Consider the following 56183-nt stretch of genomic DNA (forward strand, 5'->3'; position numbering starts at 1 on the left):
GGTGTAGGTGACTGGTACTAATAGGCCGAGGACTTACCAACAAAGAAGCTACGCGTCCACTGTGCAGTATCTGAAACAACACACAGATCACTGAGCAGACAGATCCGGATCCCGTTCGCGGGTGGAGGGTTTGGCTCTCTGTGTGACAGTTTCATAGAGTTACGGCGGCTATAGCGGTGGGGAAACGCCCGGTCCCATTCCGAACCCGGAAGCTAAGGCCACCTGCGCCGATGGTACTGCACTCGACAGGGTGTGGGAGAGTAGGACACCGCCGGAACATCATTCGCGAAGGCCCCCAGCTTATTAGCTGGGGGCCTTTGGCGTTTTTTTGGGAAGATCCTTGGGTGAGTTGGGATCTTGAAGAGCTCGTAGTCAGCCGTACATTGCGACTGCCCGATATCGAGGGGCCTGGCGGGGACGGCGTGGTCGCCACGAGGCAATTCGATGCGATATTGATGTCCGTGGGGTTCAAGCTCTCCGGGGAGCTCGTCGCGAGACTGTCGGGATCGGCCGCGGGGGCGGTGATCGATCTGGCGGTGCGGGTGTTGCCGATCGTGCGCCGGATGGCCGGCGCCCATGTCGAGCACAATGTGTATTTCAAGGACTTTCCGGCGAATGTGCCTGACACCGTGGAGTTCTGGACCGACCGCCTGCTGGCCGCGCTCGGCGATGAGTCGGCGGCTGCGGCGGTGTCCGAGGGTCTGGCGCAGGGGGTGTCGAACCTGCTCGCTCTTCCCGAATACGGGAGGTATCAGCACGGCTATGCCGACATGGTCGCGGCTCATGATGAGTTGATCGAGTCCGTGCGGGATCGGGTGACTGTCCTGCACCTTGGGGGGTCGCTCGAGGACGAGGTGTCCGCGCTCTACCTGTCCTTGGCCGGACGGGCTACGCCGCTCGGTGAGGAAGATCTGCCGATTCTTCGGGAGTTGGCGCTCCGCTGTGCGTCCGGCCCGCAACCGGAGTCGATTCCGGTGCGTGAGCACCGGGCGATCATCAACGAGGTTCGGCTCGCGGCGGGCGAGAAGCTGTTGGCCGACACCGTCACCGATGTGCTGCGCTTGGCGTGCCTGCTGTCGGACGGCGATGTGTCGCTGTCGACTCCCACGCGGTTCCGTTCGCTATCGCGGCGTTCGCGCCGTGGTCTGCTGGCGGCATTGGATGCGGTGATCGCGGATCAGCCGGCCAAACTGGGCGATGTGGTCGCGCGGCGGGAGGCGTGGAAGCGCCTGGGCGAGCGCCTGCATCCGCACGAGTTCCCGCAGTGGGAGCATGCCGCAACGGTTTTCGAGGTCGCGCGGGGTGAGCGGCGCGCCCGGTCGTTCGGGTCGCGGTTCGAGGCGTTGTTGGCGGTCGATGATGTTGTGGGTGCCGCACGGCTGTTGCGGGCGGCGCCCGGGTTGTTGTTCCGCTGTCTCGATCGCCTGTTGCGCATGGCCACAACGGATGCCGAGCGGGAAGCGGTGCTGGCCGCGGTCGAATCGACGATCGGTCTGGTGTCGGCCCGCGTGATCCTTTCCGTCCGTGAGCATGTGGACAACCGCGACGGTGTCGCGCAGCGGGTGTTCACGAACCGTCTGGGCCGCGGCCGGGTACAGCCGGATGGCCGGGCACCGATCGACGCGAATATCCTCGATCGCTTGCGCGTACTGCTGGACGTAGAACTGAAGCGCCGCCTGCCCGCCCCAGCCCGGCTGGTGATCGATCCGGACGCCGTCGATATCGCGCTCCCTCTGGGCGGCAAGGCGATCAGCGGTGGCCTGGGTGTGCTGCCGCGCGGTTCGGTGTCGCCGGTGTACGGCGAGCGACTCCGATTCTTCGTCTACTGGCGAGAACGGAACGCGGGCACCGATTTCGACCTTTCCGCGCTACTGCTCGATGAGGATTACGAGCTGGATGGCCGGCTGTCCTACACCAATCTGACCGACGTGGGTGGCGTGCACTCCGGCGACATCACCTCGGCCCCCGAGGGCGCGTCGGAGTTCATCGAGCTGGATCTGGACAAGGTGGTCGCGCACGCGATCGTGCCGCAGGTGAATGTCTACTCCGGGGAGGGCTTCGACGAGGTAGCCGAGTCGTTCTTCGGCTTCATGCTCCGGGATGGTGACCAGCGGGGCCTGCCCTACGAGCCGCGCACCGTGCGCATGAAGTCGGATCTGCGCGGTGCGGGGCGCGTCGCGTTGCCGCTGGTCTTCTTCCGGGCGCCGTCCGGGGAGTGGCGGGTGAAGTGGCTGCACCTGAATCTACGAGGTGCGCCGGCGTTCAATGCCGTGGAGAACAACCAGGTTTCGGCGTCGGCGCTCGCGCGCGCTGTGATCGATCGCAGATACCTGACCCTCGCGTACCTCGCGCGACTCATGGCCGAGGAGGTAACCCTGTGGGACGGGCGGTCTTTCGACGAGCCGGTCATGTTCATCGGCCTGACGCGCCCGGAGGGCTTGCCGGAGGGGTCGCGGGTGTTCACGCCGGAGAATCTGAGCGACCTGATCCCGGCTTGACTGCTACCGTGATGTCCGGCGAGGCCATGGGGGAGCTTCCTTCTAATCGAATTCAGCTCTTCCGCTTTCCTTGCCGCCCGAGGCCCCCGGCTGATCGCCGGGGGCCTCGGCATTTCGCCACCCGGACACCGACGAGAGCAGTGCTCTTGACTTGGATCGCACGATAGATGATCATTGTTCAAAATAGAGAGCACTGATCTCGGAGTAGCTATGATCGCCACCGTCTGGTCCATCCTCAACTTCACCCTCGCCTTCGTCTTCGAGCTGGTTGCCGTTGGTGCACTGGCCTATTGGGGTGTGCGGACCGGCCGCAGCCGTGTCGCGAAGATCCTGCGGGGGGCCGGCATGGCTGTCGCGGCCATGGTGCTGTGGGGGTTGTTCGCGGCTCCGGAGGCGAGCTTCTCGATTCCGATGGCCGCGGTGGCCACCAAGGTTCTGGTCTTCGGTAGTGCGGCTGCCGCGCTCTGGCAGCTGGGGTATCGGAGGCTCGCGGTCGCCTTCCCGCTGCTCGTGGTCGCGAACCTGGCGGCGATCCACCTCGGGCATCTGTCGATGTGAAATTCACGCGACACCGCGGGTATCGCCCGGATACGGTCACACCATGATTTCTTTGCCGGCTCGGTGCCGGCTGCGCGGCCGTATCGAGTAGCCCGGGAGTGTCGTCTCCGTCCGGGGGAATCGCGCTGTTCTGTTCCTGATCAGCACGAAGGACGGATGACCGTGCGTACCAATGTTTCTCGGCAAGATCTGGCTGTCGTTCGCAATCTGGGGATTCTCGCGCATGTGGATGCGGGGAAGACCACGGTGACCGAGCGGATGCTCTTCCTCACCGGTATCACCCACAAGCGCGGCGAGGTGCACGACGGCACCACCGTGACCGATTTCGATCCGCAGGAACGGGATCGGGGCATCACGATCTTCGCGGCCGCCGTGAGTTGCGAGTGGGCCGGGCACCGGTTCACCGTCATCGATACCCCCGGGCACGTCGACTTCTCCGATGAGGTCGAGCGCTCGCTGCGGGTATTGGATGGCGCCGTAGCGGTTTTCGACGCCGTCGCGGGGGTGGAGCCGCAAAGCGAGTCGGTGTGGCGGCGGGCGGATCGCTACGGGGTGCCGCGGATCGCGTTCGTCAACAAGATGGATCGCGCCGGGGCGGACCTGGCGGCCGCGGTGGCCTCGATTCGCGCACGGCTGCATCCGGTTCCGCTGCTCGTTCAGCTGCCGGTGTTCGCCGGTGCGGATTTCGCCGGTGTGGTGGATCTTGTTCGCCTGCGTGAACTCAGGTGGGAGAACGGGTTCGCGGAGGGGCCGATCCCGGCTGATCTGGCGGACCCGGTGGCCCAGGCCCGCCGGGAGCTGGAAGAGGCGGTGGCGGAGCGGAGTACGGCGGCGCTCGAGGAGTTCGTCGAGCACTCCGCGCTGTCCGCGGACACCCTGACCGCCGCGCTGCGGGAGCTCACGCTCTTCGGTGAGGTGGTGCCGGTGCTGTGCGGCGCGGCCTATCGCGATATCGGTATCGAGCCCCTGCTCGACGCCGTGGCCGCGTACCTGCCGTCGCCACTGGACCGGCCCGCGGTCGGGAGTGGCGACGGCGCCCGCGCGGCGGATCCGGCGGAACCGTTGGCGGCCCTGGCGTTCAAGGTGCATGCCACGCCGACGGGTCGGCTCACGTTCGTCCGCGTGTACTCCGGTGTGCTCCGCAAGGGTGACGTCGTGCTGGACGCGGGCGCGGGTCGTCGCGAGCGGATCGCCCGCATTCTGCGGGTGCAGGCGGACCGGCACGCGGAGGTGGAGGTCGCGCAGGCCGGCGACATCGTCGCGCTGGTCGGCCCGAAGGCCATGCGGGTCGGTGCGACCCTGTGCGCGCCCGAGGCCCCCGTGCTGCTGGAACCCCCGGCTCCGACCGAGCCGGTGGTGTCGGTGGCGGTGGAGGTGAAGTCCGGTGCGGACCTCGAGAAGCTGGCGGTGGCGCTGGCCCGGCTCGCCGAGGAGGACCCGTCGCTCACGGTGCGGACCGATCCGGAGACCGGGCAGACGCTGCTGGCCGGACTGGGCGAGCTGCATCTGGAGGTCGCGGTGGAGAAGCTGCGCCGGGACCGCGGGCTGGCGGTGACGGTCGGGCGGCCGCAGGTGGCGTACCGGGAGACCGTGGTGCGCGGCGTGCGGGGCTTCACCTACCGGCACGCCAAGCAGGACGGCGGTTCCGGACAGTGGGCGCACATCGTGTTCGATGTGCGGCCGCTCAACGAATCCGAGCCCGGGGCCACGGGATTCGAGTTCGAGTCCACGGTGGTGGGCGGCCGGGTGCCGGCCGAGTTCGTGCGCGCGGTCGAGGCCGGGTGCCGGGACGCGCTGGCCGAGGGCCCGCTGGCCGGTCATCCGGTCACCGGTGTCCGGGTCACGCTGACCGACGGTGCGACGCACTCGAAGGATTCGTCGGAGCTGGCCTTCCGGACCGCAGGCCGCCTGGGGCTGCGGGAAGCCTTGCGCGCCAGTGTGATGGCCGTGCTGGAGCCGCTGGCGGAGCTGACCGTCACCGTGCCGGAGGACGGTGTCGGCGGGGTGCTCGGTGACCTGGCGGCCCGGCGTGGCCGGGTCACGGGTTCGGTTGCGCGGACCGGCACGGTGGTCGTGACGGCCACGGTCCCGCTGGCCGAGTTGTTCGGCTACGCAACGCGTTTGCGTAGTCGCACGCAGGGCCGGGGCACGTTCACGACGCGCCCGCTGGGCTACGCCCTCGCGCCGTAGCGGCGGGTGACCGGGGCTCGGTGACGGCGGCATTTCGATGCCGTTCGTCGCCGGGCCCCGTGTCATGGGTGGCAGTCGGTCACGCCCGAGGGGTTGATTGTTGTCGCGACTACAGTTACTGTTGTCGCAACAACAGAGTTTCCCGACAGGAGACGACGATGATGTACTCGTTCACCGAAGAGGCCGTGATCACCGGCGATCTGGACCGCATCTGGGCGGTCGCCACCGATGTCGACCGCTGGTCGGAATGGGACCCGCACGAGGAGAAGTCCCGCATCGACGGCGAGTTCGCGGCCGGCACCACGGGGTGGGTGAAGCCGAAGGGAGCCCCGGCCGGGCCGTTCACTATCGTGGCCGTGGAGCCGCGACAGTCGTGGACCAGTGAGGCGGGCATCCCTTTCGGGAAGCTGCGCGGTCACCGCACCTACGAGCCGCTCGGCGACGGCACGGTTCGGGTGGCCGAGCACGTCGAGGTGCACGGGCCGATGGGCCCGCTGTTCAAGCTGATCTGGGAGAAGGGCATGCGCGCGGACATGCCGCTGACCTTCGCCGCATTGGAACAGGAGGCACGACGGCGTGGCTGAACCACGGGGACCGCTGATGAGTCCGGGCTTCTGGCTGCACCACGCCGCCCTGGAGTGGCGGGCGACGCTGGAACGCAATCTGCGCGCGCTCGGGCTCACCCCCACCCAGTTCAACCTGCTGGCCTCGGCCGGCTGGCTGGGCCGGGCGAGGGAGCTGCCGACGCAGCAGCAGGTGGCCGACATGTCGGGCGCGGATCGGATGATGGCGTCCAAGGTGATTCGCGGCCTCGAGGAGCGCGGCCTGCTGGCGCGGCGCGCCGACCCGGCCGACGCTCGGGTGCTGCGCATCGAACTCACCACCGAGGGCCGGGAATTGGCGAGCCGGGGCGTGCGGATCGCCGTCGACACCGACGAGCAGCTCTTCGGCGCGGACGGTGACCTGCTGCGCGAGCACCTGAAACCGATTGCCGCGCACCGGCTGCCGAACTGACGCCGCCGCTCTTGGCTGGCGCCCACCAGGGCAGATCACGGGAGCGCGGCATCGAACCGCAGAGTGCTGCCGCGGCGCTGGCGGACCTCGAGCACGAGTTCGGCGATCCTTCTCCGCGCGCCGAAGCCATCCGTGCGGGCCGTCTATATGGCTGCCCTCGGGCGGTCAGCCCTTGACCAGGATGGCCCGGGTGTAGAGCAGCGCGAAGCCTTGGCGCTGGACGTTCTGCTGGGATTTGGAACCGGGCTGGGTGGTGACCACCGCGATGTCGCAGCCGGCCGTGGCCGCCTCGGCGAGGCGAGCCGACAGCAGCGACGATTGCACGCCGTGCCGCCGATGCGCGGGATGGGTTGCCGCGCCGGTGAGTTGGGCGACGCCGCCGGACATGCGCAGGCTCGCGCCGCCCGCCACGTCGCCGTCGCGCCGGGCGAGATACCGATGGACGCCCGCCGCGCAGGTCAGGTCGCGCATGGCGCGGGCGATGATGTCGGCCGGGAATTCCTCATGGGAGGCGACGCCCTGGGTGTCGGGGTGGGCGAAGCCGTCCGCGACCACGGTGAGCCAGATGTCGAATTCGTCTTCGCCGCTGGGCGTCACCTCGACACCCGGCGCGACGTCCGCCGTGCGGGGCGCGCCCAGTTCGCGGCCGAGCACGTTCTCGAACGACACCAGCCGGTACCCGCGGCCGGTGAGCAGTTCCCCGATGCCGGGATCGCCGAGCTGGGAGACCTCGGCCTGCACGGGCGTCTTGCGAGCCGCGAACAGCCGCTCGATCTCGTCGAGTTCGGCCTCGTCGGGAATCCCCGCGAAGCCGAGTCCGGCGATCTTGTTCAGCGGTGACCCGTCCTCGGCGAAGGACGCGACCCCGCCCGCGAGGGGGATCACGAAGCCGGTGTCCGGTTCGAGCCGGGCCGCGGCGGCCGCGCTGCCCTTGGCCATCAGCTCGGTTTCCACCCGCTCGACGCGGGCGGCCAGCTCGCTCCCGCAGAACAGCGTTCCCTCATCGCTCGGCATGGGTCGAGCCTAGGTCGCGAATCGGTGGCCGCGCCTCTGATTTTCGCTGTGCCGCCCGCCGCGGTGGGCGGTTGCCGGGGTCACATCGTGGCGGTCGAGGCGGGGGGCGGGGACGGGCGGGCCGTAGGGTCGGGGCGTGGCTGTTGATGATTCGAGCGGTTCCGCCGGTGGTCTGGTGGTCGGGTTCGACCTGGATATGACGCTGATCGATTCGCGGCCTGGAATCGCCGCGGTGTGGGACGCGGTGGCCACCAGGACCGGGGTGGCGATCGATTCGGAGCTGGTGGTGTCGCGGCTGGGTCCGCCGCTGGCGCACGAGGCGGCGCAGTGGTTCCCGGAGCACGAGGTGCCGGGCGTGGTGGCCATGTACCGGGAGATGTATCCGGAGCTGGCGGTGCACGCGTCGGACCATCTGCCCGGTGTGGTGGACGCGCTGGCGGCGGTGCACGAGGCCGGGGGCCGGGTGCTCGTGATCACCGCGAAGAACGGGCCGCACGCGCAATTGCATCTGGACCATCTGGGGCTGGCGGTCGACGAACTGGTCGGTGGCGCCTGGGCGGAGGAGAAGGGGGAGGTGCTGCTCCAGCGCGGCGCCTCGATCTATGTGGGTGACCATCTCGGTGACGTGCGCGCGGCCAAGGTGGCGGACGCGACCTCGGTGGCGGTGACCACCGGACCGTATGCGGCCGAGGAGTTGTCGGCGGCCGGCGCGGATGTGGTGCTGCGCGACTTGACCGAGTTCCCGGCCTGGCTGACCGCGCATCTGGCGTAGGCGCTAGCGGCGGCCTCGGCGGGGGCCGATGCGGCCGCAGGGCGATTCGCGGGGGTGACAGGGGATTTCCCGGCGGGGGCGACGCTCCTGCGGGGGCAATTCGCGGGGGTGACAGGGGATTTCCCGGCGGTGGGGCCGGGTGGCTTTTGGCATCAGGGTGATTCGAACGGTGTCGGCCGCCGGTTGTCACGGCTACCTTTCTGGACACGGTCACGAGTATCAGCGTTTTTCGAGCCCCGGCTCGCTGATCGGCAACCCTCGCGTGGGCGGTGGGGTGCCCCGGGTGACGACCAGGCGATGTCCGCCCGGGCATCGCAAGCGCCAGACCGCGCCCTTCGCGTCGCGGTCGTGTCCCCATGCCCGGCCGCGTGCCGGTGCGCGAATGTAGAGGTAGCAATGAGCAGGATCTGGTCCCGGTCGCGTGTTCTCCGGGTCGCGGTGGGTGTCGGTGCGGCGGCTCTGGTCGTGGGATCGGCGACGGCCTGCGGCGGCCGCGACTCGTCCGGAAGTGGTTCGGACACGGTGTATTTCGGAGTGTCCGGTCCGAAGACGGGCGGCTCGGCCGAGTACGGCCGGCTCTGGCAGCAGGGGTTCGACCTGGCGCTGGACGAGATCAACGCCGCAGGCGGGATCGACGGCAAGAAGGTCGCGCTGAAGTGGGAGGATTCGCAGTCGGATCCGAAACAGACGGTGCCGATCGCCACCAAGTTCGTCGGCGACCAGTCGATCATCGCCGAGCTGGGCGACTTCTCCTCGCCCGCCTCCATCGCCGCCTCGCCGGTGTACAACCGCGGCAAGCTGGTGCAGTACGGATTCACCAACTCCTCGGTGGATTTCACCAAGGGCGGCGACTATTCGTGGAGCCCGTCGATCACCTTGGACGTGTTCCAGGAGCGCAATGCCGAATGGGTGAAGTCCAAGGCCAAGAAGGTTTCGGTGGTGTATCTCGAAACCGACTGGGGTAAGCAGGCTTTCAAGTTCTTCGAGCAGTTCGCCAAGGAGAAGGGCATCGAGATCGCCTACGCCTCGCCGATTCTGCCGGACTCGCAGGACTTCCGGCCGGTGCTGATCAAGGGCCGCGACGCCAACCCGGACGCCTTCGTGCACCTGGGTTACGGGCCGGACGGCGCGCTGGTGGTCAAGCAGCTGCGTGACGTCGGGTTCACCGGGCAGTTCTTCGGTGGCCAGAACACCCCGCAGTTCATCGATCTGGCGGGCACCGCGGCCGAGGGCGACATCGTGAACGGCGTGTTCACCCCGTCGGATCCGAGCCCGAAGATCCAGAGCTTCGTCACCAAGTTCAAGGCCAAGTTCAACACCGACCCGGGCGACTTCAATGTCTACGCCTACGACGCCCTCAACGTGCTGGTGAAGGCCGCCAAGGAAGGCGGGGCGACCCGCGAGGGCGTGCTGAAGGGCCTGCGCGAGGTCAAGGACTTCGATGGAATCGGTCTGGGTACCTTCGCCTTCGATCAGCAGACCCGCCGCCCGAGCGGTGTGAAGCCGATCGAACTGGTGCTGCAGAACGGCAAATTCGTGCCGGTCGGAAGCAAGAAGTAGATGTTCGACACGCTCATCGCGGGTCTGGTCCACGGCAATGCGTACGCGCTGATCGCCGTGGGCATCACCCTGATCTTCGGGGTCAGCAATGTCATCAACTTCGCGCACGGTGCGATCTTCGCGTTCGGTTCGGTGCTGGGCTGGTGGCTGATCGCCCAGCACGGGGTGCCGTGGTGGGCGGCGCTGATCGTGGTGGTGGCGGTGACGGCGCTGGTCGGCGTGGCCATCGATGTGCTGGCGGTGCGGCCGCTGCGCCGCGCCCCGGCCATCGCCGCGCTGCTGGCGACGGTGGCGGTGGGGCTGATCATCGAGAACGTGGTCGCCCTGGTGTTCGGTCCGGATACCCGGCCATTCCCACAGGTGCTGTCCACCAACAATTTTCAGGTGGGCGGGGTGCGGTTCGGCACTTCGGACGTGGTCATGTTCGCCATCACTCTCATCGTGATGGCGGGGCTGTGGGCGTTCCTGCGGTTCAGTCGCCACGGCCTGGCCATTCGCGCCACCGCGCAGGATCCGGACGCTGCCGCGCAGATGGGTATCGGGGTCGGCCGGGTGCAGTCGCTGGCCTTCGCCATCGCCTCCGGGCTGGGTGGCCTGGCGGGCATCTTCGTCGGCCTCTACAACTCGAACATCTCACCGACCAGCGGCGGCATCGTCGGCATGACGGGGTTCGTGGCGGCCACCATCGGCGGGCTGGGCTCGATTCCAGGCGCGGTCGTCGGCGGATTCGTGCTCGGCCTGGTGGAGGCGTTCGGCATCTATTGGTTCGGTGACGGCTATCGGGATCTGATCACCTTCGGCCTGCTGGTGATCTTCCTGGTGCTGCGGCCGGGCGGCCTGCTGGCCCGGCCGCCCGCCATCGAATCCGAGCCGATGACCGGCACCTTCCTCGGCTCCGGCCGGGAACTGCGGGTGCGCTGGTGGCATGCGCTGATCGCGTTCGCCATTGCGGGCGTGGCGATTCCGCTCGTCGCGGACGACTACGGCATCTCGGTGGGCACCCAGATCCTGGCCTACGCCATCATCGCGGTCTCGATGACGCTGGTGGCCGGGTCGGCCGGGCAGCTGGCCATCGGGCAGGCGGGGCCGATCGCCATCGGCGCGTACACCTCGGCGGTGCTGACGGTGTCGCACGGCTGGGCCTTCCTGCCGGCCATCGTGGCCGCGGGGATCGTCGCTGCGGTGGCATCCTCGGTGCTGGCCGCGCCGCTGTGGCGGCTGGGCGGTCACTATGTGGCCATCGCGACGCTGGGCATCGGCATCGTGACGGTGGCGATCATTCGCAACTGGGAGTCGGTGACCCGCGGCAGCTACGGCATCTTCGGGATCCCCGCGCCCAGCCTGTTCGGCTACGAATTCACCACGCACACCCAGGTTTTCCGGCTCGAGCTGGCAGTGCTGGCCGTCGTGGTGGCGGTCGTCGTCGGCGTGCAGCGGTCCCGCCTCGGCACCGCCATCCGGGCCATCGGGGCCGACGAGGTGGCGGCGCGCTCGGCGGGTGTGCCGGTGCGCGACTACAAGGCGCTGGCCTTCGCGGTGGCGGCGTTCTTCTCCGGCATCGGCGGTGCGCTGCTCGCGCACCAGTACTCCTACATCGATCCGACGGTGTTCAACCTGCCGATGTCGCTGCTGGTGGTGACCATCCTGGTGCTGGGCGGCACGGCGTCGCCGTACGGCGCGGTGCTGGGCGCGGCGGTGCTGATCGGGGTGCCGGAGGTGCTGCGGCTCGCGCCGTCGTGGCGAATCGTGTTGTACGGCTTGGTGTTGCTGCTGGTGGTGCGGTTCCGGCCGCAGGGAATTCTGGTGAGGAGGGATCGTGTCGTCGGAAAAGAACAGAGCTCTGGAAACAAGCCCAGCCCGGTCGGTGCCTGACTCCGCCGAGGCGGTGCTCACCGTCACCGGCCTACGGCGCGCCTTCGGTGGCGTGCAGGCCGTGGACGGGGTCGAATTCTCGATCGCGCCCGGCGAATTCGTCTCGATCATCGGGCCCAACGGGTCCGGCAAGTCGACGACGGTCAACCTGATCTCGGGCGTGCTGAGGCCGGACGCCGGGGAAGTTCTGGTGCGTGGCAGGCGGATTCGTCCGGGTCGCCCGGAGGCGGCAGCCGCGGCGGGCATCGCGCGCACCTTCCAGAACGGCCGGGTGTTCGGCAATATGACCGTCCGCGAGAATATCGACGTCGGTCTCCAGCCGACCTTGCACGCCACCCGCCCGCTGCGCGCCCTGGCCGGTATTCCGGTGCTCAAATGGATTTCGCTGCTGGCCGAGCTGGGGGTGGCCCTGGTGCCGACTCCGGCGGCGCGCGCCGAACGACGCGCGTCGGCGGCCCGCATCGACGCCCAGCTGGCACGTTTCGAGGAACGGTTGGTCCCGCGCGCCGACCACCCCACCTACACCCTGTCCTACGCCAATCGCCGCCGCACCGAGATCGCTCGGGCGCTCGCGTCCGCGCCCGATCTGCTGTTGCTGGATGAACCGGCCGCGGGCATGAACCAGACCGAGACCGCGGAAATCGGCAGGCAGCTGGCCGAATTGAAGGCGCAGGGCCAGACCGTGCTGCTGGTCGAACACAAGATGGACCTGGTCCACGACCTCTCCGACCGGGTGCTGGTGCTGGACGAGGGCCGGATCATCGCGTCGGGCACGCCCGACGAGGTGCTCTCCGATCCCCGCGTCATCGAGGCGTACCTGGGCCGCAGCCGGGCCGGGGGAAAGGTGGCCGTCGATGTCTGAGTTCGACGAGAACGCTACGCCGATCCTGGAATTCGATCGCGTGGTGGTGCATTACGGGGCGTCTCGGGCCCTCGACGAGGTGTCGCTGACGGTCCGCCCCGGTGAGATCGTGTCCCTGCTCGGCGGGAACGCCTCCGGCAAGTCGACCACCATGAAAACCGCTCTCGGACTGTTGCATCCGAGTTCCGGCGCGGTCCGGATCGACGGCGTCGACGTGAGCGGCACCTCCGCGGCCACCCGGATCCGGGCCGGGCTGGCCTCGGTGCCGGAGGCGCGGCGCGTGTTCCCGGCCATGACCGTCGAGGAGAACCTCTTCGTCGGCGGCTACATCCGCAAGGAGCGGCGCGCGGTGCTGGCCGCGCGGGCCGCCGAGCTGTTCGAGCATTTCCCGCGACTGGCCGAGCGCCGGCTGCAACGGGCAGGGACCCTGTCCGGCGGGGAGCAGCAGATGCTGGCCTTCGCCCGCGCGCTCATGAGCAAACCCCGGCTGATCTGCATGGACGAGCCGACAATGGGACTGTCGCCGTTGTTCGTGGATCGGGTGCTGTCGGAGATCGCCCGGCTCAATCGGGAACTGGGCCTGGCCATCCTGATCGTGGAACAGCAGGCGGAGCTGGCCCTGAGCATCGCGCACACCGCCAATGTGCTGCGCACGGGGCGGATCGTGCTGCACGGCCCGGCCGCGGACCTGGTCGGCGATCCGGCCGTCCGCGATGCCTACCTAGGAAAGGTGACGACATGACCGCGCGACGCCTGGGCTTCTTCACCCGCCTGGTCCGCACCGACCCGGCCGAGGCCGCGGCCGGCGTGTACCGGCAGGCCCTGGACCAGATCGAACTGGCCGAACGGCTCGGCTACGACACCGCCTGGGTGGCGCAGCACCACCTGGATCCGGCGGAGGGCGGGCTGCCGTCGCCGTTCGTGTTCCTGGCGCACGTGGCCGCCCGGTTCCCGCGGATCCGGGTCGGGACCGCCATCGTGACGCTGGCGCTGGAGGACCCGATCCGGGTCGCCGAGGACGCGGCGGTGCTGGACGAACTGTCCGGCGGGCGGCTGGAACTCGGCTTCGGCGCGGGCGGGTCCCGGCACGCCTTCGAACTGTTCGAGGCGGCCGATCTCGACCGGCAGCGGCTGTACGCGGACAAACTCGCCAAGGTCACCGCCGCGTTGGCGGGAACGCCGTTGATCGGGGATCGGGGGCTGAATCCGCCCGCGCCCGGACTGCGGGACCGGCTGTGGCAGGCCACCTTCTCGGCCGCAGGCGCGGCGCGCGCCGGCCGCGCGGGCGACGGACTGCTGCTGTCGAAGGCGCAGCCGCGGGATCCGGCCGCGCCCGCGGCCACTCTGTGGGAGATCCAGCAGCCACTGGTCGACGCCTATCTCGACGCGCTGCCGCCGGGCGTGGAACCGCGAATCGGCGCGTCCCGGGGCGTTTTCGTGGCCGACGACCACGCCGCGGCCCGGGCCCTGGCCGAGCGCGGCGCGGCCCGGTTCCTCGATCAGCTGGGTCGCAACGGCGGGCCGGAGGTGGCCGATTCGGTCGCCGAGGTGCTGCGCGACATCTACTTCGGCACGCCCGACGAGGTGGTGGAGCAGCTCGCCGCCGACGTGGCGCTGCGGCACGCCACCGATTTCATCGTGCAGGTCCACCCGGTCGACCCGGGCCACGCCGCCACCCTGCGCTCCATCGAACTCATCGCCACCAAGGTTGCCCCGCAACTGGGTTGGCGACCCGACGAAAGGACTTCCTCGTGACCGAAGCGACCGCCGCCGTCGAGGTGGCGCCACTCGCCCCGGCCGAACCCGAGGCGGACCGGTCCGCCGATGTCATCGATGCCGTACTCGGCCCACGCGCGGACGCGGTCCGGGCGCTGCGGGCGACACGCCCGGCGGTGATCGCGCATACGCAGGGGGTGTACGAGGCGTTGCTGAACGGTCCGGCGGCCGCGACCGTCGGGCGGGACCGGCTGATCGCGGCGGCGGTGGCGGTGGCGGAGCTGGCGGGCGCGCCCGAGCTGGCGGCGCATTACGCCGGACTGGGAACGGCTCCGGCCGAGGGGGATCCGGTGCTGGCCGCCATTCTCCGGCACGCCGCGCGGGTCACGACCGCGCCCGCCGCCATCACCCGCGCGGATATCGATGCCCTGGGCGCGGCCGGGCTGTCCGAGCGCGACATCGTCACGGTGGCGCAGCTCATCGGATTCGTGCACTTCCAGGTCCGGCTGCTGGCCGGCCTCACACTGATCGGAGCAGACCATGAGTGAGCGGGGCGTGAGCGAGGTGCGCAGCGTCGAAAACGGACGCCGCCCAACGGGATTCACCCAGGACCAGCTGGACTGGGTGCCGTGGGTGGAACCCATCCTGCTGGCCGATGCCGATGAGTTGCAGAAACCCCTGCTGGAGGGCGATCGCGGGATCGGGCCGTACTTCCGGCTACTCGCGCGCAACCCGGAGGTGCTGGCGCATCGCAGTGGCAACGACAAAGAGATCTTCTACGGTCGAGGTGGATTGACCCGCGCGGAGCGCGAACTCGCGGCGACCGTTACCTCCCGGCACAATGGGTGCGAGTACTGCGCCTCCGTTCATTCACGTTTCACATCTGCGTTGTCCAAGCGGCCCGGGGATGTTCAGCGGTTGCTGGACGAAGGCAACGAAGTGCGGATCGACGAAAGGTGGGACGCGGTCATCGATTTCGTGGACGCCCTCGCCGCGAACCCGCCCCGAGCCACCACCGGCCACCTGAACCGCTTGCGGCAGTTGGGTTTCGACGCCGCGGAGCTGCAGGATCTGGTGTTGTCGGCGGCTTCGTTCTCGTGGGCCAACCGCCTGATGCTCACCCTCGGGGAGCCTGAGGTGCCCGCGTAATCCATTGCTCTGTCGAGGTGGTTCCAGAAAGTTCATCCGCAATCTTCCCTCCTGGGGTATCGGCTCGGTATCGTCGCGAGGGCAAACAGTCAGTGACAACACTGGCAATCGTTCGGATCGGAGCACCACCATGGCGAACTTCCTTTCGGATGTTCTTTCTCAGACCCTGTTCAAGCTGCTGGCTACCGGTTCGGCGAGCCTTTCGGCCAAGTAGCCACGCGAGCGCCATCTTTCGGCAACTGAACGGGTGTCGGAGTGATGCGGAAGGGCCCTCCCGCGGTTTCGGGGATCGGGCCCTTTTTCGTGTCCGGATTATCCGGCTACGGCAGGGGGTACTCCGCCCCTGCGCCGGGCTCCGGTGCTGGTCCGGCGGCGCGTCGCGAGGGGCGCTCAAATAAAACCTAAAAAGTTCCTCGAAAAGTATTCCGTCCAGTTCGCCTGCTCTGTATCGTGATGAACGGCAAACGATCAGTGACTTTCGGGTCAATGCGACATCGGCCCGCGAGTCTCTCCCCCCGGACCCGCGTACCGAACTCGGGACGGTTCCCCTGCCTATACCCACCGTCCCGGGTGCGTCGCATGGCCCAACATTGCTGAGCCAACTTTCGGCTAACGCGCGGTAAGTCGAAGGTTCAAACGAAGGGCCCGATCCATGACGAGGGGATCGGGCCCTTCGGTATTGTCTGGCGCAATGTCACAGGAAACGAACGCGGGAAGAATGTACGCCGGGCAGCCCGTAGAAGACCGGCAGCGGCAGCGTCGTGCGCGTTTTCTGGAGTCCGGGCTCACGGTGTTCGCGCGCGATGGATACGCCAATAGTTCCGTCGGAGCCATCTGCAAGGACGCCGGACTCTCCTCCAGACAGTTCTACGAGGAGTTCACCGGTCGCGAATCGCTGTTGCTCGAGCTCTACGAGCATATCGATCGCGAGTCGCGGGAAGCCGTGGCGGCCACCATCGCCGAGCACTCCGACGCCAGCGCCATCGACATCATCGACGCGGCGGTCCGCGCCTACATCGAGTCCATCGGACGCGATCCGCGCAAGGCCAGGGTCGCCCTCGTCGAGGTCGTCGGCGCGGGCCCCAAGGTGGAGAAGTTCCGCTTGGAGCTGCGCCGCGCCTGGGGCGCACTGCTGGCCAGCGCCGCCGAGGACGCGGCCCTGCACGGCGAGATCCCGCCCGGCGACTACGAAATGCGCGTGCTCGCCATCATCGGCGCGGTGAACTACGTGGTCGACGCCTGGAGCGGCTCGGATCCGCGCCAGCCGCTCGACGACGTCATCCAGGTGCTGCGCCGCATCATCATGGGCGCGGTCAGCGCCTGACCCGAAAACCAACCTTCCGACGCTCTTTCGCGCCCGTCCGCCTCGCGGACGGGCGCGAACTTTACGGGTAGCGTGCCGATCATGGAGGCTGCGCCGAACACGGGGACCGGGCCGAACCGGGGGACCGGGCCGAACATGGAGACGGTGCCGATCCAGCTGCCCGACGGGACCACGATCCCGGTGCGGCTGATTCCGGCGAAGGGCTCGCACCGGCATCCGATCACCGCCGACACGCCGCGGCCGGTGGTGGTGATCGCCCCCGGCCTCGGCGTGCCGGGGGAGTACTACTCGCTGTTCGGAATGCCGTTGGCGGCCCGGGGTTTCGATGTGGCGCTGCTGGAGATCCGCGGCAACGGCGGCGGACCCGCGATCGGACCGTCCCGCTACGGCTATCAGGACCTGGTGGCGGTGGACTTCCCGGCCATGTTCGAGGCGGTGCGCCTGCGCTTCCCCGACAGCACCCCGTACCTGCTCGGCCACAGCATGGGCGGTCAGCTGGGCGCCATGTACGCGTCCCGGATCCGGGGGCGGCTGGGCGGGCTCATCCTCATCGCGTCCGGCACCCCGCATTTCCGCGGGTACTCCGGGCTGGCCGCGGTCGGCAGCGCGGCGCTGTCGCTGACCGCCAATCTGGCCGGGTTCTGGCCGGGCGACACGGTCACGGCGGGCGGCTTCGGGCGGCAGTCCAAGGCGCTCATCGCCGATTGGGCGCGACTGGCCCGCACCGGCAGGTTCGAACCCGCCGGAGCCGATATCGACTACGAGGAGCGGATCGGGCGGCTGAAACTGCCGGTCCTGTCGATCACCATGACCGGTGATGAGCTGACCCCGCGCGGAGCTGCCCGGCAACTGCTGGCGAAAATGCCGCAGGCCGACATCACCACCTGGCACAACCCGGCCCCGCTCGGGCACAACGGCTGGATCAGCGATCCCGATTCCACCATCGACTATGTCGAAAAATGGCTGCGGGACCGCTGATTCGTCAGCGGATCGGGGGCGCTCAGAGCCTTCGCGAGCGCGGCGCGGTCATCTTCTCGGGGCTGAGCAGGTCGTCGAGCTCGGCCTTGGTCATGGCTCCGCGCTCGAGCACCAGGTCGTAGACGCTGCCGCCGGACTCGAGCGCCTCCTTGGCGATGGCCGCCGACTGCTCGTAGCCCAGCGTCGGCACCAGCGCGGTCACCAGTCCGATGCTGTGCGCCACCAGATCCCGGCAGTGCTCCCGGTTGGCGGTGATGCCGGTGATGCAGCGGCTGGTCAGGGTGACCGCGGCATTGCGCAGCATCATGGTGCCCATCATGAGGTCGTGGGCCATGATCGGCTCGGCCATATTGAGTTCCAGCTGGCTGGCCTCGGCGGCCATGGTGACGGTCATGTCGTAGCCGATGAGCTGGAAACAGACCTGGCTGACCACCTCCGGGATGACCGGATTGACCTTGCCCGGCATGATCGACGAACCCGGTTGCATGGCGGGCAGATTGATCTCGCCCAGGCCCGCGCGCGGACCGCTGGACAGCAGCCGCAGGTCGTTGCAGATCTTGGACAGCTGCACCGCGGCCCGTTTGAGGGTGGCCGACACCGCCACGAAATCGCCGGAGTCCTGGGTGGCCTCGACCAGGTTCTCGGCCTGCACGATGGGCAATCCGGTTATTTCCGCGAGCTTGACGGTGACCAGGTCCGCGTAGCCGGGCGGGCTGGTGATGCCGGTGCCGATGGCGGTCGCGCCCATGTTCACCGCGAGCAGGTCCCCGCCGATGCGCTGCAGATGGTTGACGGCCTCGCCGATCATGACCGCGTACGCGCCGAATTCCTGTCCCAGGGTCATCGGGACCGCGTCCTGTAGCTGCGTGCGGCCCATCTTGATCACATCGGAGAATTCGACGGCCTTGGCGCGCAGCGCGTTCTGTAGTTCGCCCAGCGCCGCGGAGGCGTCCTGCAGGGACAGGTAGACGCCCAGTTTCACCGAGGTGGGGTAGACGTCATTGGTGGACTGCGAGCGGTTCACGTCGTCGTTGGGGTGCAGGTATCGGTATTCGCCCTTGCGGTGGCCCATGAGCTCCAGGCCGCGGTTGGCGATCACCTCGTTGGCGTTCATGTTGGTGGAGGTGCCCGCGCCGCCCTGCACCATGTCGACGATGAAGTTCTCGCGCAGATGGCCGGTGAGCAGTTCGTCGCAGGCCGCGACGATGGCGTCGGCCTTGGGCTGGGCGAGTGCGCCGAGTTCCGCGTTGGCCAGGGCCGCGGCCTTTTTCACGTGGGCCAGGGCATTGACCAGGTGCCCGAACTTGCGCAGCTTGATGCCGGAGATCTGGAAGTTCTCGACCGCGCGCAGGGTCTGCACCCCGTAGTACGCCTCGGCCGGCAGTTCCCGGGTGCCGAGCGAATCGTGTTCGGTGCGAATGCCGCCCAGCGGCTGCTGGGCCGCGATGGCGGCCGACAGCTGGGCGGAGACCGCGCGCATGCGGTGCGCGACCAGCTGGGCGACCCGGGAGACCATGCGGTAGTGGCGATCCGGGTGCAGGACGGCCAGTTCCCGCAGGGTCGCCCGGGGCACGGTGAGCACGACCGCGCCGGTGACGCTGCGCCCGGTGGCGGTATGGGGCGTGTCGTCGACCAGCGCGATCTCCGAGATCAGGCTGCCGGGGCCGAGCAGGGCGAGCTCGATCACGTGGCCGGTGAGGCCGGAGGTGATCCGGATCTCGCCCGCCACCACGATGCCCGCCCACTCGCGCGGCATGGATTCGTGGAACAGCACCGCCCCGGCCGGGTATTCGCGCCGCTCGGCGGTGGCGGCGAAGGCGCGGATGTCCTCCGGATCGAGTCCGGTGGCCGCGGCGGTGCTACTGATCAGCTCGTCCAGTTCGGCCACGTCGACTCCTCGCTCGGTGGGAAAACCCCACATCGGCAACCGAGTCCGATCTTTCCGAAACGGGCGGATCTTTCAAGCGCGACGCGGCCGTTCACCGTCCATCAGTTGCTGCAGGAAGAACTCGTAGACCAACGCGGCCTGGAACGCGGACTGCTTGTTGTCCGCGGCGCCGCCGTGACCGCCCTCGATGTTCTCGTAATACCAGACCTCGTGGCCCTCGGATGCCAAGCGCGCGGCCATCTTCCGGGCGTGGCCGGGGTGCACGCGATCATCGCGGGTGGAGGTGGCGAGCAGGATCGGCGGATAGGTCTGCTCGGCGCTGGTGTTCTGGTAGGGCGAGTACTCGGAGATGTACGCCCACTCCTCGGGCTTGTCCGGGTCGCCGTACTCGGCCATCCAGGACGCGCCCGCCAGCAGCAGGTGGTAGCGCTTCATGTCCAGCAGCGGCACCTGGCACACGATGGCCCCGAACAGCTCCGGGTAGCGGGTCAGCATGACGCCCATGAGCAGGCCGCCGTTGCTGCCGCCCACCGCGCCCAGCTGGTCGTGGGTGGTGATGCCGCGCGCCACCAGGTCGCGGGCGATGGCGGCGAAATCCTCGTAGGCCTTGTGCCGGTTGGCCTTCAGCACCGAGGTGTGCCATTCGGGGCCGTATTCGCCGCCGCCGCGGATATTGGTCATGACGTAAGTGCCGCCGCGTTCCAGCCAGCCCATGCCGACCGCGCCGCTGTAGGCCGGGCGGCGCGACACCTCGAAGCCGCCGTAGCCGGACATGACGGTCGGTCCGGGGGTGCCCCGCAGATCACGGTGGCGGATCACGAAATACGGGATCTCGGTGCCGTCGTCGGAACGCGCGAAGAACTGCTCGGTCTCCATGCCGTCGGCGTCGAAGAACGCGGGCTCCTGCTTCAGCACCTCCACCGAGCCGCCGACCGAACTCGACATGAGCGTGGCCGGGCTGGTGAAACTGCTGGTGGAGAGCATGAATTCGTCGCCGCCCTCGAGCCGGTCGAGGTTCATCACGCTGGTGGTGGACATGGCCGGGGCGTCGGCCAGCGGCGCGCGGGTCCAGCCGTCCGGACCGGGGGTGAGCACGTGCAGTTCGGTCTGCACGTCGTGCAGGGTGGCCAGTAGCAGGTGGTTCTCGGTCCAGCTGTAGCCGTGCAGGGCGGTGTGCGGGTCGGGGGTGAAGAGCACCTCGAAATCGCGTGCGCCGGAGAGGAATTCCTCGAAGTCGGCGGCCAGCAGCGCACCCGCCGGATAGGTCGAGCCGTTCACCTCCCACGGGGTCTTCGGCCGCACCAGCAGCCACTCCTTGTTCCAGGAGACGTCGGCGTCGGTGGGAGCCTCGATGAGCCGCAAGGTGTCATCGGATTCGAGCAGGTAGACCTCTTCGTTGAAGAAGTCGGTGGCGCGGCTCACGTAGTGCCGTTCGTAGCCGGGGGTGCGGTCGTAGCCCGCCGAGACGGCCACGTCGGTGGACAGGCCCTCGTACACGAATTCGGCCTCGGTCAAGGGGGTTCCGCGCCGCCAGCGCTTCACCACCCGGGGATAGCCGGAGTCGGTGAGGGAACCGGGGCCGAAGTCCGTGCCCACGTAGATGGTGTCGTGATCGATCCAGGCGTAGTCGGACTTGGCCTCGGGGAGGTGGTAGCCGCCGTCCGCCGGGTCGATGAAAGTCTTTGCCTCGATATCGAATTCGCGGATCACCTTGGCGTCCGCGCCGCCGCGCGACAGGCTGATCAGCGCACGCCGCTGCTCCGGGCGCTTCACCGCCGCGCCGCCCCATACCCAGTTCTCGCCCTCGGCCGCGGCCAGCGCGTCCAGGTCGATGAGGATCTCCCAGTCCGGCTCGGTCTTGGCGTATTCGGCGAAGGTGGTGCGCCGCCACAGGCCCTTGGGGTGCTCACGATCGCGCCAGTAGTTGTAGAGCCACGGGCCGCGCCGGCTCGGATAGGCGATGCGGGTGTCGGTATCGAGCATGGCGAGCACACGCGCCTCGAGTTCGCCGAAACGCTCGGTCGAGGCGAAACGCTCCTTCGACACCACGTTCCGTTCCTCGGCCCACGCCAATGCGCGGTCGCTCTCGACTTCTTCGAGCCACAGGTAGGGGTCCGTCACACCCTCTCCAACACCGGTCATGCCCTCATTGTTGCCCAGGGGCGCGTTCGCCGGTCGCGAACGTGTTGCCCAGCACGGTGGCAAGGTCGGCCGGGCGCGGGTGGCGCCGACCGCTCCGTCCGGTCAGTAGGATTGCCGGGTGTCGCATGAGCCCCGGCTGTGGGAACAGCACTGCTGCCTGCCATTACTGCCGACCGCTGACGTCACCGAGCTGATTCGGTACCCGCTGGGCTCGTATCTCTCGGTGAACATCGGGTATTCGCCGCAGACCACCCGCGACTCGCTGGAACTGGTCACCCAGCTGCGGCGGGATGCCTTGACCGACGGCCGTTTCCGGCTGGTGCACGACATCGAGGACGCCTGGCCGAGCACACCGACCGCGGAGACCGAGTCCACCATCGCGCTGGCCTTCGACCTCGAGGACGCCGGGCCGCTGGACGGCGACCTCGACAATGTCGAGCTGTTCCACGAACTGGGCCTGCGCTCGCTGCTGCCCACCTACAACCACGCCAATGCCGCCGGCTGCGGCTGCCTCGACACCGAGGACACCGGGCTCACCGCCTACGGACGCGACCTGATCCGCACCCTCAACGAGGTGGGCGTGTTCGCCGACGGGTCGCACTGCTCGCGCCGCACCGGCCTCGACATCGCGGAGGCCACCAGCGTCCCGATGATCTACAGCCACTCGAATTTCGCGGCGCTGTGGGAGCATCCCCGCAATATCGCCGACGAGCAGGCCAAGGCGTGCGCGGCCACCGGCGGGGTGATCGGTGTCAACGGGGTCGGCATCTTCCTGGGCCGCAACGAGCCCGCCGACCGGGCCGGGCGGGTGGAGGCCATGGCCGACCACATCGCCTACGGGGCGGAACTGGTCGGTATCGAGCACGTCGGGGTGGGCTCGGACTACTCCTTCGACGCCGACGATTTCAATCGGGAGCTGGCCGAGAATCCGGAGAGCTATTCCGAGGAGTACCTCCGCTACGGCCAATTGCAGTGGACGCCACCGGAAGATCTGCTCGGCACGTCGGGGGTGCGCGGCCTGGACGCGGCGCTCGCCGACCGCGGCTTCTCCGTGGCGGACCGGGCGGCCGTCTTCGGCGGCAACTTCGCGCGCGTCGCCCGGCAGGTGTGGCGCGGCTGATTCCGCCTGCATAGCGAACTGATCGGTCGTTTCCATAGTGTGGGAGTGACCGCTCTCACGTGGTCCCGGTCTCACCCGGGCGGGGGATGGCTGAGTGAGCACCCGGCAACAGGTCTAGTCTCGAAGCCGTGACTTCCCACTACGATGTCGTCGTTCTCGGCGCTGGTCCCGGCGGTTACGTCGCCGCGATTCGTGCCGCTCAACTCGGCCTGCGAACAGCGATCGTCGAGCAGAAATACTGGGGTGGCGTGTGCCTGAACGTGGGCTGCATTCCGTCCAAGGCGCTGCTGCGTAACGCGGAGCTGGCTCATATCTTCACCAAGGAAGCGAAGACCTTCGGTATCTCGGGTAACGCGACCTTCGACTTCGGCGCGGCGTTCGACCGCAGCCGCAAGGTCGCGGACGGCCGGGTCAAGGGCGTCCACTTCCTGATGAAGAAGAACAAGATCGACGAGTTCGACGGGACGGGCACGTTCACCGGTCCGAAGTCGCTCTCGGTCGCGCTGACCAAGGGCGGCACCGAGGAGATCACGTACGACAACGTGATCATCGCGACCGGTACCGAGACCAAGCTGCTGCCGGGCACCTCGCTGTCGGCCAACGTGGTCACCTACGAGGAGCAGATCCTCACCCGCGACCTGCCGGGCTCCATCCTCATCGTGGGTGCGGGCGCCATCGGCATGGAGTTCGGCTACGTCCTCAAGAACTATGGCGTGGACGTGCGCATCGTCGAGTTCCTGGACCGCGCCCTGCCGAACGAGGACGCCGACGTCTCCAAGGAGATCACCAAGGCGTACAAGAAGCTCGGCATCACCATCACCACCGGTGCGGCCGTGCAGTCCATGGAAGACGACGGCTCCAAGGTCACCGTCGCCATCAAGGACAACAAGACCGGCGCCATCGAGACCGTCACCGTCGACAAGGTGCTGCAGGCCGTCGGCTTCGCGCCGCGCGTGCAGGGCTACGGCCTGGAGAACACCGGCGTCGCGCTCACCGACCGCGGCGCCATCGCCATCGACGACTACATGCGCACCAACGTCCCCGGCATCTACGCCATCGGTGACGTCACCGCCAAGCTGCAGCTCGCGCACGTCGCCGAGGCGATGGGCGTGGTCGCGGCCGAGACCATCGCGGGCGCGGAGACCCAGGCGCTGGGCGACTACCGCATGATGCCGCGCGCCACCTTCTGCCAGCCGCAGGTCGCCTCCTTCGGCCTCACCGAGCAGCAGGCCAAGGACGAGGGCTACGACGTCAAGGTCGCCACCTTCCCGTTCACCGCGAACGGCAAGGCGCACGGCCTCGGCGACGCGCAGGGCTTCGTCAAGCTGATCTCCGACGCCAAGTACGGGGAACTGCTCGGCGGCCACCTGATCGGCCCGGACGTCTCCGAGCTGCTCCCCGAGCTGACCCTGGCCCAGAAGTGGGACCTCACGGTCAACGAGGTCGCCCGCAACGTCCACACCCACCCGACCCTGTCGGAAGCCATTCAGGAAGCGATCCACGGCCTCGCCGGCCACATGATCAACTTCTGACTCCGAAGGGTCTCAGGGGCTTCGCCCCCGAACCCCTGCGAGATTTCGGCCTGGTGTCAGCGTAAAGCGCTGGCACCAGGCCGTTTTCGTCGATGTGGTCAGTCCGCCAGGTGCAGGCGGCGGTGCAGGGCGTAGACGCGGTCGGTGAGTTCCGGGAAGGGGCCCGAGACCGGGATGGACGGGGCCACTTCCTGGATGGCGAGGGGACGGATCGGGCCCGCGGGGACGCCGAACTCGGTGAGCCACTCGGTGAGTTGGGCGGTGGAGGCGGCGTAGACGATCGGGCCCAGGCCGACCCAGGCGTGGGCGGCCGAGCACATGGCGCAGTGTTCGCCGGAGGTGTAGACGGTGGCGGTGGCGCGCTGCTCGGGGGTGAGGTGGTCGGCGGCCCAGCGGGCCAGTTCGAATTCGGGGTGGCGGGTGGCGTCGCCGCCGGAGACCCGGTTGCGGTCCTCGGCCAGGACCTGGCCGTCCGCGTCGACCAGCAGGGACCCGAACGGCTCGTCGCCCGCGTCGAGGGCCTCGGCGGCCAGTTCCACGCAGCGTTCCAGGTAGTGCAGATCGGTGTCGGCGGACATGCGGCTCCTTACGGGCGGTGGTAGGCGGACTGGGCCGCTTCGATGGTCGCGATATTGGACTCGAGGATGTCGATGAGGCCGACGAGCTGGTCGGCGACCCGCGCGCCGAGGTCGGTGAGGGTGTACTCGACCACCGGCGGGATGGACTGCTGGACTTCGCGATTGACCATGCCGTCGCGTTCCAGGGTCTGCAGGGTCTGGGAGAGCATGCGCTCGGAGATGCCGTCGACCCGGCGGCGCAGTGCCGAGAAGCGGTAGGGGCCCTCGCGCAGGGCGGCCAGGGCGAGCACGCCCCAGCGGCTGGCGACGTCCTGCAGGACCGGGCGGGAGGCGCAGTTGCGGGCGAAGACGTCGGCTTCCAGGGTCGGGTCGTCCGCGAAGGACTGGTCGGAAGGCCGGGCGTTCATGAGATTCAGGTTACCTGTCATTCGGGTAGCGGTTCAGGAATAGCATGTGCTTACTATTAGTTAGTACATGTCGAGCGTGCAGTTCATTCCATCCAACCTGGAGGTAGTCATGACCGTCGCAGTCACCGGAGCCAGTGGTCAGCTGGGTCGCCTGGTCGTCGAGGCGCTGCTGAAGGACGGGTCGCAGCCCGTCGTCGCCGTGGTCCGCGATCCCGCCAAGGTGGCCGACCTGGCCGAGCGCGGTGTCGAGGTGCGGGTCGCGAGCTTCGACGATCCGGCGGCGCTGGAACGCGCCTTCCGGGGCGTCGACCGCGTGCTGCTGGTCTCCGGCAACGAGTTCGGCAAGCGTGTCGCCCAGCACACCAATGTGGTGCGTGCCGCCGAGGCCGCGGGCGTGAAACTGCTGGCCTACACCAGCATTCCGCAGGCCGACCGCAATCCGCTGATCCTCGCCCAGGAGCACATCGGCACCGAGGCGGTGCTGGCCGGGGCGAGCATCCCGACCACCCTGCTGCGCAACGGCTGGTACTGGGAGAACTACGCCGGTGGTCTGGGCCACGCCGTCGCGAGCGGCGTGCTGCACGGCGCGGCCGGGGACGGCAAGGTATCCGGCGCGGCGCGGGCCGACTACGCCGAGGCGGCCGCCCGGGTGCTCACCACCGACGGGCACGAGGGCAAGGTCTACGAGCTCGGCGGCGACGAGACCCTCTCGTACGCCGAACTGGCGCAGGTGATCTCGGAGGTCTCCGGCAAGCCGGTCCGTTACGAGGATCTGCCGCGGCAGGATTACGCGGCCGCGCTGCAGGGCGCGGGCCTGGACGCCGGATACGCGGCGGTGCTGGCCGACGCCGACGCCGGGATCGCGGGCGGCATCCTGGCCGTCGACTCCGGCGACCTGCAGCGGCTGCTGGGCCGCCCGACCACCCCGGTGGCCGAGGTGTTCCGGGCGGCCCTGAACTGATCGAGGGATCGGGCTGAACCGATCGGGCGGACGGGCGGGCTCAGTACCAGTTGTGGGCCTGCCAGAACGCCCACGCGTTGTTCGGGCTGCCGTAGCGTTCGACCATGTAGCGATAGGCCCAGCGCAATTGGGTGAGCGGGTTGAACATCCAGTCCGGGCCCTCGCTGAACATCTTGTGCGCGGGGAGGGCCTGGGGCAGCCCGTACGCGCCCGAGGTCGGGTTGATCGCGAACACCTGCCAGTCGCTCTCGCGGGTGATGATGTGGTTGAACGAATCCCACTGGTCGAACGGGACCATGAAGCGGGACATGGTCTGCAGGGCGGGCTTCGAAAAACGCTGGGCCGAGCCGACCAGTTGCAGCAGCGAGGCCGGATCGATGGGAAGCGCGACCGGGACGCCGGTGGCGGAGACGGGGTTGGCGATCTCGGTGCGGGCGTCGGCGTGCGTGACGCCGACCGTCAAGGGCGCGATGGCCGCCGTCAGCAGTCCGAGTACCGCTACTCGGATCGGGCGCCGGCGGGCGGTGTTCTCGTGGGAAGCGGGCAACGCCTGGTCCTTCCGTGTCGTTCACGAAAAAACAGACCCCATGTGTCTTCCAATCAGAAACCGACCGTACGCCCTTGGACTTCGGTGACGGGGTGAGCGACACGCGGGGATCTGCCTGATCAGCGTTGATTCGCTGGTCAGCGCGCCCGCCCGCGAAGCAGTTCGCGCTCGCTGTCATTGGCGGTGAGTTCGGCCGCCCGCTCGAATGCCGCCCGCGCCTCGGCGGTCCGGCCCAGCCGCTCCAGGAGATCCCCGCGCACGGCGTGCAGCAGGTGATAGCCGTCCAGATCCGCTGCGACCGCGTCGATCAACTCCAGGCCCGCCGCGGGCCCGTGCACCATCGCCACCGCCACCGCGCGGTTCAACTCCACGACCGGTGACGGGAATCGTTGCGCGAGCACGGCATACAGTCCGGCGATGCGCCGCCAATCGGTGTCGGCGGCAGCCGGGGTCACCGCGTGCACCGAGGCGATGGCGGCCTGCAGGGCGTAGCGGCCGGGCGGGAGTTCCCGCGTCCGGTTCAGGGTGTGGGCGCGGGCCAGGGCCGCGAGTCCGCGTTCGATGTACAGGCGGTTCCAGCGGGAACGGTCCTGGTCGGGGAGCAGGATCGGGCCGCCGCCGGAATCGCTGCGGGCCGTGGTGCGTGAGGCCTGCAATTCCAGCAGGGCCGCCAGGCCGTGCGCCTCCGGTTCCGCGGGCAGCAGTCCGGTGAGGATGCGGGCCAGGCGCAGCGCGTCCTCGCACAGTTCGGCGCGCACCCAGCGTTCGCCGGAGGTGGCCGCGTAGCCCTCGTTGAAGATCAGGTAGATCACTTCGAGCACCGAGTCCAGTCGCGCGGTCAGCTCCGCGCCCTCCGGTACCTCGAAGGGGATCCCTTTGGCGGCGATGGTGCGTTTGGCGCGCACGATCCGTTGCGCCACCGTCGATTCCGGGACCAGGTAGGCGCGGGCGATCTCGGTGGTGGTCAACCCGCCCACCATGCGCAGGGTGAGCGCCGCCCGCGCCGGGGGCGTGAGCACCGGGTGGCAGGCGGTGAAGATCATGCGCAACAGGTCGTCGGCGATCACCGGGTCCGGTTCGCCCACCGGCGCTTCCGCGATGATCGCCTCCCGGCCCAGTAGTTCCAGCTTCCGGGCGAAGTTCGCGTCGCGCCGGATGCGGTCCACCGCCCGGTGTTTGGCGGTGAGCATGAGCCAGCCGCCGGGATTCGGCGGAACGCCCGCGGACGGCCACTGTTCCAGCGCCGCCACGTGGGCGTCCTGCGCGAGTTCCTCAGCGGTGGCGATATCCCCGACCAGGCGGGTCAATCCCGCCACCAGCCGGGGCCATTCGATGCGCCAGGCCGCTTCCACGGCCCGGCGCGCCCGCTCCTCCCGCGGAGTCAGTGCTGGCCTTCCAGCTGCCGCACCTCGACCTCGATCTCCCATTCGGGTCCGTGCACGCGCAGGAACCGGGAGGCCCATTCGGCGGCCTCCTCGGGGGAGCGGGTCTGCAGCAGCAGGTAGCCGCCGATGATCTCCTTGGATTCGGTGAACGGACCGTCCATGACGGTCTGCGTGCCGCCGGACTGCCGGATCCGGGTGCCCTCCTCGGGCGGGCGCAGGCCCGCGGTGTCGAGCAACACGCCCGCCTTGGTCATCTCCTCGATGATCTCGTTGACCCGCGCGATCAGGTCGTCGCCGGGACCGTCGGGGGCCTGGGCGGGGTCCAGGCGAATCAGCACCAGGTGTCGCATAGTCGAATCCTCCTTCGTGTGGGGATCGTGGTTCGACCCTCGCCTACTCCTCGAACGGGGTGGGGCGGAATCGACATCCGGCTCAGACCCACTGCACCAGCTGGATGACGATGCCGTTGGGGTCCAGCGCCTGGAAGTAGCGTTCGCCCCACGGCTCGGTCTCGATGGGCGTCACGATCGGCACGCCCTCGCCCCGCACGCGAGCGTATTCGGCATCGATGTCATCCACCACGAAGACCACCAGCAGGCCCCGGCCGGCGCTGCCCGCGATGCGGTCCGGCTTGAAGCTGCCGAGGCCGGTGCGCAGGTAGATGACGTCGAAGCCGGCGTCGGGCCGGGTCAGGTTGACGAAACCGTCGGCCGACATCTTCTCGGTGAAGCCGAAGTGGTCGATGAGGAATTTCGCGGAGGCGGTCTCGTCGGGCACGTTCAGGGAGATCGCGGATGCGGTGACGTTCAAGGGTCCTCCTAGGTGGTGCCGGTAAACTCTGTACTATGTACGCTGTACTTTGTACGGACATTCCCGACGGGATGCAAAGTGATGACCGTCACATGGATACGATCGGCGGCGGAGGTGACGCGAATGGCCGCGAAAGGCGGGGAACGCAGCAGCGCGGGAGACCCGGTGCGAACCCTGGAACTGCTCTGGCGCGAGCCCGGCGCCGGCGGGTCGGCGCGCGGGCCCAAACAACGCACCACCGTGGACGCCGTCGTCGCGGCCGCGCTCGGGATCGCCGATACCCAGGGGCTGGCCGCGCTCACCATGCGCTCGGTCGCCGCCGCGCTCGGCATCACGCCGATGGCCACCTACACCTATGTGCCGGGCAAGGCGGAACTGCTGGATCTCATGCTCGATACGGTCTACCAGCGCATGGAGCGCCACGATCTGAGTGGAATGGGCTGGCGGGAGCGGGTTTCCACGATCGCCGCCGAGAACCGCGCCATGCTCGCGGCGCACCCGTGGGTGGCGTACCTGCCCACCACGCGCCCGCCGCTGGGGCCGGGCGTGGCGGCGAAGTACGACCACGAACTGCGGGCCTTCGACGGCCTCGGTCTCGGCGACCTCGAAATGGACGCGGCGCTCACGTACGTGCTGGGGTTCGTGACCTCCACCGCGCAGCTCGCGATCGACGCCGCCGGGGCGGCCGCGGAAAGCGGGCAATCCGACCATGATTGGTGGGAGCGCGCGGCTCCGCTGCTGGCCCGGGTGTTCGACGCCGAGCGCTACCCCCTGGCGGCGCGGATCGGCGAGACGGCCGGGCAGGCGCATGACAGTGCCTACAGCGCCGACCACGCCTACGAATTCGGTCTCGCCCGGGTGCTCGACGGGCTGGCGGGCCTGATCGAGCACCCCGAACACTGATCGAGAACCCCTGAGCGCGTCTGTCCCTTCCGCGAACCTGGCACAGACCGACCGGGACGACGGTCTCAATTTCGCCGCACGGAGCGGCGGGTGGCGGCAGAATTTCAGCTATGCCCCGATCGGCCCCGGCAGTCGTTGCCGCCGAAACCTTCACCAGGGCAGCGCAGCCGGTGCTTCCCGTGGGGGAGGGACTGGTCCTGCGGCCGTGGCTACGGCGCGACGGCCCCGAGGTGTACGCGGCATTCCAGGATCCAGCTATCGCCCGCTGGCACGTGCGCACCGCCGACACCGTGGAGGAGGTCGGGGACTGGGTGGACTCGTGGGCCCGGTCGTGGAGCAGTGGCGCGGCGGCGAATTGGGCCGTGGCGGACAGCCGCAGCGGCCGGCTGATGGGCCGCGCCTCACTGCATCACATGGAGCTGTGGCACGGCGAGGCGGAGATCGCGTACTGGGTGATCCCGGCGGCCCGCGGTCGCGGCATCGCGCCGCGGGCGGTGGCGGCGCTGGTCGGCTGGGCCTTCGAGGTGGCGGGATTCCACCGCCTCGAATTACGTCATTCCGTGCACAACGCCCAATCCTGCCGGGTGGCTTGCAAATCCGGCTTCGTCCTCGAGGGCATCAATCGCAGCGCGGGCCTGCACACCGACGGCTGGCACGATATGCACCTGCACGCCCGCATCCAGCCCGTCCGCCCCGCCGAACCCGGCCTCTCGTACGAGGCCGCCACCCAGCCGGTCTTCCGCCTGCGCCGCTAGGGCTTCCGGTCAGTGGTCGGTCTCGATGCGCAGCGCGGTGATGGTGCTGGCCAGGCCCTCGTACTGATTGGTGAGCAGCACGATCTCGATGAGCCGCTGTTCGTCGTAGTGCGCGGCCAGCGCCTGCCAGGTGGCGTCGTCGAGGTCGCGGGTGGCGACCAGTTGGTCGACGGCGGTGAGCAGGGCGCGTTCCTTGTCGGTCCAGCCCGCGGCGGCGGGCCCCTCGCGCAGCCGGTCCAGAATCTCGGGAGTGACGCCCGCGCGCCGTCCCAGCCGGATGTGATGGTCGGTCTCGTATTCGCATTCGCGCAGGTGCGCGACGCGGAGAATGACCAGTTCGGATTCGTAGCGCCGCAGCTTGCCGCCGGGCATGAGCCGCCCCGAGAAGTGCAGCCAGCCGCGGAACAGGCCGCCGGTGCGGCCGAGCGTGCTGAACAGGTGGGCGTCGTCCGTCCCGGCGGCGCGGGAAAGCGCCTGCCAGACAACCCAGTTGACCGGTCCGAGCTCCCGCAGACGGCCGGGAGCGATGCGTGGCTTCGTCGACACCATGACTCCAGTCAACACCCTGTCTGGGCCACCCGCCAGACCATCGTGGTGCGGGCCGCGAGTCGGCGCTTCCGCACACCGGCCCGCGCACTGCGCCGACGGTGCAGGGCGGGCCCGGTCAGGACTCATTCGCGAACCGCTCGGGCGAGTCTGGTGAGTTCCAGGGCGCGGCGGGCACGGGTGAGGACATGGGCTCGGGAGCTGGCGAGGTGGGCGAGCAGGGTGCGCAGGGCGGCGTCGAGTTCGTCCGAGAGCAGGTGTTCGGCGATGGCGATGTGGTCGTCGGCCATGGCGGCGATGCGGCTCGGTGTGGGGATGTCCAGGGCGCGCACGGGGCGGACGCGGGCCTGGACCGCCGAGAGCGCGTCGGCCAGTGCGGCATTACCCGCCGCGTGCAGCAGGACCGTGTGGAAACGCTCGTCCGCGGCGATGAGATCGGCGTCGGGTTCGGGCGGCTGGTCGCGCAGGTCACGCCAGAATTCGAGTTCCCGCCGGACCGCGGCCGAGTCGAGTCGCATGCCGCTGAGGGATGGGGGCGTGGCGGTGATGGATGGGGATGCGGTGGCCGATACGGCGGTGGGGGCGGGCGTGATCGGTTCACCGGGGCCGGCCGCCGCGGCGTGCGGGGTGCCGGGAAAGCCGGTCGTCGTGGTTTGCAGCCGCTGAATTCCCCTGGCTTCCAGCACGATTCGGAGTTCGTAGAGATCGCCCAGGTCGTCTACGCGGGGGCGGTACGGGTACAGGCCGTCGGGGTGGCGTTCCAGCAGACCGTCGGACAGCAGCCGGGCCAGCGCCTCCCGGACGGGGGTCCGGGAGACGCCGTACGCCTCGGCGAGTCGTTCCTCGCCGAGCCGCTCGGTCGGCACCAGCACCCCGGCCGCGAGATCCTGTTGGAGCGCGCGGTAGACCCGCTCCGACAACGGAATGCGCCCCCTGCGCGCGTTCACGCCGCTGTCCGATCAGATCGCCATGGCCAGGCGCACCGCGGATTCCGCGCCCGCACCGCCCTCCCCGGAGGACGTGACGCGGCCCGAGCGCAGCACGTAGAACTGCTGCGCGGCTTGCAGCGCGAAACCGATGTGCTGTTCCACCAGTAGCACGCTCAGACCGCCGCGGGCGGTGAGATCGATGATGGTGCGCTCGATCTCGGCGACCACCGACGGCTGGATGCCCTCGGTCGGCTCGTCCAGGATCAGCAGCTTCGGTTCGGTGATGAGGGCGCGGGCGATGGCCAGTTGCTGGCGCTGACCGCCGGAGAGCAGGCCGGCCTTACGGGTCAACAGTTCCCGCAGCGCCGGGAACAGGTCCAGGGCTTCGGCGATGAGTTCCTTGCCCTTGGCCCGGCCGTCGGCCACCACCTGCAGGTTCTCCATTGTGGACAACTGTGGAAAACTCTGCTGCCCCTGCGGCACGTAGGCGATGCCGCGCTTGACCCGCCGCGACGGCGACATCTTGGTGATGTCCTCGCCACCGAAGCGGATCTTCCCGGACTTGGCGGGCAGCAGGCCGACCGCCGCGCGCAGCAGCGAGGTCTTGCCGGCCCCGTTGTGGCCCATGATGGCGGCCACGCCATTGTCCGGAACCGTCAGGGACACACCGTGAATCACTTCGGTCCGGCCGTAGCCGGTGTGTAGGTCAACGAGTTCCAGCATTCGTGGCCTCCTTCGCCTCGTCCGATTCCTGCTCCGCGCCGGCGGCGGTGTGCTCCTGGGCGGCGGTGTGTTCCGCGGCCTCGGCGGGCGGCAGCTCACCGGCCGCGGCGGTGCCGAGGTAGACCTCCTGCACCTTCGGATCGGCCTGCACCTGCTCCACCGTGCCCTCGCTGAGCACCCGGCCGCCCGCGAGCACGGTCACCGAACTGGCGAACGCGCGCATGAAGTCCATGTCGTGCTCGACCACGATGACCACCCGCTCACCGCCGATGCGGCGCAACAGATTTCCGGTCTCCTCGCGTTCCTCGGCGCTCATGCCCGCCACCGGTTCGTCCAGTAGCAGCACCGACGCGTTCTGCACCAGCAGCATGCCGATCTCGAGCCACTGCTTCTGGCCGTGCGCGAGCACGCCGGCGGGCTTGTCGCGCAGCGCGGTGAGCCCGGTCGTCTCCAGCGCCTGCTCGATGGCGGGCAGCACCGACTTGCGCCGGCGCAGCATGGTGAGCGCCGACCGTCCCGCGCCCGCCGCGATATCGAGGTTCTGCAGCACGGTGAGCTGTTCGAACACGCTCGCGGTCTGGAAGGTGCGGCCGACGCCCAGGCGCGCGATCTGATGCACCTTGCGGCCGATGAGCTCGGCGCCGGTCTTCTGCGCCGAACCGGTCGCGGGGACCAGTCCGGTGATGGCGTCGATGAGGGTGGTCTTGCCCGCGCCGTTGGGTCCGATGAGGAACCGCAGGTCGCCCTGCAGGACGGTGAGGTCCACGTCGGAGACGGCTTTGAAGCCGTCGAAACTGACCGAGAGGCCGCGGATTTCGAGGTATTCGCTGTCCATGCCGGCGTTGCCGCCGGGCTTCGGTGCGGGTGTGGTCATCGGGCTTCCACCTTCTGCTCGGCGGCGGGCTCGGCTTCGGCATGCGGCTCGGTGTCGGCCGCGGTGTCGGCGGCGGGTGCGGGTTCGGCGGGCGCCGGGGCGGTGTCGGCGGCCCCGGCAGGTCGCCACCGCTCCAGCAGCTGCTTGGCCATCGGCCCGAATCCGGCCAGCCCGGCCGGGATGAAACCGACCACCACGATGAACAGCGCGCCCTGGAAGTAGGTCCACGCCGAAGGGAAGTTCTCGGAGAACGTGGTCTGCGCCCAGGCCACGCCGATCGCGCCCAGCACCGGACCGAGCAGGGTGGTGCGGCCGCCGATGGCGACGCCGATCAGGAACGCGATGGACGGGACCACACCGATGTCGGCGGGGGAGATGATCCCGACGATCGGGGTGAACAGCGCGCCCGCGATACCCGCGAAGAACGCGGCCACCACATAGGCGATGATCTTGATATTGGCCGGGTCGTAGCCGAGGAATCGAACCCGCTCCTCCTGATCACGCACGGCGACGAGGAGTTCGCCGTACCGGCTGTGCATCAGCTGCCGCGCCACCGCCACCACCGCGAGCAGCGTGGCCGCCGCGATGAAGAACAGCATGCGCCGGTTCACCGGATCGTCGAGGCGGAAGCCGAAGAACGAGCGGAAGTCGCTCAAACCGGTGAACCCGCCGATGGTCTGCTGCCCGGTGAGCAGGATCGCCAGCGCCGCCGCCAGCGCCTGGCTCAGGATCGCGAAGTAGGCGCCCTTGACCCGGCGCTTGAAGACGCCGAAGCCGAGCACCGCCGCCAGCGCGGCCGGCAGCACCGCGATGGCCAGGATCGCCACCGGAGCGGACTCGAAAGGCCGCCAGTACGACGGCAGTTCGGGCACGCCGGCGATGACCATGAACTCCGGCACGTCCTCGTGCGCCTTGGCGGCGTCGGCCATCTGCAGGTGCATGGCCATGATGTACGCGCCGAGCCCGAAGAACACGCCCTGGCCGAGGGTGAGCATGCCGCCGCGGCCCCACGCCAGGCCGATGCCGACCGCGACGATGGCGAAACACAGGAACTTGGCGAGCAGGCTCAGCCGGAAATCGCTGAGCAGCGCGGGCGCGAGCCCGAACAGCACGATGGCGGCGATAGCGAAGCCGCCCAGGGCTTTCAGCGAAGAGTTGGCGCTCAGGCGCTGGATGGTTGTCATGCCAGACTCCTCGTCCGGACGGTGAACAGACCCTGCGGGCGGACCTGCAGGAAGATCACGACCACGATGAAGACGATCACCTTCGCGACCGTCGCCGTGGTCGAGTACTCGATGAACGAGTTCAGCAGCCCCATACCGAAGGCCGCGATCACGGTGCCCTTGATCTGTCCCAGGCCGCCGATCACGACCACCAGGAACGCGTCCACCAGATACGACTGCCCGATGGTGGGGCTGGTGGAGCCGATCAGGGTCAGGGCGACACCGGCCACGGCAGCCAGTCCCGACCCGATGAAGAAGGTGCTGACGTCGGTGAGACGTGAAGAGACGCCGGAGGTTTCGGCCAGACTGCGGTTCTGCACCACCGCCCGGATGCGCCGGCCCAGCGGGGTCGTCTTGAGCGCGGTGGCCAGCGCGATCACCGCCACCACGGCCAGCACCATGATGAAGATGCGGGTCTTGGGCACCACGGTGCCCGCGATCCCGATGCCGCCGGTCAGCCATTCGGGCGCGACCACGTTCTTGGCGGGGGCGCCGAAGATGTCGCGCACCGCCTGCTGCAGCACCAGCCCGACACCGAAGGTGACCAGCAGGGTGTCCAGCGGGCGGTCGTACATCCAGCGGATGAGCCCCATTTCCAGGGCGGCGCCCAGCAGACCGCCGACCAGGAAACCGGCGAACAATGACACGATCAGCGCCACACCGGTCGCCGAGACCAGTTGCTCCACAACATAAGTGGTGTAGCAACCGGCCATGATGAATTCGCCGTGCGCCATATTGATGACGCCCATCTGACCGAAGGTCAGTGACAGGCCCAGCGCGGCGAGCAGCAGGATCGAGCCCAGGCTCAGACCCGTGAACAGCTGTCCGACAGCGACGTCCATGTGAGATACCTCGTGAGTTCTATTGGTGGAGAACGCCGTACGGCTGGTGCGGCGCGCGGGGTGGCGCACCGCACCAGCCGCCCCTCATCGGCGGCCGCCGGGAGTTACTTGAGGCCCTTGGCCCAGTCGTAGTTCTTCAGGTACGGGTCCGGCGCGATGGCCTTGCCCGAGTCCCACACGGTGTAGATGAGTCCGTCGGGGCGGATCTCGCCGATGCGGGCGGTCTTGGTGATGTGGTGGTTGGACCCGTCGATGGTGACGGTGCCCTCCGGGGCGTCGAAGCTGACGCCGTCGGCGGCCTTCTGAATGTCGGCCACCGCGAACGACTTCGCCTTCTCCACGGTGTTCTTCCACAGGAAGACCGAGGTGTAGGCGGCCTCCATCGGGTCGGAGGTGGGCTTGGCGGCGCCGAAGGCGGCCTTGTACGCGGAGACGAACGCCTTGTTCTGCGGGGTGTCGACGGTCTGGTAGTAGTTCCAGGCGGTCAGCTGGCCCGCGACGTTCTGCACGCCGACGCCGCCGACCTCTTCCTCGGCGATGGACACCGAGACCACCGGCATCTCGGCGGCTTTCAGGCCCGCGTTCGCGTACTCGCGGAAGAAGGCCACATTGGAGTCGCCGTTGAGGGTGTTGAACACCGCGCCCGCCTTGGCGCTGCGCACCTTGTTGACGATTGTGGAGAAATCGGTGGAGCCCAGCGGCGCGTAGTCCTCGCCCTTGATCTCGATGCCGTTGGCCTTGGCGTAGGCCTTGATCTCCCGGTTGGCGGTCTGCGGGAAGACGTAGTCCGAACCCACCAGGTAGAGGGAGGTGACGCCCTTCTGCTTCAGGTAGTCCAGCGCGGGGATGATCTGCTGGTTGGTGGTGGCGCCGGTGTAGAAGATGTTCTTCGAGTCCTCGAGGCCCTCGTACTGAACCGGGTAGTACAGCAGCGAGTTCAGCGATTCGAACTTGGGCTTCATGGCCTTGCGGGACGCGGAGGTCCAGCCGCCGAACACCGCGGCGACACAGTCGGAGCTGACCAGCTTCTCGGCCTTCTCGGCGAAGGTCTTCGGGTCCGACGCACCGTCCTCGAGCACCACCTCGACCTTCTTGCCGAGCACCCCGCCCGCCGCGTTGATCTGATCCACCGCCAGCTTGGTGGCATTGGCGACGGTGACCTCACTGATCGCCATGGTGCCGGTCAGCGAGTGCAGCGAACCGATCTTGATGGTGTCCTTCGAGGTGTCCACGCAGGACTTGGCATTGGATCCGGACGCGGTGTCGCTGTCGCGCGACCCGCAACCGGCGACCATGACGGCGGACAGCGCCAGCGCGGTCGGAATGGTGATCGCCTTCATCAGGCGGGAAGCCCTGTCCCGGCGGGAAGAGTCGTGCATCGGCGCATCCTTCGGTTCGCTTACGTATACAGCGGCTGTATTCGTGGAACGAAAGGTAAACGGGAGTTGTTGCGCCGGAATGACTCTCGATGAATGTCGGATTTCCTGTGTTGCCCGCTGATGAATTTCTGCTCACCGCAGTAGCTTTGCGATCGTGCGACGGCGGCATCGTTGCAGGTCAACAGGTACGAAACAGGCGAAAGCCGGTACCAGCGGAAGCTGGCACCGGCTCGAAAGCGATGGTGAGGTGGGGTTTACGGCTCGCAGCGGTCAGTAGCAGTACACCAGGTTGGTGTTCCGGTTGACGGAGTAGCACGGCCTGGTGCTGCTCGGCGTCCCGGAGCCGCTGATCCCGCCGATCATCGCGCCGAGCAGGATCCCGGCGGGTATCGCCATGAACCCGAAACCGAGGCTGATGACGGTGACCACGAGACCGAAGATGCCCCCGATGAGCGCGCCGGTCGCCGCGTTGGCGCTGCCGGTTTGGGCGGTGCCCTCCGCGACGGCGGTGGCGGTCGGGTGTGCGACCAGTGCGGCGCCGTCGTCAGCGATGCTGGGGTTCAGCGAGAGCACCTGATCGGTGCCGTCGATGGTCACCGAGAGCGGCATCGTGGAAGTGACGATGCCGTTTCCGTCGAGGATGTTCACCGCGGTGTCGGTGAGCTGGAACGTGCCCCCGGTCAGGGTGGTGGTGACGGTCTTGTCCGCATCCGAGCGAACAATGGAGAAGCCCACGTCGTTCGCGTCCTGCGCGGCATGCTGGACGGAATGCACCGTGGCCGGATCGAAGGTCGGCGCGCCGTAGGACGTGCCCCCCGTAATCGCCAGCGCGGCAATGGTGAGACCGGCCGTCGCGATAACCTGCTTGATATTCACGTCATCATGTTCGTACGGAATTCCGCGGGCGTTGCCCGCCCGGATGGGTCATCGAATCCGTCACTGAATGATGTACGGGGAGATGGAACTTCGGTGTTCGCTGATGTCCAGGGATTTGCCGAGGGGTGGGAAGGCGCGTTGGGGGCAGTTGGAGCGTTCGCATACCCGGCAGCCGGCGCCGATCGGAGTTGCCTTGGGCTCGTTGAGGTCCAGGCCGTCGGCGTAGACGGTGCGGCCGGCGTGGCGGAGTTCGCAGCCAAGGCCGATAGCGAAGGTTTTGCCGGGTTCGCCGTAGCGGGTGGCGCGGCGTTCCACGGTGCGGGCCACCCACAGGTATTTGCGGCCGTCGGGCATCTGGGCGATCTGGGTCATGATCTTCGCGGGGTAGGCGAAGGTCTCGTAGACATTCCACAGGGGGCAGGTGCCGCCGCTGGAGGAGAAGTGGAAACCGGTCGCGGACTGGCGTTTCGACATATTGCCGGCGCGGTCCACGCGGACGAAGGAGAACGGGACGCCGCGCAGTTTGGGGCGCTGCAGGGTGGACAGGCGGTGGCAGATGGTCTCGTAGCTCTGCGTGAAGAAGGCCGACAGGCGTTCGATGTCGTAGCGGAAGTCCTCGGCCACCTCGTGGAAATGGGTGTACGGCAGGACGGTCGCGGCCGCGAAATAGTTGGCCAGGCCCAATTTCGCCAGCACGATCGACTCCTCGCTGGAGAAATTGCCCTCGGCCACCAGCTTTTCGATGAGGTCGCCGCATTCCAGATACGCGAGTTCGGCGGCGAGTTTGAAGACGCGTTGACCACCGGAGAGGTGGGGGGCGATTTCGAGGCGGCGGGCGACGGGGTCGAAGCGGTGCAGGACGCCGTCGCCGAGGTCGATGCGTTCGACGATCTGGACACCGTGGGCGTCGGAGAGGCGGCGCGGGATCTCACGTTTCAGGTCGCCGCCGTGGAAACGCATGCGATGCGTGAGTTCCTCGGCGGCGGTGTCCAATTCGTGAATGTAGTTCTGGCGCTGATAGAAGTAGTCGCGGACTTCCTCGTGCGGTTTCGAGATGGCGGCCGAACCGCTGCCGTCGGCGAACCGGTCCTCGGTGGCCGCGGCCAGCTGGGCGGTGGTGTTCCGATAGCGGCGGTGCATGTTCACCATCGCGCGCGCCAAACCCGGATGCGCGGACACCATTTCGGCGATCTCCTGCGCGTCGGCCTCCACCCCGAGTTCCTGATCCATCACGACCTCCTGGAGTTCGGCGATGAGCCGGGTGTCGTCCTGGGAGGAGAAGAAGCCGGCGTCGACGCCGAAGACTTCGCTGATGCGCAGCAATACCGGTACGGTGAGCGGGCGCACGTCGTGTTCGATCTGATTGAGATAGCTAGCCGAGATCTCGAGCTTCTTGGCCAGCGAGACCTGACTCAAACCGCGCTCGGTGCGCAGCTGCCGCAGCCGCGCTCCGACGTAAGTCTTGGCCATGCGCCCAGTTTATTGGCGAATTCACATCCCTGCCAATCGCAGGATTAACAGACCCGCTGAGCAATGCATCACACCGATGTCGGTGGCCCGGGATACCGTCGGGAAATGCTCTTGTCCGAAGTGGTCGAAGCATCAGCCGCCGTACGGGCGACATCGTCGCGCAAGAACAAGATCAATATCTTCGCCGAGCTGCTGAAACGGGCCGAGGCGGGGGAGTTGGCACAGGTCGTGGCGTGGCTGTCCGGCGAGCTGACCCAAGGTCGGATCGGCACCGGATGGCGAACGCTGACCGGGCTCGAGGTGGAGTCCGGGACCGTCCCCACCCTGGCCGTGGACACCGTGGACAACTTCTTCGAGCAGCTTTCCGGGGTGAGCGGCTCCGGGTCGGCCGCCCGGCGGCAGGAGCTGCTGGCCACCCTGTTCGGGGCCGCCACCCGCGACGAGCACGACTTCCTGATCCGCCTGCTCACCGGGGAGATGCGGCAGGGGGCGCTGACCGCCATCGTCGCCGAAGCCGTGGCCGTCGCCTTCGATGTGCCGATCGCCGCGGTGCGGCGGGCGCACATGCTGTCCGGGCAGCTGCCGGTCACCGCGGTCGCGGCCCGCACCGGCGGGGCGGCGGCCCTGGAGGCGTTCCGGCTCCAGGTGGGGCGGGCCATCCAGCCCATGCTGGCCTCGCCCGGCGCCAGCCTCGAGGAGGCGGTGGCCGAATTCGACGGGCAGGTCAGCGTCGAGCACAAGATGGACGGCGCGCGCATCCAGGTGCACCGCGACGGCGACCAGGTGTGGGTATTCACCCGGACCCTGCGCGAGATCACCGCGAGCGTTCCCGAATTGGTGGAACTGGTGCGGAAATTGGACTGCACCAGTGTCGTGCTCGACGGAGAAACCCTGGCGCTCAACGATTCCGGGCGGCCGCGGCCGTTCCAGGAGACCATGAGCCGCTTCGGTGCGACCGTCGCGCAGGAACTGCTGCTGCACCCGTATTTCTTCGACTGCCTGCATCTGAACGGGGAGGATCTGCTCGACGCGCCGTTGCGGGATCGCCGCCGGGCGCTCACCGAGGTGGCCGGGGGTCTCGGCATCCCGGCGCTCATCGCCCCCGATCCCGAACGCGCCGCCGAGTATTTCGACGGTGCGCTCGCCGCGGGGCACGAAGGCATCATGATCAAATCCCTCGACGCGCCGTATGCGGCGGGCCGTCGCGGGCGGGCCTGGCAGAAGATCAAGCCCACCCACACTCTCGACCTGATCGTGCTGGGCGCGGAATGGGGCTACGGCCGCCGCACCGGTTATCTGTCGAATCTCCATCTGGGCGCGCGGGATCCGCGGGGCGGGCCGCCGATCATGGTCGGCAAGACGTTCAAGGGCCTCACCGATGCCCTGCTGCAATGGCAGACCAGTGAATTCCCCCGTCACGAACGCGATCGCGACGCGAATACGGTCTATCTCCATCCGGAACTGGTGGTCGAGATCGCGTTGGACGGAGTGCAGACCAGCCCCCGCTATTCCGGCGGAGTCGCCCTCCGCTTCGCCCGGGTCGTTCGTTATCGCCCCGACAAGGACCCCCACCAGGCCGACACCATCGACACCATTCGGGCCCTGCTACCCGGGGCGAAATAGCTGGTTTTCCCCGAGGATCCCGAGCGCCGGTCCTCTCACAGGGGATTCACAGCTGAAACCTGGGTCGCTCCGAGATTCGTATCGCACGATTCGATGGTCGAGCTTCGGCGGACGGTTGTCAGGTGACGGGTCGTCGCAGGAACTGCCACCGCATCTCCCACGCGGAATTCCCTGCACGCCCCGTGCCATCCGCCGGCTCGACGGTGGATTGCGCATGGTCCACCTGTGTGGCCGGTGGTGCCCCGCCCCCTCGCCGGGCACCGCCGGCCGCGGTCATCTCTCGCGGCGGTCAGGATTCGTAGTCGTGGGTGCCGGTGAGGTTCGGCAGCCGGCGGCGGCCCGCCGCGAGTTCGCCCGCGAGATCCTCATAGGCGATGGCCAATTCGGTGAGCCGCTGGGCGGCGTCCAGCATGGCGGCGTCGGGCGACATGGCGAGGGACAGGTAGGCCAGCGCGGAGAACTGGGCCAGCCGGTCCACCACGGTGCCGACGGTCTCGGTGTGCAGGTGCGCGTCGCGGGCGGCCTTGGGCATCTCGGCCGCCACCCAACAGTCGATGTCGTGCACCAGCCGGGCCCGGTCGTGGTCGATGCGGTTGGTGCCATCGGCGGAGGTGAGCCGCCGCTCGTGCAGGTCCGCGAGTAATCCGGCGCAGCGCAGTACCGGATGATCGTCGGGGGGCAGGCCGCGACAGGCCTGCAGCAGGAGGTGTTTCGGCGGGAGCGAATGCACGGCCGACATCCTGCCCCTCGAATGTCTCCGAACGGCAACGACATTCGGTGCCACATTGCCGTCCAGGGGTTGCATCCGGTGCCGTGACGTGCCGTGATGGTGAGGTGATCGTCACCGTGACCATGAACCCCGCCTACGACATGACCTACCGGGTGGAGCATTTCGAGCGTGGTCGCGCGCATCGGGTGCATTCGGTGGACCAGCGGCTGGGCGGGCGTGGCATCAATGTCACGCGGGTGCTCAACCAGCTCGGCAAGTACGCCCGCGCCACCGGGTTCTCGGATCACTCCTTCGCGGCCGCGGCGGAACTCGAGATGCCGGTGGACTTCGTGCACGCGCTGCCGTGGGTGCGGCGGACCGTGGTGATCAGCGAGTCCGATGACGGCACCGCGACCGCGCTGTGGGAGCCGGGGCCGCGGATCACCGAGCCGCGCGCGGTGGATCAGTTGCGGGTGCGGGTGGCGGGGCTGCTGTCGGACATGAGCGGGCTGGTCATCTCCGGGTCGCTGCCGGGCGGGGTGAGCGCGGGGCTGCCCGCCGAGCTGGCCCGCACCGCCATCGCCCGGGGCGTGCCGACGGTCTGCGATTGTGACGGTCAGACACTGGAATTGGCGGCGCGGGTGCCGGGTATCGTGCTCACCCCCAATGTCGAGGAGCTGGAACGGCTGACCGGCCGCCCGGCGGCCACCGTTCCGGAGATCCTGGCGGCCGTGGATCCACTGATCGCGGACGGTGTGGGCGCGGTGGTGGTGACCCGCGGCGGCGACGGCATGGTGGCGGTGACCCCGACCAGGGCCTGGACGGCCGCGCTGCCGAAGCCGCTGGCGGGCAACCCCACCGGGGCGGGGGACGCGGCGGTGGCGGCCATCATCGCGGCGTTGGCCGCCGAGGCCGCCGCCGATTGGCCGGTACTGCTCGCCGACGCGGTCGCCACCTCCGCCGCGGCGGTGGTGATCCCGGTCGCGGGCGAGATCGACCGGGTGCTGCGGGACCGCCTGCTGCCCACCGTGCGGGTGCGGGAACTGGAGACGGTCGCGGTCCGGTCGTAGACCGCACCGGCACGGGCTGTCGACTCCGAGCGCCCGGCCGTAGTCCGCGCCGGGGCCGAGAACCGACAGACCGCGACGTGCCGACCGTGGGCCGCGAGGAGCACACAGGGAGAAACAGACCCGGCGGCGTGGTGGCCCGATCGGGCGATGACTCGGGGTTACGTTGGGGGAGTGTCGGACCTGGAGACTCAACCCGATCGAGGGTCGGGTGTCGGGAATGGATATCGCATGCCGCGGATGGTGCGCGCGGCGCAGGTGCTCGCCGTGGGTATGGGCGTGCTGGGCGTGATGTGCGTGGCGGCCTCGGGCTGGTTGATGGGTTCGAAGGCGGCCATCGTGACCGGGGTGCCGTTCGTCCCGGCGCTGCTGCTCGGGCTGGTGGGGTTGACCTTCCATTCCGAGGGCCAGGCGATCCGGGTCGGCGCGATTCTGGTGGCGGTCCTGAACATGTTCTGGACGGTGCCGTCGATCCTGGACGGTCGGCCGCCGGGTCCGCTGGGTCCGCTGGTGTCGTTGGCGGTGATCGTGCTGCTGTTTCGCCGCGAGGCGCGGGACTGGTTCGAGCCGTCGAGCTTCTGGTGAGCGATCCGGCCGCACCGTAACAAGTCGGTCATCTCGTCCGTTCATTCGCAATCCGCCCGCAATTGCGGGCACCTACCGTGGCCCTATGAGTTCGGAAGTGGCCGCGGGGACGGGCATTCACATCAGCGGGCTGAGCAAGACCTTCCGGTCCGGACGGCGGACGGTGGCCGCCCTGGACGCGGTGGATCTGCACACCGAACAGGGCGCGTTCCTGTCATTGCTGGGGCCCTCGGGCTGCGGCAAGTCGACGATCCTGCGGATTCTCGCGGATCTGGAGTCGCCGTCGGCGGGGACGGCGCGGATCAACGGCGAGACCCCGGCCGAGCTGCGGCGGCGGCATCAATTCGGGATCGCGTTCCAGGATTCGGCGCTGTTGCCGTGGCGCAGTGTGGAATCCAATATCAAGCTGCCGTTGCAGGTGGCGGGCCTGCCGGTGGACCGGGAGCTGATCGCGGACCTGATCGCGCTGGTCGGGCTGGAGGGCTTCGAGAAGAGCAAGCCCGCGCAGCTGTCCGGCGGTATGCGGCAACGGGTTTCGATCGCTCGCGCTCTGGTGGTGAAGCCGACCATCCTGCTGCTCGACGAACCGTTCGGCGCGCTCGACGACATGACCCGGCAGCGGCTGAACCTGGAACTGCTGCGCATCTGGACCGAGAAGCCCGCCACCACCCTGATGGTCACGCACGGCATCGCCGAGGCCGTCTTCCTCTCCGACGTGGTGGCGGTGATGAGTCCGCGGCCGGGCCGGGTGGTGGAGATCGTCGAGATCGACCTGCCGCGGCCGCGCACCCCGGAGATGATGCGGACCCCCGAATTCCACAAGCTGCACGACTATCTGTCGGAGCTGCTGTTCGGGCGCAGCGGGCACGGAGGGGTGGCGACGGAATGAACCGCCTGTCCCGAATCGGCGGCGCGGCGGGCATTCTCGCGCTGCTCCTGCTGTGGACCCTGCTGGCCGAGCTGCGCGTCGCGGGCGGCACGGTGCCCAGCCCGTGGAGGGTGCTACACACCATGTACGCCGACGGCTGGGCGCTCTACGGGCCGAACTTCCGGATCACCGCGTGGGGCGCGCTGCAGGGCTTCGCGTGGGGGAACGGGCTGGCCATCGCGCTGGCGGTGCTGGTGGTGCTGATCCCGCCGATCGAAATGCTGGTCACCCAGCTGGCCATCCTCAGCTACTGCACGCCGCTGCTGGCGCTGGGGCCGATCATCCTGGTGGTGTTCGGCGGCCGCACGCCGACGGTGTTCCTGGCCGCCATGTACTGCTTCTTCACCACCATGGTCGGGACGGTGTCGGGGCTGCGTTCGGCCGATCCCACCGGACTGGACCTGGTGCGCGCCTATGGTGGCGGACGCTGGCAGCGACTGTGGCGGGTGCAGCTGGTCGCGGCGCTGCCGAACACCTTGGCGGCCTTGAAGATCGCCGCGCCGTCCGCGGTGCTGGGCGCGATCATCGGCGAGTACCTGGGCGGCGTGGACAGCGGTATCGGGGTGGCGCTGACCGCCGCGCAGACCGCCTACAACGTGCCGCGCACCTGGGGCATGGCGCTGGCCGCGGCCGCGCTGGCCGGGCTCGGCTACGCGATCGTGGCGCTGGTGGCCCGGATCGCGGTGCCGTGGACTCGGGCGGAGGCGTGATGCGGACGGCGACCGGAGGCGTGATGAGAACCCTGAACGTGCTGCGGCCGATCGGCAGATTCCTATTGCCGCTGCTGGTTTCGCTGATCCTGCTGGTGGCGCTGTGGTACGGCTTCCTGAAGCTGTATCCGCAGGTCGGGCTGGTCGGCAAGAGTCCGGGCGAGGTGTGGCGGTACCTGGTCACCGGGCCCACCTCCGAGTCCGCCCGCAAGGTCATCTTCGGCGAACTGCGGATCACGCTGCGGGACGCGGCGATCGGGTTCGGTTCCGGGATGGGTGCGGCGCTGCTGGTGGCCGCGGTGTTCGTGGGCGTCCCGGCGGTGGCGCAGGCGTTCATGCCGGTGGCCATGCTGCTGCGGTCGGTGCCGCTGGTCGCGATCACCCCGATCATCGTGCTGGTGTTCGGCCGCGGGCTGCTGGGCGTGACCGCCATGGCGGCGATCGTGGTGTTCTTCCCGGCGCTGGTGATGATCATGACCGGCTTGCGATCCGCGCCCCGGCAGGCCACCGAACTCGTGGTCGCCTACGGGGGCTCGCATTGGACGGCCCTGCGCATGGTGGCGCTGCCCGCCGCGCTGCCGTCGGTGTTCGCGGCGGCGCGAATCTCGGTGCCGGGCGCGCTCATCGGGGCACTGCTCGGCGAATGGCTGGGTAGCGGAACAGGTTTGGGCGCGGGCCTGATCCGCGCGATTCCCACGTTCCAGTACAACCGGTTGTGGGCCTCGATCGCGCTGGTCACGGTGGTGTCGGTGGTGGCCTACGCGGTGGTCGGCGTATTGGAGAACCTGGTGCTGGCGCGGTTCTCGCCGCGCAACGGACGAGATTGAGCACACGAGTTAACGCGGCGCATACAAATACGTTGGTCAAAGCAAAAAATCGGAAATCGAAACCGCCTACATTCGCCGCATGAGTGGTTTGTTCCGGCCGGTTCCGGCCGCGCAGTTGTCCATGGGCCGTCGTTCCTTCTTCCGCTACGCCGGGCTGGCCGGTGCGGCGGTGAGCGCGGCCGGGGTGCTCGCCGCCTGCGGAAAGGACTCGTCGGGCGGCGGGAACGGCAGTGTCGCCGACGGTTCCAAGTTCGGGACCGTGGCGGTGCAGTTGTCCTGGCTGAAGAACATCGAATTCGCGGGGGAGTATTTCGCCGATTCCAAGGGCTATTACAAGGACGCCGGATTCGGTTCGGTGAATCTGATCGCGGGCGGCGCGGCCAGCACCTCGGTGGAGGCCGGGCTCGGCACCGGCAAGATCTGGATCGGCATGTCCGCGCCGCAGACCACCGCGCCCGCCATTCTGGAAGGTCTGCCCGCCAAGATCGTCGGCACCACGTATCAGAAGAACCCCTTCTGCATCGTGAGCGCCGCGAACAAGCCGATCCGCAGCCCGCAGGACATGAAGGGTCGCAAGATCGGGGTGCAGGACACCAATCAGCTCATCTTCAACGCGCTGCTCGCCGCCAACAACATGTCACCCGGCGACGTCACGGTGGTGCCCGCGCAATACGATCCGACGCCGCTGGCCAACGGCGAGGTGGACGGCTGGGTCAGCTACGCCACCAACGAGCCGATCACCCTGGCGTCCAAGGGATTCCAGAATGTCAACTTCCTGTTCGCCGACTTCGGGCTGCCGCTGGTCGCGGAGACGCTCACCGTGCACCAGAAGACCATCGACACCGAGCGCGACAAGCTCAAGGCGTTCCTGATGGCGGAGGTGAAGGGCTGGAAGGACGCCGTCGCCAATCCGAGCGAGGCGGCGCGCCTGGCCGTCGAGGTGTACGGCAAGGACCAGCGCCTGGAATTGAAGGAACAGTCACTGGAGGCGATGGCGCAGAACGATCTCGTGGTCTCCGCGAACACCAAGGCCAACGGCCTGTTCACCATGACCGACGAGCTCATCGCGCAGAACATCGCGGCGCTCGGCAAGTCGAAGATCGACATCAAGGCCGACCAGCTGTTCGACCTGTCGGTGCTGAAGGAGACGTTCGCCGAGCACCCGGAACTGAAGCAGTAGAACGGGATCGGGGGGTCAGCGGGCCAGTTGCACGTGCCGCCGGCCCCCACCCGGCGAGGTGGACAGCGGCTCCGCCGACCTGCCGTTGCGCACCGCCAGCAGTTCCGCGGCGATCGAGACGGCGGTCTCGGCCGGGGTGCGCGCCCCCACGTCCAGGCCCGCCGGGGAGTGCAGGCGGGACAGGGTCTCGTCGCTGAAACCGCCCGCCTGCAGGGCCTCCAGCCGATGCGCATGCGACGCCGAGGTACCCAGGGCAGCCAGATACCCCAGCTCGGGTAGTCGCAAAGCGACGGTGAGCAAAGGGATTTCGAACTTCGGGTCGTGCGAGAGCACCACCATGGCGGTGTCGCGATCGATCTCACCGGCCGAGGCCAGGGTGTTGAGATAGCGGTGCGGCCAGTCGACCACCACCTCGCAGCCGGGATAGGCGGTCGAGTTGGCGAAGGTCGGGCGGGCGTCGACGATGGTGATCCGGTAGCCGAGCAGCCGGGCCTGGGTGGCCAGCGCGCTCGCGAAGGCATTGGCCCCCACCAGGATCAGATGCGGCGGGCGGGCGAACGAGGACACGAAGACGTCGGAGTCGGGGAGCGAGACCAGCTCGGTGCCGTGCTTGCGGTCGGTGATGAGGTGCTGCCCGATCACATCCGGATCGGAGTGCCAGACCACGGTGAACAGGGTGACCTGACGCTGCGCCTCGATATCCGCCGCGATATCCGGGAATTCCGGAAAGTGCCTGCGCGAGAACGGTTCCGTGAAGACGTCGAGGGTGCCGACGCAGTCCATCTGGGCGTCCAGGCCGCTGCCCGGACCGAACCGCTGCAACCCGCGCCGGCCGGTGCGCGCCGATTCCGCGGCAGCCTCGTACGCGGCGGCCTCGGCGCAGCCCGCCGAGATGGATCCGAAGGCCCGGCCGTCGGCGTCCACCACCATGGCCGAACCGATCGGCACCGGCGTCGCGCCCTGTGCCCGAACGAGAGTGGCCAACCCTCCGGTCCGCCCGCTGTGCCATACCCGAAGAAGGTCGTCGATGATTTCCCGCATCACATGCTCCCGCTCACAGTGCGCTGCCCGCCGGATAATCCCGATCGATCCCCGTAGCGAGGTCATCGCACGTGACGCACACCATATCCGCTCGTTCTCGTAAATAAGTGCCCGCCCCCGAATTTCCCTCCGCGCTCGCGCGGACCCCCGCCCAGTGCGCGCGCCCCAGCACCACCGGATGACCCGGGGCCGATCCGAAGAACGCTCGCGCCACCCGGCTCTCGCTCGCCCGCGCCGCCGCGATCACCCGCGCCACCACCTCGGGGCCGACGTCCGGCGTGTCCACCGGCATGATCGCCACGAACTCGGCGGGGGAGCGGGCTGCGCCGACATCCGCATTCCCCGGCGGGGTATTCCCTGCCGCGACAGTCTGCGACGCAACTGTTGAATCCGCGGGATGACCTGCTGGCTCCGTGGATTCACCGGTCCCGGTGAAGCGCGTGGTGATCCCGGGCGCGGCTGCCGCCGCCAGGCCCGCGCGGGTAGACGCGCTCAGCCCGAGGTCCCAGTCCTCGGCCCAAATGGGTTGCACGCCTTCGGGTATCGCTATGCCCGAAGTTTGCGACACCAGCCAGCCGCCGTTTGCGGCTCGATACGCGGGCCCGGTCGCGCCCAGCACCACGACGACCCGGTCGCAGCCGCCGTCCCGCAGTGCCCGCACCGCCCCGCGCAGCCACGCGCCACCCTCGGCCAGCACTTTCGGCATGCCATATCGCCGACCGGCACCGGCCGCGAGCAGAATTCCATCGCAGCGTTCGGGACTCACGCGAGCAGGGTAATCCGGCCCGCGCAGGTTCGCTGGCCAAGCGACCGGAAGGGTAGCCCGACCGGCCCGCCGCACATCGGACCAGATGGGACGGTGCGGGCCGCACCGATGAGCCGCGCGGTCACGAGCCGAGCGCGGTCAGCGTCTGCTGGACCTTCAGCAGGCGGGCGGGGTCGATGCCCTCGCAGAGCGTGCGGGCCTTCTCCAGATAGACCTGCGCCAGGGCCGGGTTGTCGGCGCGGCGTTCGAGCTCGCCGAGCGCCCACCACGCGGCCGCCTCACCGCCCGCGTCGGACATGCCGCGGGTGAGAGCGCGCGACTCCTCGTATTTGATGCGGGCGGCGTCGAATTCGCCGCGGTTGCGGTGGATGTGGCCGAAACCGCGCAGGGTGTCGATCTGGAGCAGGGTGTCCGGGATCTCCTTGCTGATCCGGTACGCCTCCTCGAACAGCGTCCAGGCTTCGTCCAGATCGCCGCGCAGACCCGCGATCCCGCCCAGTCCCCACACCGACCAGCCCTCGCAGTAGCCGTCCCCGATCCGCCGGGCGATGGCGTGCGCCCGGTGGTAGTACTCGTCGCCCGCGGCGTATCGCTCGCTGAGCCGCTCGATATGGCCGAGCTCGCGCAGGGCGTCGCACTCCAGGTGCAGGTCACCGAGCGAATGCGCGATGCGCAGGACCTGCCGGACCGCGTCGCGGGCGGCATCGCGGCGATCCTGGTGCCGCAGCGCGGCGGCATGCCAGAGCAGGGCGCGGGCGGTGCGGGCATGATCGCCGATGTCCTCGGCCAGCCGCCGGGCGTGCTCGAAACAAACTGCTGCCCTGGAGTATTCGCGCACCGTCTTGAGCAGGTGGCCGAGGCCGTACCAGGCGTCGCATTCCGCGGTCCGGTCGCCGATGGCGTGATTGATCGAGGTGGCGAGCTCGAACATGCTGCGGCTCTCGGTCAGATAGCCCAGGGTGGCGAGCTGCCCGGCCAGCAGATCGGCGAACCGCGCGGTGTCCGAGGTGCGTTCGGCGGTGCGGGCGCACGCCAGCATCGTGCCCAGCCGCTCCTCGAACCACAGCCGGGCCTGCATGACGGCCATGTTCGGATTCCGGAAGTCACGCCCGGCGTGCGGATGCACGGTATCGAAGGGACGCGGTTTTCCGATGCCGCTCGCCGTCTCCAGATAGTGCCCGAGCAGGCGGCCCAGCGCGGCCCCGTGCTCGCCGGGCAGGCTCTCCGCGTCGGCCCGGCAGCGGGCGTAGAGGTGCAGCAGATTGTGCATCCGATACCGCTGATGACCCGGACGGCTGGCGAGCTGATCGATCATCCCGTCCTCGAAGACCCGCTGCAGCAGGCGTTTCGCGGCCGAGTCCTCGGCCTGCGCCATGGCCGCGAAATCATCGGAGGACACCGTCGAACTCGGGAACCAGCCGAGCAGGCGCACCGCGTGCCGCGCCTCCTCGTCGCGGAGCCGGGCGTACGAGAGGGCGAAGGCGTCGCGCATGGACTCGTCCTCGGCGGAGAACTTGTCGAGGATCAGTTCTGCCGGGCACATACCCACGCTCGGCCCGGTCGCGGGCAGCGTCACCAGGGTGCTCAGGGCGTCGAGGTCGTCACGCAGGTCCGCCAATAGTCCGGGCCGGCGGCTGATCCGGCCCGCCACCAAGCGGATCGGCAGCGGCAGCCCGCCCGCCACCTCCACGATCCGGCGGGCCGCCGCGGAGTCGTAGCCCGCGCCCAGATTGCCCAGCGTGGCCAGCATCTCCTCGGCCTCGTCCGGGCCCAGCGGCTCCAGCTCCAGCTGATTGACCCGCACCATGCCGGTCAGCGGCCGCCGACTGGTGATCACCACGAAGCAGCTCGGCGACTGCGGCAGCAGCGGCCGGATCTGCTTGCTCTCCAGCACATCGTCGAACACCACGAGCAGCCGCCGCCCCGCGGTCTCCCGCCGCCACAGCTGCGCCAACCGGCCCTGATCGGCCCGCAGTGGCGGCCGCACCCCCAGCTGACTCAGGCCCGCCGCCAGCAGGCGGGACGCGGTGTTCGCGCCCGCCTCCCGATCGTGACTGCGCATCCCCAGCCACACCGCGCCGTCCGGAAAGCGGTCCGCGAACTTGGCGACCAGCTGCCGGGTGAAGGCGGTCTTGCCCACCCCGGCGACACCCGTGATCAACTGCGCGCGGGAGTCGCCCAGGAAGTGCAGGTCCACCCGGCGGCGCATCTCCTCCATAGGATGGCGGCGGCCGATGAAGGTCGTCGAATCCGCCGTCGGCACGTACAACTGCCCGGCCCCGGTCCGGTTGAGCCCCAGGCGTTCCCGCGTGGCCTGATAGGCGCGGCGATCGTCCGGCGACAGGTGCGCCAGATCCTCGACGTCGACCAGCCGATCCCAGGTGGTGTGGTACACCAGCGCGAGCAACTCCAGCGTGTGCAGCGCGGGCGCCCGATAGCCGTACCCCTCCGGTGTGCGGGCGGGCCACTTCTCGATCTCGCACAGACGGCTGTTCTTCATCCGCGGCTCCCGATGGCCGTCCGGATCCACCAGGGGAGCGAGCTGATTGAACCGCTCCGCGGCCTGCCGCTGATTGAGGCCGTTGGCCTTGCGCCACGCCGTCCGCGGCCGCAGCCCCCGCCGCATCAGCTCGACGGCCAGCGGCTCCACCAAGGTCTGCTCGCTCAGACCGAGCGCCCGCAGCGAACGGCCGAGCCGGGCGATCTCCTGCGAGGAAGCGGCGGTCGAGTCCATCGGGGCACCTCCTCGCCCGCCATCGCCCGGCAATCGGTGCACCGGGCGTATTCGCTTGGCGGACAGCTGTATTCGCTCTCGACGGTAGCGAAGAAATCCGGGGCCGGGCGGGAAACTTCCGGGCCGGGGCCCGCGCTCGGCGCAGGTCGGAGCCGGTTCGGGCCGGGAAGAAACGGCGGGACATCGCGGTACGGGGACGGCGGCTCGCGGACGGTCCAATGGAAGCGTCGGGCAATGCCGGGACGGGGCGGGTCCGAGTGGAACGGAGGATCGGGATGGCCGTATGGGAGAACGAGTGGCTGATCACCTCGGACGTCGCTCACGAGGTGGCGTTCCGGGTGGATGTGCCCGAGCGGGGACGGGGCCGGTGGGTGCTCTCGTACCTGCCCACGACGCGGCGGCTGACCAGGGAACAAGCCCTGGCGGGTGTCCGGCTCGCAGAGTTGATTCTGCTCGGATTGCCCGGGCCCACAGGGGAATTCGACGCGGAAGCCGCGACCCTGCACGCCGCGCTGATCGGGCTCGGCCTCACCGAGGCCATGTGCCTGCTCGCCCTGCGTGACACCGGCGGTGACGTGGAGGCGGAGCCGTGTGAGGAGGCCGAAACGCGGACGCGGCGGCCGATCGCGCGATGCCGCCCCTGGTCCCCGGGGTCCCGAGAGGCGGCGACCGGTGTCCGGAATCGGCCGGGGCGGGAGGCAATCCGATGATCATCCATATCGGCGGGCTCGGCATGTACGTGCCGTTCCCGCGCCGGATCCATGCCGGGTGGTTCGCCATCGGCTGCGCCGCGGTGCTGGCGTTCGCCGTCACGGTCATGCTCGTGGTGGCGACCAGTTGTGGGACCCGGGTCTCCACCGAGCCCGGCCCGCCGCCCACCCCGCCGCCCGTGGCGCTCGTCGAGCCGTCGACGGGCTGAGGGGTGCCCGCCGGAAACACGAGGCCCCGCACCGGATTCGGTGCGGGGCCTCGCGGATTGCCGGGTGGGGCGGCGGTCAGAACAGGGCCAGGGCGGCGATCAGGCCGGACAGGGCGACGGTCTGCAGGGCGACCCGCGCATTGAGGATGCTGTCCCACTTGTCCTGCAGCGCACGGGCATCGGCGGGGATGACGCCGGTCCGCGCGGCCGCGGTCTGCGCGGTGTTGATCGGCTTGGCGATGAGGACGTAGCAGGCCAGCCAGGTGAGGAGGGCCGCGAGCGCGAGTCCGGCGGCGACCGCGGCGGCGGTCTGCCCGGCGGCGACCGCGCAGCCGAGGGTGAGGACGGCGGTGATGACGCCGCCGGCGCCGAAGATCGGCATGCGCTTGTCGCCGTAGTAGTGGCCCCAGCCGGCGCTGATCGTCACGGTCGCGTCGTCGAGGTGGTCGCGGTAGACGGACCGGGTAATGAGGGCGACGGACCAGTCGGTTCCGTAGACGACGGCATTGGCGAGGATCGCGAGGGCGGCGAGGATCTGGCCGGTCAGGATGAACATCGGGGGCCTCTTTCGGCTTGAATCTAGCGACGCTAGGAACTGAAGCAACGATAACAACGCTCTGGCTAGATTGTCTAGCGTTGCTAGAAACTTGTTCCCCGGTCGACCGAACGGTTTGGAAATCGGACCCCGGTGGCATGCCTCACAACAACCAAGATCACACTGTGTTGTGAAGGTGCTCACATCTGGACGGCCATCGGCGCGTCATGCACCGGTGGCCCGCATCACCCAAACAGTACGGGCGTTATGCAAAACTGCACGTCAGCGCTACTGGCAAGTAGATTCCACCGCTGCTATTAACAGGCAAATTTTGCAGGCTTAGCAAGATGCCGGTGAAAGCTAGCGGGGATTCACACTTGCAACAGGTAGACGGACATTTTTTCCTGTGCCATCGTGTGGAAGTACACCTCGCGGGCCTAGCAAGTCTGCAAATTGCCGCTCCAGCAGTGGTCGAACATCCCCCCGGGGAATTCGACCGGCGGGGCTACCGAGACCGAACGAAGAAGTGGAGTCAGAGATGTCGAAGGTCGGCACCCCGAAGACCGCTGCGGAGATCCAGCAGGATTGGGACACCAACCCCCGCTGGAAGGGCATCACCCGCAACTACACCGCCGAGCAGGTCGTGAAGCTGCAGGGCACCGTCGTCGAGGAGCACACCCTCGCCCGCCGTGGTGCCGAGATCCTGTGGGATCTCGTCAACAACGAGGACTACATCAACTCCCTGGGCGCCCTCACCGGTAACCAGGCCGTGCAGCAGGTCCGCGCGGGCCTCAAGGCCATCTACCTGTCCGGTTGGCAGGTCGCCGGTGACGCGAACCTCTCCGGCCACACCTACCCGGACCAGTCGCTGTACCCGGCCAACTCGGTTCCGGCCGTGGTGCGTCGCATCAACAACGCGCTGCTGCGCGCCGACGAGATCGCCAAGGTCGAGGGTGACACCTCGGTCGCCAACTGGCTGGCCCCGATCGTCGCCGACGCCGAGGCCGGCTTCGGTGGCGCGCTGAACGCCTACGAGCTGCAGAAGGCCATGATCGCCTCCGGCGCGGCCGGCGTGCACTGGGAGGACCAGCTGGCCTCCGAGAAGAAGTGTGGCCACCTGGGCGGCAAGGTGCTGATCCCCACCCAGCAGCACATCCGCACCCTGACCTCCGCGCGTCTGGCCGCCGACGTCGCCGACGTGCCGTCGGTGATCATCGCCCGCACCGACGCCGAGGCCGCCACCCTCATCACCTCCGATGTGGACGAGCGCGACCGCGAGTTCCTGGACGGCACCCGCACCGCCGAGGGCTTCTTCGGCACCAAGAACGGCATCGAGCCCTGCATCGCGCGTGCCAAGGCCTACGCCCCGTACGCCGACCTCATCTGGATGGAGACCGGCGTGCCGGACCTCGAGGTCGCGCGCAAGTTCGCCGAGTCGGTTCGCAGCGAGTTCCCGGACCAGCTGCTGGCCTACAACTGCTCGCCGTCCTTCAACTGGAAGGCGCACCTGGACGACGCCACCATCGCGAAGTTCCAGCGTGAGCTGGGCGCCATGGGCTTCAAGTTCCAGTTCATCACCCTGGCCGGCTTCCACTCGCTGAACTACGGCATGTTCGACCTGGCGCACGGCTACGCCCGCGAGGGCATGACCGCGTTCGTCGACCTGCAGGAGCGCGAGTTCAAGGCCGCCGCCGAGCGTGGCTTCACCGCCGTCAAGCACCAGCGTGAGGTCGGCGCCGGCTACTTCGACACCATCGCCACCACCGTCGACCCCAACACCAGCACCGCTGCGCTGAAGGGCTCGACCGAAGAGGGCCAGTTCCACTGAGCCACAACAGGTTCTGAGAACCTGTGCCCGGGGCGGTAGTCGCATCACAACCTCCGCCGCCCCGGGAACCCCGAACCCCGTCGGGAGGGATGGCAAGCCCCTCCCGGCGGGTGTTCACCCGCCCTTCCCGTCGACAGCCCCGGCGGGGAGGGCATTTTCCTATAGCGTTTTTGCACAAGACCTTAAGAAGGCGCAGGGTCGTTCAGTTATACGACGCCTTCATCCACAGCTACGACGGCCGAACTGGCGGCGTTCGATACGAGACAACTGATTTCGTAACGGTCGGGGTAACTCACCGGGTACGACCGAAATTGGTTCGGCACTCGACGCAGGCACGGATGCAGAAGTGGCAACGGCACTCAGCCGCCCGCAAAAGTTGCGGGGAGGCGGAACGGAGCGGGACGTGAGCAGCGAAAAGATTCAGCGCGTCGGCATTATCGGCGCGGGACAGATGGGCGCCGGCATCGCCGAGGTTTGCGCCCGGGCACACGTCGATGTGCTCGTCTTCGAGCAGACCCGTGAATTGGCCGCCGCCGGTCGCGCCCGCATCCTGCGGTCGCTGGACCGCGGCGTGTCCAGTGGCAAGATCACCGAGCGCGAGCGCGAGCAGGCCGCCTGGCGGCTGCGCTTCACCAGTGACCTCGGCGACTTCGCCGACCGCCAGCTGGTGGTCGAGGCCGTCGTGGAGAACGAGGACGTGAAGACCGCGATCTTCAGCGAACTCGACAAGGTCGTCACCGACCCCAACGCGGTACTGGCCTCCAACACCTCCTCCATTCCGATCATGAAGATCGCCGTGGCGACCAACAACCCGGAGCGGGTGGTCGGCATGCACTTCTTCAACCCGGTGCCGGTGCTGCCGCTCGTCGAGCTGGTCACCACCCTCAAGACCACCGAGACCGTCACCAAGCGGGCCGAGCAGTTCGCCGCCGACGTGCTGGGCAAGCAGGTCGTGCGCTCCGCCGACCGCTCCGGTTTCGTGGTCAACGCGCTGCTGGTGCCCTACCTGCTCTCGGCCATCCGGATGGTCGAATCCGGTTTCGCCACCAAGGAAGACGTCGACAAGGCCATGGTGCTGGGCTGTGCCCACCCGATGGGCCCGCTGGCGCTGACCGACCTGGTCGGCCTCGACACCGTGAAGTCCATCGCCGACTCCATGTACTCGGAGTTCAAGGAGCCGCTCTACAGCGCGCCGCCGCTGCTGATGCGCATGGTCGAGGCGGGTCTCCTCGGTAAGAAGGCCGGAGCGGGCTTCTACCAGTACAACCGCGCTTGAGATAGAAAGTCGCGCGGCGCTCGCGAGAGCGCCGCGCCTTTTTTACCCAGGTGCGCGT

General features: G+C 68.6%; 54 protein-coding genes, 1 rRNA gene, 1 pseudogene and 1 riboswitch. Of the genes and pseudogenes, 32 read left to right on the top strand and 24 right to left on the bottom strand.

The window, feature by feature from the left end; all coding sequences use genetic code 11:
- Window positions 1–160: 160 nt before the first annotated feature.
- The 6 genes from rrf (at window position 161) to ACFYTS_RS07465 (ending at window position 6260) form a co-directional block, all read left to right on the top strand.
- A 5S ribosomal RNA gene (rrf, locus tag ACFYTS_RS07440) occupies window positions 161–277 on the top strand.
- Window positions 278–461: 184 nt separating this feature from the next.
- On the top strand, window positions 462–2498 hold the full coding sequence (locus ACFYTS_RS07445; RefSeq protein ID WP_387302103.1) for a TerD family protein: 2037 nt from the start codon (window positions 462–464) through the stop codon (window positions 2496–2498).
- A 210-nt stretch (window positions 2499–2708) separates the two neighbouring features.
- Window positions 2709–3056 (top strand): YrdB family protein, encoded by a 348-nt coding sequence (locus ACFYTS_RS07450; RefSeq protein WP_387302105.1) that lies wholly within the window; start codon window positions 2709–2711, stop codon window positions 3054–3056.
- 156 nt (window positions 3057–3212) lie between these two features.
- Window positions 3213–5246, top strand: coding sequence for an elongation factor G (gene fusA / locus ACFYTS_RS07455; RefSeq protein ID WP_387302107.1), 2034 nt, complete (start codon window positions 3213–3215; stop codon window positions 5244–5246).
- A gap of 158 nt (window positions 5247–5404) precedes the next feature.
- Window positions 5405–5830: an SRPBCC family protein gene (locus tag ACFYTS_RS07460; protein ID WP_387302109.1), complete on the top strand. Its 426-nt coding sequence runs from the start codon at window positions 5405–5407 to the stop codon at window positions 5828–5830.
- Window positions 5823–6260 carry a MarR family winged helix-turn-helix transcriptional regulator gene (locus ACFYTS_RS07465; protein ID WP_387302111.1) on the top strand — a complete coding sequence of 146 codons (438 nt, stop codon included), beginning with the start codon at window positions 5823–5825 and terminating at the stop codon, window positions 6258–6260. The genes ACFYTS_RS07460 and ACFYTS_RS07465 overlap by 8 nt, the downstream gene beginning before the upstream one ends.
- A 165-nt stretch (window positions 6261–6425) precedes the next feature.
- On the opposite strand, the gene ACFYTS_RS07470 is transcribed toward ACFYTS_RS07465, so the two are convergent.
- Complete coding sequence (locus ACFYTS_RS07470) at window positions 6426–7253, bottom strand: GNAT family N-acetyltransferase (RefSeq protein ID WP_387302828.1); 828 nt, start codon at window positions 7251–7253, stop codon at window positions 6426–6428.
- Window positions 7254–7410: 157 nt separating this feature from the next.
- On the opposite strand from ACFYTS_RS07470, the gene ACFYTS_RS07475 reads away from it, so the two are divergent.
- The 10 genes from ACFYTS_RS07475 (at window position 7411) to ACFYTS_RS07520 (ending at window position 17507) form a co-directional block, all read left to right on the top strand.
- Complete coding sequence (locus ACFYTS_RS07475; protein ID WP_387302113.1) at window positions 7411–8046, top strand: HAD family hydrolase; 636 nt, start codon at window positions 7411–7413, stop codon at window positions 8044–8046.
- Window positions 8047–8254: 208 nt separating this feature from the next.
- A riboswitch (SAM riboswitch) is annotated at window positions 8255–8373 on the top strand.
- A gap of 69 nt (window positions 8374–8442) precedes the next feature.
- On the top strand, window positions 8443–9606 hold the full coding sequence (locus ACFYTS_RS07480; protein WP_387302115.1) for an ABC transporter substrate-binding protein: 1164 nt from the start codon (window positions 8443–8445) through the stop codon (window positions 9604–9606).
- Window positions 9607–11478: an ABC transporter permease gene (locus ACFYTS_RS07485; RefSeq protein WP_387302117.1), complete on the top strand. Its 1872-nt coding sequence runs from the start codon at window positions 9607–9609 to the stop codon at window positions 11476–11478.
- Entirely contained in the window at window positions 11471–12340 is an 870-nt protein-coding gene (locus ACFYTS_RS07490; RefSeq protein ID WP_387302119.1) for an ABC transporter ATP-binding protein, read from the top strand. Before ACFYTS_RS07485 ends, ACFYTS_RS07490 begins: the two co-directional genes overlap by 8 nt.
- The gene (locus ACFYTS_RS07495) at window positions 12333–13082 is read left to right on the top strand and encodes an ABC transporter ATP-binding protein (protein ID WP_357282017.1); all 750 of its coding nucleotides are present in this window, start codon (window positions 12333–12335) and stop codon (window positions 13080–13082) included. The genes ACFYTS_RS07490 and ACFYTS_RS07495 overlap by 8 nt, the downstream gene beginning before the upstream one ends.
- A complete protein-coding gene (locus ACFYTS_RS07500; RefSeq protein ID WP_387302121.1) occupies window positions 13079–14095 on the top strand; it encodes a putative FMN-dependent luciferase-like monooxygenase in 1017 nt (338 codons plus the stop codon). The genes ACFYTS_RS07495 and ACFYTS_RS07500 overlap by 4 nt, the downstream gene beginning before the upstream one ends.
- Window positions 14092–14604 carry a hypothetical protein gene (locus tag ACFYTS_RS07505; protein ID WP_387302123.1) on the top strand — a complete coding sequence of 171 codons (513 nt, stop codon included), beginning with the start codon at window positions 14092–14094 and terminating at the stop codon, window positions 14602–14604. Before ACFYTS_RS07500 ends, ACFYTS_RS07505 begins: the two co-directional genes overlap by 4 nt.
- The gene (locus tag ACFYTS_RS07510) at window positions 14597–15205 is read left to right on the top strand and encodes a peroxidase-related enzyme (protein WP_387302125.1); all 609 of its coding nucleotides are present in this window, start codon (window positions 14597–14599) and stop codon (window positions 15203–15205) included. Before ACFYTS_RS07505 ends, ACFYTS_RS07510 begins: the two co-directional genes overlap by 8 nt.
- Window positions 15206–15896: 691 nt before the next feature.
- On the top strand, window positions 15897–16529 hold the full coding sequence (locus ACFYTS_RS07515; RefSeq protein WP_357090781.1) for a TetR/AcrR family transcriptional regulator: 633 nt from the start codon (window positions 15897–15899) through the stop codon (window positions 16527–16529).
- A gap of 135 nt (window positions 16530–16664) precedes the next feature.
- Window positions 16665–17507: an alpha/beta fold hydrolase gene (locus ACFYTS_RS07520; RefSeq protein WP_387302830.1), complete on the top strand. Its 843-nt coding sequence runs from the start codon at window positions 16665–16667 to the stop codon at window positions 17505–17507.
- A 22-nt stretch (window positions 17508–17529) separates the two neighbouring features.
- On the opposite strand, the gene aspA is transcribed toward ACFYTS_RS07520, so the two are convergent.
- The 3 genes and pseudogenes from aspA to ACFYTS_RS07535 form a co-directional block, all read right to left on the bottom strand.
- Window positions 17530–18987, bottom strand: coding sequence for an aspartate ammonia-lyase (gene aspA, locus ACFYTS_RS07525; RefSeq protein WP_387302832.1), 1458 nt, complete (start codon window positions 18985–18987; stop codon window positions 17530–17532).
- Window positions 18988–19065: 78 nt separating this feature from the next.
- Window positions 19066–19428, bottom strand: a pseudogene (locus ACFYTS_RS07530) (cyclic nucleotide-binding domain-containing protein); the annotation flags it as partial.
- A 39-nt stretch (window positions 19429–19467) separates the two neighbouring features.
- Complete coding sequence (locus ACFYTS_RS07535; RefSeq protein ID WP_387302127.1) at window positions 19468–21537, bottom strand: prolyl oligopeptidase family protein; 2070 nt, start codon at window positions 21535–21537, stop codon at window positions 19468–19470.
- Between the two features lie 118 nt (window positions 21538–21655).
- On the opposite strand from ACFYTS_RS07535, the gene ACFYTS_RS07540 reads away from it, so the two are divergent.
- Together ACFYTS_RS07540 and lpdA are read left to right on the top strand one after the other, a co-directional pair.
- Window positions 21656–22657, top strand: a complete 1002-nt coding sequence (locus tag ACFYTS_RS07540; protein ID WP_387302129.1) for a dipeptidase — start codon at window positions 21656–21658, stop codon at window positions 22655–22657.
- A 128-nt stretch (window positions 22658–22785) separates the two neighbouring features.
- Complete coding sequence (gene lpdA, locus ACFYTS_RS07545; RefSeq protein ID WP_357282008.1) at window positions 22786–24189, top strand: dihydrolipoyl dehydrogenase; 1404 nt, start codon at window positions 22786–22788, stop codon at window positions 24187–24189.
- A gap of 98 nt (window positions 24190–24287) precedes the next feature.
- On the opposite strand, the gene ACFYTS_RS07550 is transcribed toward lpdA, so the two are convergent.
- Together ACFYTS_RS07550 and ACFYTS_RS07555 are read right to left on the bottom strand one after the other, a co-directional pair.
- Window positions 24288–24767: a nucleoside deaminase gene (locus ACFYTS_RS07550; protein ID WP_357282007.1), complete on the bottom strand. Its 480-nt coding sequence runs from the start codon at window positions 24765–24767 to the stop codon at window positions 24288–24290.
- A gap of 8 nt (window positions 24768–24775) precedes the next feature.
- A complete protein-coding gene (locus tag ACFYTS_RS07555; RefSeq protein WP_357282005.1) occupies window positions 24776–25174 on the bottom strand; it encodes a helix-turn-helix domain-containing protein in 399 nt (132 codons plus the stop codon).
- Window positions 25175–25283: 109 nt separating this feature from the next.
- Between ACFYTS_RS07555 and ACFYTS_RS07560 the strand changes: the two genes are divergently transcribed.
- The gene (locus ACFYTS_RS07560) at window positions 25284–26135 is read left to right on the top strand and encodes an SDR family oxidoreductase (RefSeq protein WP_387302131.1); all 852 of its coding nucleotides are present in this window, start codon (window positions 25284–25286) and stop codon (window positions 26133–26135) included.
- Between the two features lie 40 nt (window positions 26136–26175).
- On the opposite strand, the gene ACFYTS_RS07565 is transcribed toward ACFYTS_RS07560, so the two are convergent.
- From ACFYTS_RS07565 to ACFYTS_RS07580, 4 genes are all read right to left on the bottom strand, one after another.
- On the bottom strand, window positions 26176–26682 hold the full coding sequence (locus tag ACFYTS_RS07565) for a transglycosylase SLT domain-containing protein (RefSeq protein ID WP_387302133.1): 507 nt from the start codon (window positions 26680–26682) through the stop codon (window positions 26176–26178).
- A gap of 137 nt (window positions 26683–26819) precedes the next feature.
- Window positions 26820–28034, bottom strand: a complete 1215-nt coding sequence (locus ACFYTS_RS07570; protein WP_387302135.1) for an RNA polymerase sigma factor — start codon at window positions 28032–28034, stop codon at window positions 26820–26822.
- A 29-nt stretch (window positions 28035–28063) separates the two neighbouring features.
- Window positions 28064–28417 (bottom strand): YciI family protein, encoded by a 354-nt coding sequence (locus tag ACFYTS_RS07575; protein WP_357281998.1) that lies wholly within the window; start codon window positions 28415–28417, stop codon window positions 28064–28066.
- Between the two features lie 82 nt (window positions 28418–28499).
- A complete protein-coding gene (locus ACFYTS_RS07580; RefSeq protein ID WP_357281997.1) occupies window positions 28500–28877 on the bottom strand; it encodes a VOC family protein in 378 nt (125 codons plus the stop codon).
- 123 nt (window positions 28878–29000) lie between these two features.
- Here ACFYTS_RS07580 and ACFYTS_RS07585 point away from each other — a divergent pair, with 123 nt between their 5' ends.
- On the top strand, window positions 29001–29780 hold the full coding sequence (locus ACFYTS_RS07585) for a TetR/AcrR family transcriptional regulator (protein WP_387302137.1): 780 nt from the start codon (window positions 29001–29003) through the stop codon (window positions 29778–29780).
- Window positions 29781–29890: 110 nt separating this feature from the next.
- Entirely contained in the window at window positions 29891–30535 is a 645-nt protein-coding gene (locus ACFYTS_RS07590; protein ID WP_387302139.1) for a GNAT family N-acetyltransferase, read from the top strand.
- Window positions 30536–30544: 9 nt separating this feature from the next.
- On the opposite strand, the gene ACFYTS_RS07595 is transcribed toward ACFYTS_RS07590, so the two are convergent.
- The 9 genes from ACFYTS_RS07595 to ramB form a co-directional block, all read right to left on the bottom strand.
- Window positions 30545–31084 carry a carboxymuconolactone decarboxylase family protein gene (locus tag ACFYTS_RS07595; protein WP_387302140.1) on the bottom strand — a complete coding sequence of 180 codons (540 nt, stop codon included), beginning with the start codon at window positions 31082–31084 and terminating at the stop codon, window positions 30545–30547.
- 122 nt (window positions 31085–31206) lie between these two features.
- The gene (locus ACFYTS_RS07600) at window positions 31207–32028 is read right to left on the bottom strand and encodes a GntR family transcriptional regulator (protein WP_387302141.1); all 822 of its coding nucleotides are present in this window, start codon (window positions 32026–32028) and stop codon (window positions 31207–31209) included.
- A 12-nt stretch (window positions 32029–32040) separates the two neighbouring features.
- Window positions 32041–32733: an urea ABC transporter ATP-binding subunit UrtE gene (urtE, locus tag ACFYTS_RS07605; RefSeq protein ID WP_357281988.1), complete on the bottom strand. Its 693-nt coding sequence runs from the start codon at window positions 32731–32733 to the stop codon at window positions 32041–32043.
- Window positions 32717–33607, bottom strand: a complete 891-nt coding sequence (urtD, locus tag ACFYTS_RS07610) for an urea ABC transporter ATP-binding protein UrtD (RefSeq protein WP_387302144.1) — start codon at window positions 33605–33607, stop codon at window positions 32717–32719. Before urtD ends, urtE begins: the two co-directional genes overlap by 17 nt.
- Window positions 33604–34791, bottom strand: coding sequence for an urea ABC transporter permease subunit UrtC (gene urtC / locus ACFYTS_RS07615; protein WP_387302146.1), 1188 nt, complete (start codon window positions 34789–34791; stop codon window positions 33604–33606). The genes urtD and urtC overlap by 4 nt, the downstream gene beginning before the upstream one ends.
- Window positions 34788–35672 carry an urea ABC transporter permease subunit UrtB gene (gene urtB, locus ACFYTS_RS07620; RefSeq protein WP_357281983.1) on the bottom strand — a complete coding sequence of 295 codons (885 nt, stop codon included), beginning with the start codon at window positions 35670–35672 and terminating at the stop codon, window positions 34788–34790. The genes urtC and urtB overlap by 4 nt, the downstream gene beginning before the upstream one ends.
- A gap of 104 nt (window positions 35673–35776) precedes the next feature.
- Entirely contained in the window at window positions 35777–37012 is a 1236-nt protein-coding gene (gene urtA / locus ACFYTS_RS07625; protein ID WP_387302834.1) for an urea ABC transporter substrate-binding protein, read from the bottom strand.
- 309 nt (window positions 37013–37321) lie between these two features.
- Entirely contained in the window at window positions 37322–37927 is a 606-nt protein-coding gene (locus tag ACFYTS_RS07630; protein ID WP_387302148.1) for a hypothetical protein, read from the bottom strand.
- Between the two features lie 60 nt (window positions 37928–37987).
- Window positions 37988–39397 carry an acetate metabolism transcriptional regulator RamB gene (gene ramB / locus ACFYTS_RS07635; protein ID WP_387302150.1) on the bottom strand — a complete coding sequence of 470 codons (1410 nt, stop codon included), beginning with the start codon at window positions 39395–39397 and terminating at the stop codon, window positions 37988–37990.
- Window positions 39398–39502: 105 nt separating this feature from the next.
- Here ramB and ACFYTS_RS07640 point away from each other — a divergent pair, with 105 nt between their 5' ends.
- Entirely contained in the window at window positions 39503–41020 is a 1518-nt protein-coding gene (locus tag ACFYTS_RS07640; protein WP_357281977.1) for an ATP-dependent DNA ligase, read from the top strand.
- Window positions 41021–41309: 289 nt separating this feature from the next.
- Here ACFYTS_RS07640 and ACFYTS_RS07645 read toward each other — a convergent pair whose 3' ends face one another.
- On the bottom strand, window positions 41310–41750 hold the full coding sequence (locus ACFYTS_RS07645) for a DUF4254 domain-containing protein (protein ID WP_357281975.1): 441 nt from the start codon (window positions 41748–41750) through the stop codon (window positions 41310–41312).
- 83 nt (window positions 41751–41833) lie between these two features.
- Here ACFYTS_RS07645 and ACFYTS_RS07650 point away from each other — a divergent pair, with 83 nt between their 5' ends.
- From ACFYTS_RS07650 to ACFYTS_RS07675, 6 genes are all read left to right on the top strand, one after another.
- Window positions 41834–42799 (top strand): hexose kinase, encoded by a 966-nt coding sequence (locus ACFYTS_RS07650; RefSeq protein WP_387302153.1) that lies wholly within the window; start codon window positions 41834–41836, stop codon window positions 42797–42799.
- 228 nt (window positions 42800–43027) lie between these two features.
- Window positions 43028–43381 carry a hypothetical protein gene (locus tag ACFYTS_RS07655; protein ID WP_387302155.1) on the top strand — a complete coding sequence of 118 codons (354 nt, stop codon included), beginning with the start codon at window positions 43028–43030 and terminating at the stop codon, window positions 43379–43381.
- 85 nt (window positions 43382–43466) lie between these two features.
- A complete protein-coding gene (locus ACFYTS_RS07660; RefSeq protein ID WP_357281969.1) occupies window positions 43467–44270 on the top strand; it encodes an ABC transporter ATP-binding protein in 804 nt (267 codons plus the stop codon).
- Window positions 44267–45019: an ABC transporter permease gene (locus ACFYTS_RS07665; protein ID WP_387302157.1), complete on the top strand. Its 753-nt coding sequence runs from the start codon at window positions 44267–44269 to the stop codon at window positions 45017–45019. Before ACFYTS_RS07660 ends, ACFYTS_RS07665 begins: the two co-directional genes overlap by 4 nt.
- 32 nt (window positions 45020–45051) lie before the next feature.
- Window positions 45052–45846, top strand: a complete 795-nt coding sequence (locus tag ACFYTS_RS07670; RefSeq protein WP_387302837.1) for an ABC transporter permease — start codon at window positions 45052–45054, stop codon at window positions 45844–45846.
- 79 nt (window positions 45847–45925) lie between these two features.
- Window positions 45926–47026, top strand: coding sequence for an ABC transporter substrate-binding protein (locus ACFYTS_RS07675; RefSeq protein ID WP_357281965.1), 1101 nt, complete (start codon window positions 45926–45928; stop codon window positions 47024–47026).
- Window positions 47027–47041: 15 nt separating this feature from the next.
- Here the strand turns inward: ACFYTS_RS07675 and ACFYTS_RS07680 are convergent, their stop codons facing one another.
- From ACFYTS_RS07680 to ACFYTS_RS07690, 3 genes are all read right to left on the bottom strand, one after another.
- Complete coding sequence (locus tag ACFYTS_RS07680) at window positions 47042–48067, bottom strand: XdhC family protein (RefSeq protein ID WP_357281964.1); 1026 nt, start codon at window positions 48065–48067, stop codon at window positions 47042–47044.
- Between the two features lie 13 nt (window positions 48068–48080).
- Window positions 48081–48773: an NTP transferase domain-containing protein gene (locus ACFYTS_RS07685; RefSeq protein ID WP_387302840.1), complete on the bottom strand. Its 693-nt coding sequence runs from the start codon at window positions 48771–48773 to the stop codon at window positions 48081–48083.
- A 181-nt stretch (window positions 48774–48954) separates the two neighbouring features.
- On the bottom strand, window positions 48955–51567 hold the full coding sequence (locus tag ACFYTS_RS07690) for a tetratricopeptide repeat protein (RefSeq protein WP_387302160.1): 2613 nt from the start codon (window positions 51565–51567) through the stop codon (window positions 48955–48957).
- A 275-nt stretch (window positions 51568–51842) separates the two neighbouring features.
- Between ACFYTS_RS07690 and ACFYTS_RS07695 the strand changes: the two genes are divergently transcribed.
- Both ACFYTS_RS07695 and ACFYTS_RS07700 read left to right on the top strand, forming a co-directional pair.
- Complete coding sequence (locus ACFYTS_RS07695) at window positions 51843–52277, top strand: hypothetical protein (RefSeq protein ID WP_387302162.1); 435 nt, start codon at window positions 51843–51845, stop codon at window positions 52275–52277.
- Entirely contained in the window at window positions 52274–52486 is a 213-nt protein-coding gene (locus tag ACFYTS_RS07700; protein WP_357281958.1) for a hypothetical protein, read from the top strand. The genes ACFYTS_RS07695 and ACFYTS_RS07700 overlap by 4 nt, the downstream gene beginning before the upstream one ends.
- Window positions 52487–52562: 76 nt before the next feature.
- Here ACFYTS_RS07700 and ACFYTS_RS07705 read toward each other — a convergent pair whose 3' ends face one another.
- A complete protein-coding gene (locus ACFYTS_RS07705; protein ID WP_387302164.1) occupies window positions 52563–53042 on the bottom strand; it encodes a DUF1772 domain-containing protein in 480 nt (159 codons plus the stop codon).
- 517 nt (window positions 53043–53559) lie between these two features.
- Here ACFYTS_RS07705 and aceA point away from each other — a divergent pair.
- Window positions 53560–54849 (top strand): isocitrate lyase, encoded by a 1290-nt coding sequence (gene aceA / locus ACFYTS_RS07710; protein ID WP_357281955.1) that lies wholly within the window; start codon window positions 53560–53562, stop codon window positions 54847–54849.
- 403 nt (window positions 54850–55252) lie between these two features.
- Window positions 55253–56125 carry a 3-hydroxybutyryl-CoA dehydrogenase gene (locus tag ACFYTS_RS07715; RefSeq protein ID WP_357281953.1) on the top strand — a complete coding sequence of 291 codons (873 nt, stop codon included), beginning with the start codon at window positions 55253–55255 and terminating at the stop codon, window positions 56123–56125.
- Window positions 56126–56183 lie beyond the last annotated feature (58 nt).

Source organism: Nocardia sp. NPDC004151 (assembly GCF_042874235.1).
In the GTDB taxonomy this organism is placed as follows: Bacteria; Actinomycetota; Actinomycetes; order Mycobacteriales; family Mycobacteriaceae; genus Nocardia.

Excerpts from the sequence above, each read along its gene's own strand:
- ACFYTS_RS07510 (WP_387302125.1), top strand. The coding sequence starts at position 14,597 with ATGAGTGAGCGGGGCGTGAGCGAGGTGCGCAGCGTCGAAAACGGACGC.
- ACFYTS_RS07495 (WP_357282017.1), top strand. The coding sequence starts at position 12,333 with ATGTCTGAGTTCGACGAGAACGCTACGCCGATCCTGGAATTCGATCGC.
- ACFYTS_RS07665 (WP_387302157.1), top strand. The coding sequence starts at position 44,267 with ATGAACCGCCTGTCCCGAATCGGCGGCGCGGCGGGCATTCTCGCGCTG.
- ACFYTS_RS07690 (WP_387302160.1), bottom strand. The coding sequence starts at position 51,567 with ATGGACTCGACCGCCGCTTCCTCGCAGGAGATCGCCCGGCTCGGCCGT.
- ACFYTS_RS07515 (WP_357090781.1), top strand. The coding sequence starts at position 15,897 with ATGTCACAGGAAACGAACGCGGGAAGAATGTACGCCGGGCAGCCCGTA.
- ACFYTS_RS07480 (WP_387302115.1), top strand. The coding sequence starts at position 8,443 with ATGAGCAGGATCTGGTCCCGGTCGCGTGTTCTCCGGGTCGCGGTGGGT.
- aceA (WP_357281955.1), top strand. The coding sequence starts at position 53,560 with ATGTCGAAGGTCGGCACCCCGAAGACCGCTGCGGAGATCCAGCAGGAT.
- urtE (WP_357281988.1), bottom strand. The coding sequence starts at position 32,733 with ATGCTGGAACTCGTTGACCTACACACCGGCTACGGCCGGACCGAAGTG.
- urtA (WP_387302834.1), bottom strand. The coding sequence starts at position 37,012 with ATGAAGGCGATCACCATTCCGACCGCGCTGGCGCTGTCCGCCGTCATG.
- ACFYTS_RS07700 (WP_357281958.1), top strand. The coding sequence starts at position 52,274 with ATGATCATCCATATCGGCGGGCTCGGCATGTACGTGCCGTTCCCGCGC.
- fusA (WP_387302107.1), top strand. The coding sequence starts at position 3,213 with ATGACCGTGCGTACCAATGTTTCTCGGCAAGATCTGGCTGTCGTTCGC.
- ACFYTS_RS07655 (WP_387302155.1), top strand. The coding sequence starts at position 43,028 with ATGCCGCGGATGGTGCGCGCGGCGCAGGTGCTCGCCGTGGGTATGGGC.
- urtB (WP_357281983.1), bottom strand. The coding sequence starts at position 35,672 with ATGGACGTCGCTGTCGGACAGCTGTTCACGGGTCTGAGCCTGGGCTCG.
- ACFYTS_RS07520 (WP_387302830.1), top strand. The coding sequence starts at position 16,665 with ATGGAGACGGTGCCGATCCAGCTGCCCGACGGGACCACGATCCCGGTG.
- ACFYTS_RS07575 (WP_357281998.1), bottom strand. The coding sequence starts at position 28,417 with ATGCGACACCTGGTGCTGATTCGCCTGGACCCCGCCCAGGCCCCCGAC.
- ACFYTS_RS07460 (WP_387302109.1), top strand. The coding sequence starts at position 5,405 with ATGATGTACTCGTTCACCGAAGAGGCCGTGATCACCGGCGATCTGGAC.
- ACFYTS_RS07485 (WP_387302117.1), top strand. The coding sequence starts at position 9,607 with ATGTTCGACACGCTCATCGCGGGTCTGGTCCACGGCAATGCGTACGCG.
- ACFYTS_RS07695 (WP_387302162.1), top strand. The coding sequence starts at position 51,843 with ATGGCCGTATGGGAGAACGAGTGGCTGATCACCTCGGACGTCGCTCAC.
- ACFYTS_RS07450 (WP_387302105.1), top strand. The coding sequence starts at position 2,709 with ATGATCGCCACCGTCTGGTCCATCCTCAACTTCACCCTCGCCTTCGTC.
- ACFYTS_RS07705 (WP_387302164.1), bottom strand. The coding sequence starts at position 53,042 with ATGTTCATCCTGACCGGCCAGATCCTCGCCGCCCTCGCGATCCTCGCC.
- urtC (WP_387302146.1), bottom strand. The coding sequence starts at position 34,791 with ATGACAACCATCCAGCGCCTGAGCGCCAACTCTTCGCTGAAAGCCCTG.
- ACFYTS_RS07560 (WP_387302131.1), top strand. The coding sequence starts at position 25,284 with ATGACCGTCGCAGTCACCGGAGCCAGTGGTCAGCTGGGTCGCCTGGTC.
- ACFYTS_RS07595 (WP_387302140.1), bottom strand. The coding sequence starts at position 31,084 with ATGGTGTCGACGAAGCCACGCATCGCTCCCGGCCGTCTGCGGGAGCTC.
- ACFYTS_RS07680 (WP_357281964.1), bottom strand. The coding sequence starts at position 48,067 with ATGCGGGAAATCATCGACGACCTTCTTCGGGTATGGCACAGCGGGCGG.
- urtD (WP_387302144.1), bottom strand. The coding sequence starts at position 33,607 with ATGACCACACCCGCACCGAAGCCCGGCGGCAACGCCGGCATGGACAGC.
- ACFYTS_RS07555 (WP_357282005.1), bottom strand. The coding sequence starts at position 25,174 with ATGAACGCCCGGCCTTCCGACCAGTCCTTCGCGGACGACCCGACCCTG.
- ACFYTS_RS07500 (WP_387302121.1), top strand. The coding sequence starts at position 13,079 with ATGACCGCGCGACGCCTGGGCTTCTTCACCCGCCTGGTCCGCACCGAC.
- ACFYTS_RS07535 (WP_387302127.1), bottom strand. The coding sequence starts at position 21,537 with ATGACCGGTGTTGGAGAGGGTGTGACGGACCCCTACCTGTGGCTCGAA.
- ACFYTS_RS07640 (WP_357281977.1), top strand. The coding sequence starts at position 39,503 with ATGCTCTTGTCCGAAGTGGTCGAAGCATCAGCCGCCGTACGGGCGACA.
- ramB (WP_387302150.1), bottom strand. The coding sequence starts at position 39,397 with ATGGCCAAGACTTACGTCGGAGCGCGGCTGCGGCAGCTGCGCACCGAG.
- ACFYTS_RS07590 (WP_387302139.1), top strand. The coding sequence starts at position 29,891 with ATGCCCCGATCGGCCCCGGCAGTCGTTGCCGCCGAAACCTTCACCAGG.
- ACFYTS_RS07585 (WP_387302137.1), top strand. The coding sequence starts at position 29,001 with ATGGCCGCGAAAGGCGGGGAACGCAGCAGCGCGGGAGACCCGGTGCGA.
- ACFYTS_RS07685 (WP_387302840.1), bottom strand. The coding sequence starts at position 48,773 with ATGCCGAAAGTGCTGGCCGAGGGTGGCGCGTGGCTGCGCGGGGCGGTG.
- ACFYTS_RS07550 (WP_357282007.1), bottom strand. The coding sequence starts at position 24,767 with ATGTCCGCCGACACCGATCTGCACTACCTGGAACGCTGCGTGGAACTG.
- ACFYTS_RS07675 (WP_357281965.1), top strand. The coding sequence starts at position 45,926 with ATGAGTGGTTTGTTCCGGCCGGTTCCGGCCGCGCAGTTGTCCATGGGC.
- aspA (WP_387302832.1), bottom strand. The coding sequence starts at position 18,987 with ATGCGCGCGGTCTCCGCCCAGCTGTCGGCCGCCATCGCGGCCCAGCAG.
- ACFYTS_RS07660 (WP_357281969.1), top strand. The coding sequence starts at position 43,467 with ATGAGTTCGGAAGTGGCCGCGGGGACGGGCATTCACATCAGCGGGCTG.